This is a genomic window from Pseudorhizobium endolithicum (assembly GCF_902153245.2).
Lineage (GTDB): Bacteria > Pseudomonadota > Alphaproteobacteria > Rhizobiales > Rhizobiaceae > Neorhizobium > Neorhizobium endolithicum.
The window spans coordinates 78836-136506 of the sequence record NZ_CABFWF030000013.1 but is presented as its reverse complement, the minus strand read 5'-3'; the positions used below and the strand labels follow the sequence as shown (position 1 = coordinate 136506).

Below are 57671 nucleotides of genomic sequence, written 5' to 3'. Positions count from 1 at the left end.
CGAGCAAGATGCAGCGCTTTTCGGCCAGGGCAATCTCCACGAGGTGAACAACCGCCGCCAAGCGATGGCGGCGCAGATCATGACGTTGGAGAAACGCATTGCCGGCGCCACTCGGCGGATGGAAGACGCGATCGCTCGTGAAACCCTCGCGGATATCGAAGGATACGGGAAGCGAGCTGCGTCACTGGGCGGTGACCTGAAGGATGTTTACCGGCAATTCTTCGAGCACATAGAAGCAGCGAGGCAAGCGCTGTTCCGTGCCGACGAGATCAGCCGTGACCTGGGGATGATCAACATGCGCCTCGAGAGCGCAGGGCGGCGCAATCTGACTGTGAACATCGAGACCTGCAGGAGCCAAGGCATGGGTGAGCCGGTTCGCCCGCCCCAGGACATCCGGACCAGGTTCAGGGCGGTGGATAGAAGCCTCACCGCCCTTTATTCGGCAGGCGGACCATTGAACGGACGCCTGCGAAACGAGAACCCGAAGAACCGGCCGGGACAGCGCTTTCCTGGTCCGACGCACTGAGGAAAAGACATGAGCAACACTTATGATTTCCAGTATGCCGGTGGGTGCCTGGGGCGCTTGATAGACAACGGTGCCCTCCTGTCAGCTGACAATGTAGCTGCGATCCAGCCGCTGGACGTGGTGTCAATCATCCTCAAACGCACCTTTGACGGTCCGTTCTCTGATCTAGTCAATGCGCTGGGATCAGGCGGGCACGCCGGGGTGGTGAAACTGTTCCTGGGGAGGCAACGGGGGCAAGATGAAGATGTGTACATCGTTGGTCAGTTGAACCCACCCTGCATTTCACCAATCCCTGCGAGCGCCATAGAGGCAATGCACAAAGTGTCCCAAGTCTCCGTGGCCGGCGACCTTTGCTCCAGAGATAAGGCTGCGCTGGCATTGCTTGCGCCGTTCCGCGGTGACGAGGATCCAGTTCCTCCAATCAGACCTGGGCTTATCCCCGGCTGGCCGGCGACGGATTTCGAGGAGCTGAGCCTATGAATATGTACTGCCCTGCAGCGAGGATGCTCGGTGGGATGACGATCTCGGCTTTTCCGGACATGGCGGGCGTCATCCTGAAGTATGGGCTTACCAGCACCTTCAGAGACGGTTTCATACCCCTCATCAGGAACTTTAAAGCCGTGAGGTTAGCGGGCGAGGAGGTGAAAGCCGCGGGCACTGCTCTCGATATGGTCCTTGATAGCCGAGCCATGGCTTTCGCAGATGTGACTGATGATTTCGGTCGTCACTCATCGTTTGAGCGTGGCCTTGCATCGGTCTCTACGCGCTTTGGGATGGTCTCCTTGATGGCGCCGTGGACGGCGGCAATGAAGCAGTTCAGCGGCTTGGTCGTCATGACAAACATCTTACGTTCCTCAGAGCGACTGGCGAAGGGCTTCCCGTCCCCCATTGAAGTTCGCCGGCTCGCGTCGGCCAGCATCGATGTGGTGCTGGCCCACAGGATCACCGCCCAGTTCGAGAAGTACGGGCAGAAGCAGGGCGGCGTACTACTCGCGAGGGCGGGAGACTGGGATGACGCGATCGCCAGAGAAGCTTTCCGTGCTGCGGTTGTCAGAGAGGTAGACCGCATCATCGTTACCCCCGGCCAGGACAAGCCGCTGTGGATGTCTACGGAGCTTGGGAAAACGATCGGGCAGTTCAAATCCTTTTCGGTCTCTTCCTCACAGCGGATAATGCTCGCTGGACTTCAGCAGCGTGACGCTGCCACCCTGAACGGCATAATGGTGTCCCTCGGTCTTGGCGCTTTCTCCTATTGGGCGAAGGAGAGGTTTGCAGACCGCGAGCTCTCCGACGAGCCGGCGCAATGGGTTATCGAAGCGATCGACAAATCTGGGCTGACCGGATGGCTGATGGAAGTGAACGCAATCTCCGAAAAGGTAAGTCGCGGCACAGTTGGTCTTTCTGCCATCACTGGCAAGCAGATCTCCCGCTACGCCAGCCGTAACGCCACGGCGTCACTGCTGGGGCCATCGCTGGGAACGGTGCAGGATATGATCAACGTTGCCGGCTCAGTTGCAACGGGTAGCGCCACGAAGCGTGATCTCCATACCGCGAGAACCTTGTTGCCTGCGCAGAACCTTTTTTACCTCCGCCGACTTTTCGATCGAGTGGAAGCAGCGACGGGAGATAGTCTTGCGCTTCCGGAGCGGTGAGAGTCCCTTTCTGGGCACTAAGTCATGCGCATTATCGCTTCACGTGTGGCGTCTATCATTGTCGTCAATGCCTGTTCCAGATCTCGAAGTTGGAGTTGCTTCACCACAACCTCTTCCCGAGGCCCGCATGCAGGCGCGAGCTCGAGCGCTCTTCTAATGTAGCCCAACAGATATTCTGCTGACGACATCAGTTCTGCCGAAATCCCATACGGAGGACCAAGCCCTTGATGCGTCACCGTCTGCGTCAGGAAGGAAAGGAACTCCCGAGTAAGTTCTTCACGAGCGTTGGCTTCCGAGGAGAACTTGACCCTAGCCATAGCGCCGCTGCTATGAGAGCCCCAAGCGGCCATCTTTCCGTTGAAGTCGTAGTCGATGGTGTTTGCGATATCGGCCAAAGCGCCTTCGAACGAGGATATGACGCGCTCCTTCTCTGCAGTCTGCTCTTGACGCTCGAGGATCGCTGTTTGCACCGCGATAAATTCGGCTTGCTTCTTGGCTTCGTCGGCCTGAGCTCTCATGACTTCTCGCTGCTCACGCATCTCGTCACGAGTAAGTTTCAACTCCTCTCGCGTCAGTCCTAGCTCCTGACGCTGAGCCCCTAGCTCCTGCGACTGGATGAAAACAGCGGCCACCAACCAGAAGAACGCGAGGGGCGCGAACACACCGGCGAGAAAATCGCCCCACTCATTCGCCGACAAACAGGCGAAGGTGCCACTGCATTCTCCAGGAGAGGCCGCGCTCCAGCCCAGCCCAATCCCCATAGCGAGCCAGATGACGCTCGCTCCACCAAATATCCAAAACGGCGATATCCTACGCTTCACTCGCACACCGTAGGATTGCTGCGGCCGTCCCAGTCTGTGTAGCAGCTGGAGTCTTGCATCGCCTCAAGTCGCCAACCCACTCCCGGTATCGACGCACCGATCTCCTGGAACGAGAGAGCAACCGCCGCGAAAATCAGGATGCCGGCAGGCCAGGCCAACAGATGCCGCTCGGTGCGCCTGAAGACAGACGTACCAGCCCAGAAGGCGCCGCCAAAGCTGGCCGCTATGCCGCCCCACTGCAATATGACCGCGATGAAGGCCTCAAAGAACCCGCTGACAAAATCACGCTCGCCCCAAGCCATGCTTCCAGCGTCCAGAACCATCAGGGCGGTGATAGCAGACGCCCACTTTGCCCAAACCGGCCAAGTCATCCATCCATCGACAGCGCGTCCTATCATTGTCAGCGCTTCTTCGGCCGCATCACGCGAGGGCTGATGTTGTCGTAGATCTCCTGCGCCGACCACGCGCCTGGCGGAACAGGGCCTTTCTTGGAGTCGAAGAACCTGACGATCAGGTCCTGGCCAGGCTTGACGATGTTGTATGTCTGCCCGGGATTATAAGTGGTGTAGGCAGTGTTCCCGATGACATTGGTTTGCATATAACCGGATGTCTGTCCATATTCGTTGCGAGTAGCATCCGCGCTAGAGACCACGGCAAAGTGTGTATTGCCGGTACTCAGCGCTGTCTCGGCTGCCTTCAGAAGAGAATAATCCTGCACTGTGGTGGAGTCGGTAAATCCGTTTCCGCGTGAGACGATGCGGTAAGTGTCGCTTGTGATCGGCATAGCGGAAACACCACCAGTAGCCCCCATGTCCTGGTATTGTGTTTGGCATCCTGCCAGCAACGCCGTGACAGTAGCCATGATCGCCAACTTCCAACCCATGCTTCCCCCCTCATAGCTGCCTTATTGTGCTCCGGGCCACCGTCTGCGGCGAGTTAACGCGAGTCAAGAGTGTGCCGCCACTTGATCCTACCTTGAGATGTACCTGCCATTATTTGGACTCGCCAAATCCGCGAATCTATGCTGATCCTCCCGTCACAGGGGGGATTGATGATCAACATTGACATACATACCAAAGTCATTGGTTCCGACACCAGCATCTTCGTGGCGCGGCCAGGACGCAACTATCGCTTCTTCCAAAGGTTTGTAGACCACAACTTCGTTGGCCCAGATCTGCCAGGGCTGGATCTTCCGCCCTTCACTGAAATTGATGACGTCGAGGACCTTGAAGAGAGGGTGAAGAGGTCGTTTGAGCTCCGCCGGTACTTCACGCGCGGAGAAAGAGATATTGACTACCCAAGCCTTGATCTTGCGAGCTACGAGGACACGGCAACTTCGCGTTCAACTGCGCAGATCGTTCGAGTAGTCAGAGCGTATTTTGGCGGGATGAAAAAGGGGGACATCGTCATAGTCCCTCCGGCGCCGTTTCGATCGATGGCCCAAATTGGTGAACTGACAACTGAGCCGAACGATGTTCGCAGTCTAAACATCGAAATGTACGAGGGGCGTCCTCTTAGTGGCCGTTACGTTAGGTGGCTGGCCTCGATTGAGAAGGCGAAGCTGCCTCCGCAAACGTTGGACGCGCTACAAAAGCCCTCACCTCTGATCTCGCTAATCAAGCCTGCATGGCCGGCCATCTTTCGCAGGGCGTACGGGTCTTACATGACCAGCGACGAGTACGGTGCGCGATTCGAGGTGACATCCGACAGATTTCAGACAAACGATGACTTTCTCATTCAAGCATTTTTCAATTTTGTGGCCGCCAACTTCGATCGGGTCGAAAAAGAAGCTTCTGTTTATGACTTTTACAACGGCGCATTCTCGGCGGAGGATGTAGCTCCGGACCTGTACACGAACGTAAACTCGCCAGGTGGCATTTCATTGAAATCTGCCGTGGCCATCCCTATCGTAATAGCAACAATGCTGAACATCGCGATCACAGTCGGTCCTGATGCCCACGCAGCTGCGGTAAACGACCAAATCACGTTTGGGAATTCACAAGCTCCTCCAAACGATCCATGTACCGCGCTAGTAAGGCGGCAGGTAGTGACACAATTAACTCTTTTGGGATACGATAAGTGGGCCATAGCCTGCCAGAATGCGCGTGCTGCAGCTGTCCGAACCGGAATCTCATCATCTGTGGAAGTTAAGCCGTGATGAACTTTTTCGCCAAGATGCCTGACTGGTTGAGGAACGGTCTACTCGTAATAGGCGGCGGCTTGATCGGCTGGTTCGGCAATCAGTACATGGATGCACGTGGCGCCTACAAAGAGTCACTCACAGCAAACTACGACAGCTTCAACCAAGCATCCTCTGGCTTAGAAGACTCGCTTCGCGAATTCGCTGCTATTGCCCAGGGCCTGAAGCCGAAGACGCCGGAAGCCACCGTGCAACTCCAGAGCCATCTACTTGATGTTCTAAGGGTGGCGAAAGACCTCAACAGGCGTCTGGGACACAACGAACCAGTGATGACGGAATTTGAATCGGCGACTGTAAGTCTTATGCGGGCCGCGGATCGCGTCACCGGGCCGTTGGATGGGAAACAGATGGTCGAAGCTGTCGAGAATTACCTATTCGCAGAAATGCAGCTTCGTGACGCCGTAGTAAATGAAACCAACGCCATCGTAGGTGGTTGGCTTCTTTGAAGCACGCACATGTCTCTCTGCGCCCGAATGAGAACGAGTTACCGTTAGGCGAGGTGCTTAGAGTTTCAAGCTACGCAACTTGGCAAAGAAGCTGTTGCAGTCAGCGTCCAGCTTCTGAAGCTGCGGCATAACAGCTTCATTCTCGCGTTTAACACTGGATGCGGCGGCGCCGGACGGCGCAAATAATCCGTGGATGCGGTTGTTTATGTTGTCGATCATGACAACAAACTTCTTCAACTCGCCACTGACCTCAAGGGTAGTTCTCCGTTGGAACACCGCCTCTCTTAGCTCGTCTGGCACCGAAACCGTTCCGTGGTACCTGCTTGCCGCTTTCTCAGCTATTTCCCGACACACCGGGACCAGTGAGAAGGCGACAGTCGAAGCATATTGCAGGTCCTCTAGCCTCATCGTCATTTGAACCTGCTCCGCTGAGGAGAGGGCAATGCGGTTGCTAAGAGCAGCATTTTGGGCGGCTATAAGGTTGCTCTGCTCAATGAGGGCATTCCCACGGTAGCCGATGTACAGGGCGACGGCCAATCCGACGATCGCAGCGACTGCTTGAATATAAGCGGCAGCAACTTGATGACCTATCGAATCAAGACAGCGTACTCGATTTATCAGTTTCGAGAATGGCATCACATTAGTTGACGAAAGAGTATGTGTCCCGGAGCGGGAATAAGCTGGTTATCGGTAAACTTTCGTTCAGGAACTAGTCAAGTAGCCGTTGCCAATCAACCAATCACGGAGAATCAGTCGGATCACTTCCGACTGATTAAGCGGCGGATCCGCCTCTGCTCGGAAAGCTTCAATAGCCGCAAGCAGCTCGTCGTTCAGGGCGACAAGCTTCTTGATCGGGAACTCTGTAGGTCTGCCTCGTCGCGCCATCTTTGAATTTCGCATATAGGTAATTGACTCAAATTTGATTTACCTATATACGAAAATCAGGCCGAAGGGAAGGTGCAAGCTCCCGCCTCGGCCCTAACCGCAACCGAACCAATAGGAGTTCGATCATGGCTAACGCTGCTCGTAACATGGAAGTCGTTTCCTCTGAAGTGACAGAAGCACCGGGGCTGCTCACGGTGATCAGCAATCACATCAAGGCCCGCGAGAAGTTCCTGGAGATCGCGGAAGAGGAGGAGCGGCAGCAGGACGCATTCAAAGCAGCGTTCAAAACCGAGTTGTTCCACGGCCCGTTCAAAACGGCTTACGACATGCACAGGGGCAGTGAGTGGGTAAAGGAGCAGATCACCACCTCCATCACCTGGTACATTTCGAAGTTCCGCGAGGCCCTTGGGAAGGTGGATGAGGAGCTTCTTTCCACTGTTGAAGAGCGGATGTGGAAACTGGACAAGGAGTACCAGGGCGCCGTCGATGCGGCCTATGGAGAAGAAGAGGTCAAGCTCCGGCGCGTTGAACGAAGGTACGATGAGCTGTCGGAAGCGGAGCTAGAGGCCTTGATGGCAGTCTGCGCGCATGTTTGTGTGACCCCGGAAGAGGCGAAGAACAAGGCCGATTACCTCCTGACCCATGTCAGGATGAGCAACATGCAATCCTCCCATTTGGAGGCTGTACTCAAGGCAATGAAAGAAGGGGCCTGAGCCTCGTCACTTCATAATCTTGATGATTGACCATCATCTGTCGCTTTGCTGGAGTGGCCCTCCACGAACTGGGGGGCCGCAATGTCAGACGAAGACAAGCCGCATTTTCTCCGCATCGCCGCGACTAACGACCCAAAGCGAATCGACCGTCGGCGCGGTCTGGAAGAGCTCCAATGGCCTCTAAAGGAACTCGCGGCGAACCTGATCCGAGTTACCCGCGGAGCCGGCCGACCGGAGGAACTTGGCGCTCAGTGCAAGGCAGTGGTGGAAGCCTATTCATCATTCAGGGCTGTCAGTGGCAGTTGGCCCACAGCGGCGGAGATTTCGGACATACTGTCGATCGCCGATGAGGTTCCTAAAGGCCTCACCCCCAGAACGCGGGAATGGGAGGAGGCGCTGGACGAAGTCATGCTCGGATCGCTCCAGCGGGCTGCATCCAAGATCCTGGGACAGAACACTCAGGCGAGGGCAGGGGAGTCGCAGCTGTTCGAGGGCCTGAAAACGCTCGAGCGGCAACGGGAGGAGAACCGGCAAGAGTATCGGCCCGTGGCCAAACCGCCTCCTAAGCCGAAGAAAGCTCTCCGTAAGGCAAGAAGCCCTGCGCGCTGATTTGTACGCAAGAGGAGAGACCGCCAGAATTCGGACTGAAAATCAAACAGTTAGGCGGCCAGATGGCGGAAGAGGTGGGATTCGAACCCACGGTACGGTTTCCCGCACGCCGGTTTTCAAGACCGGTTCCTTAAACCACTCGGACACTCTTCCAGCGCCTGCACGTCCGGGCGCATTCCATACGCCTTTAGCTGCTGGCCAGGGTAGCGTCAACATGAGCAGCGCGGCATTGGCCCGGCGTTTGGGAAGCACCCTCACACCGCAACCATGACCTCATCGTGGCTCGATCCAGAGGTTGAGGTAGGTGGGATCGAATTCCGCCAGTGTCCGCAGGCGTTCCCAGTCGAGGATGGACACCGTCTGGTTGACCCAGGAGATCAGTCCGTTGCGGCGCATGTCCTGGATGACCCGGTTCATGTGGACGAGCGAAAGTCCCATGACATCGGCCATTTCCGCCTGGGAAAGCGGGAAGTGAAAGCTTTGTCCATCGACGTTTCCAGTGATCTGCAGCCGCGCATAGAGCTCACAGACAATGTGCGCGAGATGGGATGCCTTTGAGCGGCGCCCCATCGCGACGATCCACGCGCGATGGATCGAACCGTGGACGAGCGTGTCCAGCCAGAGCAACCGTGCAAGATGGGGCGAGCTCTCGGTGATCTGCCTCAGATCGGCATGATCGGCAAGCAGGACGTGGCACGGGGAGAGGGCAACGATGCCATGATCCATCGTCTTCAACAGGAAGGCGTGCAGATCCACGAAGTCGCCGGGCACGTGCAGCGCCGTGATCTGGCGTCCCCCATCCCGGGTTATCTTGTAGCGGGCCGCAAAGCCCTGGACCAACAGGGTGCTGCATGTCGGGCGCGAGCCGTCACTGACCAGGTCATCACCCTTTGCAATCCGCCGACTCATGGTCATCGTCTTGCGCAAAAGCGCATGCTCGCTTGGAGCGAGGACGTCGCGATGCTCGAGGTTCAGGAGGAGCGGCTCGATCATGATTGTCCTTTCTTTCCCATCCGGCGGGACGGATCAAAACCGTTACCTGATGAACACTTAAGCCGGGAACAAAGTTGCCTCGCATCATTTCGGTAGGCGAGCAGTTGCAGAGACCAAGGCATGCCACGATATTTCTTCGACCTGACGAACGGCGACGGGCTGACGCGCGACGAGATGGGTTCCGTATTTCCCGAAAGCCGCGAGCCCCTATTGAAGGAGGTCAGCCGGATACTGACGGATCTCGCCCGCGATGAATTGCCGGGCACCGACAGCGGGGAGATCACCGTCACCGTTCGAGACGAGCGTGGATGCACGGTACTCGTCGGCTCGCTCGATTTCCAGACAAGATGGCGTCCCACGCCTGAGCCGGGTTAACCCTCCGCTAACCATCGCAATCGAAATTGCCGCTTATCCCCAGAATTTATTCGCATTTTCGCCACTTTGCGGACATTCACTGCGCAGGTTGCAGCGCGCGGGTAAGCGCTGAGCGAGAATTGGAATGACAGGCGCGCAGGCAGCGGATTGCGGCACGTCAAGCAGGGCATGGGGAATTGACGTTGGGCGGACGCAAATTATCGCAATCGAGGCGGTGGATCGGTGTGGCCTTGATATGCCTCGGAGCTGCATCCTGCGCCACCAGTGAGCAGCCCAAGTCCAAATCCCGCAGCAAGGAATATTTCTCCGAGAGGGAATACGGGGTCAAGGCGAGCCCGCGGCTGGTTGCCGAGGGCAAGCCAGTACCGAAGGGCGGCGGCCGCTTCATCGTGGGCAAGCCTTACAAGGTCAAGGGAAAGACCTATGTTCCGCAGGAGGATCCCGCCTATAACAAGACCGGTCTTGCATCGTGGTATGGTTCTGCGTTCCATGGACGCATGACGGCCAATGGGGAGGTCTATGACAAGGAGCACCTGTCGGCTGCCCATCCGACCTTTCCGCTTCCGAGCTATGCGAGGGTGACGAATGTCGAGACCGGCTCATCCGTCGTCGTGCGGGTCAACGACCGGGGTCCCTTTCACCCGGGACGGATCATCGACGTGTCGTCGAAGACTGCCGAATTGCTCGATATGAAACGGACCGGCACGGCCAAGGTGAATGTCCAGTATGTGGGCCGAGCCCGTATGGACGGCCACGACATGCCCTATCTCATGGCCTCCTATGTTCGAAAGGGCGACCGGGTTCCGGGTATCCAGCCGGAAGGGCAGATTGCCACGGGGGTCATGGTCGCATCCAACGAAACTCTGGGGGACCAGTTGCAGAGCTATGGTGCAGCCGTTCCCGTGCCCGTCGCTTTCCGCGGCCCGACGCCGAGCGACCCGGCCGCTCCCTCTGAGGCGCCGTTCCAGGGTTTGGATGCGTCCGAAACATTCACCGTGCTGCCCGATATAGGGCCTATGCCTTCGGAGCGTCCTGGATACGGTGTCGCCTCCGGCATTTCCAGCCTGTCTTCGGCCTATGTGGTGGAGCCGGTCAGGGAAGTGGAACTGGTGTTCGATGCGGTCATGGTCCGCAACGACGGCCTTACGGAGCGCTCCATCCTCTCCCATGCGGAACGGCAGCGGGCTAAAAAAACCGCACAGTGACCATAACGTGATTGTGGCTTCCGTATCATATTGATACGCGTGTCCTCCGGGCATGCGTGGAGCAATCATGAGGCTTTTGGTCTTCATCCTATCCGCAGTTCTGCAGGCGCTTCTGGTGGTGCAGTTCGCAGCCGCGCAGGATGCTGCGCCGGCTTTCGCGACGAAGGCACGGCAGGCCTATCTCGTGGAGGCGAAGACGGGGACCGTCCTGCTCGCGGCCAACGAGAACCAGGCCTTCTCTCCCGCATCGCTGGCAAAGCTGATGACGATGGAGGTCGTCTTCAGCGCCTTGAAACGCGGCGAGATATCCCTGGAGGACCGTTTTCCGGTGACGGAATACGCGTGGCGCAAGGGCGGTGCTCCCTCCGGAACTACGACGATGTTCGCTGCCCTCAAGTCGGAGGTCCCCGTTAGCGACCTGATCAGGGGCGTCGTGATCCAGAACGCCAATGACGGCTGCATCATCCTGGCCGAGGGCATCAGCGGTACCGAAGCGGAATTCGCGGCCCGGATGACGGCACGCGCGAAGGATCTCGGCCTGGGACGCTCCACGTTCGGGAATGCGACCGGGCTGCCGGAGGCGCAGAGTTATACGACCGCAAGGGACCTCGTCGAACTGGCACGGCATATCCATCGGGAATATCCGGAATATTACCCGCTGTATGCGCAACCGGATTTCGAATGGAACAAGATATTCCAGCGGAACAAGAACCCGTTGCTGGCGCTCAACATGGGTGTCGACGGCCTGGGCGCGGGCTATGCGGAGGGCGCAGGCTATGCGGTAGTCGCCTCGATCGAACGTGACGGGACCCGGCTGTTTCTCGCATTGGGCGGACTGGCCAGCGACAAGGAACGCCTGGAGGAGGCCCGCCGAATCCTCGAGTGGGGGCTTTCCTCCTTCGAAACCAAAGTGCTCTTCGCTCCGGGCGAGGTGGTCGGGCAGGCCAGCATCTATGGAGGGGAGACGCGCTATGTCGACCTTGTCGCGAAGGAGCCCATCGACATATACCTGCCTTCCGAGAATCCCGAGAGGCTGACGGGGAGGATCGTCTACAACTGGCCGCTGCGGGCGCCGGTGGTCGAGGGCCAGGCGGTCGGCACCTTGCGGATCTTTGCGGGAGAGCGGCTTGTTCGGGAGGTGGACCTGGTGGCCGCGCATCCTGTCGGGACCGGCAGCCTTGTCTCCAAGGCCACCGACGCATTGCTGGAACTGATGTTCTTCTGGCTCTAAGCCCGCAGAGGTTACATCCCACCGGCAGATGCGGTACACAGTCGAACACCATCAGGAAGCCCGGCCTGCAGCGGTCCGGGAAGCATGAAGAGCTCAATCGGTTTGGCAACGCGACCAGGATTGTTTGTAACGTTCGAAGGCGGCGAGGGGGCAGGAAAGTCCACCCAGATTCGGCGTCTCGCGGATTCGCTTCGGCTGAGCGGCCGTGATGTCCTTGTCACCCGTGAGCCAGGTGGCTCAGCGGGCGCGGAGGCCGTACGGCATGTCCTCCTGTCCGGAGCAGCGGAGGAATTCGGCATCCGGATGGAAGCGATGCTGTTCGCCGCTGCACGCAACGATCACGTGGAAGAGGTGATCAGGCCCGCGCTCGAACGGGGGGCAATCGTGCTCTGCGACCGTTTCATCGATTCGTCCCGGGTCTATCAGGGGGTCACCGGCAACCTGGAGCCCGAATACCTGGAGATCCTGCAAAGGATCGCCATCAATGGCGTCCGGCCCGATTGTACCATCATCCTCGACCTGCCGGCCGAGAAGGGGCTCGCCAGGGCGCGCACCAGGGGCGGGGAAGCGGCTCCCGACCGGTTCGAGAAGGAGGAATTGCAGACGCACGAGAAACGTCGGGAAGCTTATCTGGAGATCGCGACGGCCGATCCCGACCGATGCCACGTCGTCGACGCCGATCGCCCCGAAGAAGAGATCGCCGCCAGGGTGCTCGCCATCGTCGAGCCGCTGGCACGACATCAGGCAGCGACTGAGACGACAGACGCGGAAACGGTCGGATGAGCGAGGATGTGCACGTCCTGGACGGTGCCGTGGCTCCGGCACGCAATCCGCATCTTTTCGGGCATCAGGCCGCCGAGGCCTTTCTCGCCCGCAGCTACAGCTCGGGCAAGGGACATCATGCGATCCTGATCGAAGGGCCGGAAGGCATCGGCAAGGCCACCCTTGCCTTCCGCTTCGCCAATCACGTTCTCGCCCATCCGGACCCAGAGACGGCGCCTGATCATCTGTCGGCTCCGGATCCGGATTCCGCCGTCGCCCGGCAAATCGCCTCGGGTGCATCCCACAACGTGCTGCATCTCACCCGGCCGGTGGACGAGAAGACCGGGAAGACCAAGACGGCCATCACGGTCGAGGAAGTGCGCCGGGCCGGGCATTTTTTCGCGCAAACATCCGGAACCGGCAACTGGAGGATCGTGATCATCGATCCCGCCGACGATCTCAACCGGAATGCGGCCAACGCGATCCTGAAGATCCTCGAGGAGCCACCCCGGCGGTCATTGTTCCTCGTCCTCTCGCACGCTCCCGGAAAGCTGTTGCCGACCATCCGGTCGCGCTGCCTGCCGCTTCGCCTGTCTCCGCTCAGCGACACGGACCTTTCGCAGTCGCTCAGCGCGCTCGGGCTGTCGCTGGAGGGCGGGCGCACGGAAGAAACCGTGCTTGCAATGTCCAAGGGAAGCGTCTCGCAGGCGCTCAAGCTCCTCAACTACGGCGGGGCGGATATCATCGAAGCCTTCAACGAAATGCTTGCAGCCGACGGTCCGGCCGCAAGGAAGGCGATGCACCGGCTGGCCGACGTGCTTTCCGCAAAGGATGCGGAGGTGCTCCTGAGCTTCTTCCTGGAACATCTCGGCGATCACCTGGTCGAGCAGGCACGCCGCGCGGCGATCGGCGGCAGCCTCGCCTCGGCGGATCGCTATGCACGACTCGCCAGCGAGATCAACGAGAAGATCGGCATATCGCAGGCCTACAACCTCGACCGGAAGCAGACGCTGCTGTCGATCCTGCAGTCGGCCCGCGGCTGAAGGCTGCTCGGCGAACTATGGGTTTCGCTGCTGCGAAACATGCGCTAAGAGCCGTGACCATATCCACAGTGCTCGAGTGCAACGATGCCGGACAAGACCCCCTATTACATCACCACCGCGATCTCCTATCCGAACGGCAAGCCGCATATCGGCCACGCCTACGAACTGATCGCGACGGATGCGATGGCGCGCTTCCAGCGGCTCGACGGGAAGGACGTGTTCTTCCTGACGGGGACGGACGAGCATGGGCAGAAGATGCAGCAGACGGCACGGGCAGAGGGAATCGAGCCTGCGGCACTGGCGGCGCGCAACTCCGCCGAATTCCGTGAGATGGGCCGGCTGCTGAACGCTTCCAACGACGACTTCATCCGCACCACCGAACCGCGCCACCACGAGGCCTGCCGCGAGATATGGAACCGGATGGCGGCCAACGGCGATATCTACAAGGATAGCTATGCCGGATGGTACTCGGTGCGGGACGAGGCCTATTATCAGGAAGACGAAACCGAGGTGCGTCCGGACGGCATACGTTATGGGCCGCAGGGCACTCCCGTGGAGTGGGTGCAGGAGGAAAGCTATTTCTTCAAACTGTCCGCCTACCAGGACAGGCTTCTGAAGCTCTACGAGGAGCAGCCCGGCTTCATCGGGCCCGCGGAACGCCGCAATGAGGTCATCTCGTTCGTAAAGTCGGGCCTGAAGGACCTTTCGATCTCGCGGACCACGTTCGACTGGGGCATCAAGGTTCCGAACGATCCGGCGCATGTGATGTATGTGTGGGTGGATGCACTGACCAACTACGTTACGGCGACGGGATACCTGAGCGACGGCGACGGTCCTCGTGCGAAGTATTGGCCGGCGGATGCCCATATCATCGGCAAGGACATCATTCGGTTCCACGCCGTCTACTGGCCGGCGTTCCTGATGTCGGCAGGCCTGCCGCTGCCCAAGCGCGTCTTCGCCCACGGCTTCCTGCTCAACAAGGGCGAGAAGATGTCGAAGTCGCTCGGCAATGTTGTCGACCCGGTCAACCTGGTGGAGCACTTCGGTCTCGACCAGGTACGCTACTTCTTCCTGCGCGAAGTCTCCTTCGGCCAGGACGGCAGCTACAGCGAAGAGGCGATCGGCACGCGGATCAATGCCGATCTGGCCAACGGTATCGGCAATCTTGCCAGCCGTTCGCTTTCCATGATCGTCAAGAATTGCGACGGCAGGATTCCCGATCCGGCGGAGCTGACGGACGAGGACAAGGCGATGCTTGCCTCCGCCGACGCGATGCTGGAAACCTGCCGTGAGGAGATGGACAGGCAGATGATCCACAAGGCGCTCGCCGCGATCATCGCCGTCGTTTCCGAAACAGACCGGTATTTTGCCGGCCAGGAACCCTGGGCGCTGAAGAAGACCGATCCGGTGCGAATGGGCACCGTGCTCTATGTCACCGCCGAGGTGGTCCGGCAGATCGCAATCCTGTTGCAGCCCTATACGCCGGATGCAGCCGCCAAGCTCCTGGATCTGGTGGCGGCTCCCGCCGACAGGCGCGATTTCTCGGCGCTCGGAGAGGCTGGCCGCCTCGTGCCGGGGACGCCCCTCGAAGCGCCGAAGCCGGTGTTTCCCCGCTATGTCGCGCCGGAAGCGGACGCGTGAGCCCAACGCCATGCTGATCGACACCCATTGCCATCTGGACTTCTCCGACTTCGACGCGGAGCGGGACGACCTCGTCTCTCGCGCCCATCAAGCCGGGGTTGCGCAGATGGTGACGATCTCGACACGGGTGCGCAAGCTCGAGAGCCTGCTGACCCTCACTGAGCGGTACCCTTCCGTTTTCTGCTCCGTCGGCACGCATCCCAACAACGCCGGCGAAGAGCTGGACGTCACGGCCGACGATCTCGTGCGACTGGCGGAAAGCCACGACAAGATCGTCGCGATCGGCGAGGCGGGGCTCGATTACTTCTACGACACTCAGAAGCCTGAAGATCAGCAGACCGGTTTCCGCCGTCATATCGAAGCTGCCCGCCGGACGCAGCTCCCGCTGGTGATCCACAGCCGCAGCGCCGATGCGGATATGATCTCTATCCTGACGGAAGAAAGCGGGAAGGGGGCTTTCCCCTTCATTCTCCACTGCTTCTCCTCCGGCGCCGAACTTGCCCGCACCGGCGTCGAACTGGGCGGCTATATCTCCTTCTCCGGCATCCTGACATTCCCGAAGTCCGAGGAACTGCGGGAAATTGCCAGGTCCATTCCGCACGATCGGCTGCTGGTGGAGACCGACGCGCCGTATCTGGCACCGAAACGCTGGCGGGGAAAACGGAACGAGCCGGCCTATGTGGTGAATACTGCCGAAATTCTGGCCGACACGCTGGGCTTGACGTTCGCGGAGATTGCGCAGCTCACCACCGAAAATGCATTCCGCATCTTCTCCAAGATGCCGCGGGTGCAAGGGTGATGGGCTATCGCCGCCGCTTCACCGTCCTCGGCTGCGCATCCTCACCAGGGGTTCCACGCATCAACGGAGACTGGGGCGCCTGCAACCCGGACAACCCCCGCAACCGCCGCACGCGCGCCGCCTTTCTCGTGGAACAGATCGGGCCTGACGGCGCCCGGACGACGATCGTCGTCGACACCGGCCCGGATTTCCGGGAGCAGATGATCTCTGCGCAGGTGAAGCGCCTCGATGCGGTTCTCTACACCCATGGCCATGCCGATCATCTCCATGGCATCGACGATCTGAGGGGTTATTACCACGTTCAGCGCAGCAGAATTCCGATCTATGCCGATGCCTTCACCATGGATCGCATCAGACAAGGATTCGGATATTGCCTCGAGACCCCGCCGGGCGGCAACTATCCGCCGATCGTCGAACCGCGCATCATCGGATCGTTGGAAAAGCCTACGATCATCCATGGCGACGGCGGCCCGGTCGAGGTGCTGGCCCATAGACAGGTACACGGCGATATCCATTCGCTCGGCTTCCGCTTCGGCGATGTCGCGTATTGCAGCGATGTGAGCGATTTTCCCCCGGAAAGCCAGGACAGGCTCAAGGGGCTGGACCTGCTCGTGATTGACGCGCTTCAGCATCACCATCATCCCAGCCATCTTTCGCTTGAACAGGCGCTTGAATGGATCCGGATACTCCAGCCGAAGAAGGCCGTGCTGACGCACATGCACACGCCGCTGGACTATGATGCCGTGATGGCGTCGACGCCGGATCACGTGGTGCCGGCCTATGACGGCCTGAGCTTCGACTTTGACGTGACGTTGCCTTAGCGGTTGAGACGCCAAGATAACCGGCGCCGCCAAAGAACTTGTATAAAATAACTATCGTTCAGTTCCATAATCTATCTTATGCGATTTTGATTTGTAGCGGCTATTTAGTAATGCGACAGTTGGGCCAGTTAGAGATGCGACAGTCTCGCCTCTCGACGCACTGGTCAAAGCCAACGTTGGGAGCAAGGATGACGATCTTCAGCCTGGTCGAGACCATGAGCGGTTGGAGTCGTCATGTCCTTTATGATCACCATGTCGCAGAAAGAGTTGCATCGCCTCGAACTCATCCAGAGATCCGTGACGAACGCCTGAGCGTCGTCCAGGCGGCCGAACGGCTCGACCTCAGTCGAAGTCAGGTCCATCGGCTGCTGCAAGCCTATGATCGGGATGGTCCGGCCGGGCTTGTTTCGAAGAAGCGATCTCAACCGAGCAATCGGCGTCATAGCGAGGAGTTTCGCAATGCGGCGCTGGATCTGATCCGCGAGCGCTATCTGGATTTCGGTCCGACGCTGGCGCGTGAGAAGCTGATCGAGCTGCACCATATCTCTGTCGCCAAGGAGACGCTGCGACAATGGATGACCGAGGCTGGTATCTGGGTCTCACGCAGAGAACGCAAGAAACGGGTTTTCCAGCCACGCGGCCGGCGTGATTGCTTTGGCGAACTGGTGCAGATCGATGGCTCGCATCACTGGTGGTTCGAGAACCGTGGGCCCAAATGCGCCCTGCTCGTCTATATCGACGACGCCACCGGCAAGCTGCTGCATCTACGGTTTGCCGGATCGGAGAACACATTCAACTATCTGCACGCGACCAAGGCCTATCTGCAGCAATGGGGCAAACCGCTGGCTTTCTATAGTGACAAGCATGGTGTATTTCGCTCCACGCATGCGTCGGAGAAGGACCGGACGAGCGGCCTGACACAGTTTGGTCAGGCGCTCTATGAGCTGAACATCGACATCATCTGCGCCAACACTCCGCAGGCCAAGGGCCGTGTGGAACGTGCCAACCAGACATTGCAGGATCGGTTGGTCAAGGAGATGCGGCTTCGGGGTATCGATACAATCGAAGCAGCCAATGCCTATGCACCTGAGTTCATTGCGGATTTCAACGCGCGTTTCGGCAAGCCGCCGCGCAATCCGAAGGACATGCACCGGCCGTTGGCCAACCATGAGAACCTCGATGGCGCCATGTGCCGCAAGGAAGTTCGCACGCTGTCGCAGGCTTTGACGCTGCGCTATGACAAGGTGCTGTTCATCCTTGATCCGACAGATCTTTCCAGATCCCTGGCGGGTAAGAAGGTCGTCGTTTGCGACTATCCGGACGGGCGTCTCGAGATCATGCACGAGAGCTTTGCCCTGCCCTACAGAACCTTTGACACGTTACGCTCCGTGCATCGCGCCGAGGTCGTCGATAACAAGCGGTTGGACGACATGCTGTCTGTTGTCGCCGAGCTGCAGGCTGGGCGGGAGCAGCAGCGCAGCAAGGGCGGACCACGGCGAACTGGGCAGACGGACCATATGTTCGGCATTCGCGATGGCAGCACGGGGAACGGCTACCAGAAGCGTGGACGCAAGCCGAGAACGGATTACATGAACGATCCGGCGGTGATCGCACGGCGGGAGAAAGCGTTATTGAGGCAGTCGGCTGCGGAATAAAGGGCGTCAATGCACGCCGATATCGCTTTGCGTATCTGACTCCAATTGGAGGCAGGCGGACCAAAGTGGCGTCTTGTGGAAGACTCCGTCTTGAAGAAGCGTGAGCCCTTCTCGTGCCTCATAAAGCAGGCCCAGCCAGCACAGGCGCCGCAGGACGCCATATTGGAGATCGGATTTGAGCTCCCAGGCTTCCAGGGTCATTTCGGTGTCTGACAGGGGCGCGAAGTCTGGATTGAGGATTTTTACAACATCCAATGGCGTGCAACCTTCTCTGGCCTTGATATTAAGAAGGTTGAGGAACATGCGCCACCAGCGTAGGCGCGCTTGCACCTCAGCTTCCCGCTCGGTGGCATGGACATACGAGTAGAGATAGTCTGTGGCGACGAGATCGAAGAAGGCTTGCGGGTTCAGCAGAAACTCGCGACCTCGTTTGGTTGGCAGCAGAACATTCTTTTTCCGGCGAAGCAGCTTCAGATGGCGGGTCATGTCGCGCACGACCCAGAGCGGCGGCATGTCGCTTTCATTCAGCACTTTGTTCATGCTGTAGAGATCTTCGGCCGTGAAGTCGGGCCAGAGGAAGTTTACAGCCGCCCAATGCACGAACTTGCGGTTCATGGCGCCGGTCGCGGTCAATCCTATGCCACCCTCACCGTCAGCATAGGCAACGGACAGAAGCATGCCGCGAAGAAGAGGTGACAGCGCGGCGACATCGACGTCACCCTGCAGCTTGATTTCCGGAAGCATCGTGCAGCTTTGATCCCTACCCGCTCAATTCAGATAGAAGCGAGTATCAGCCGGCGACTGAACAATTGCTATTGAGAAAGCTAAAGCCGAAGAGGTGTTCTTTCACCCGCCCCCGCTCCTTCCTTGCAACCCGGCACAGCCGGTCGGATCGGGGGCTGATCGTCAGAGCCAGACGAGATGCCGAGTGTCGCATTTCTAACTGGCTGGCTGGCACGCGCCTCTAGGGTCGAAACCCATTGATCATGTTGATTTGCTGCGGCAAATCGGATTCAAGGTTCCCAATCAATGGATTGGAGGCTTGAATGGGGCGCTTGTTCTGGCTGTCGGACGAGCAATGGGCGGTCATTGAGCCCCTGTTGCCGAGGAACAAGGGCGGGGCTCGCCGGGTCGATGATCGTCGAGTGATCTCCGGCATCATCCACGTTCTCAAGGTCGGCTGCCGGTGGTGCGATTGCCCGGGCGACTATGGCCCTTCGACCACGGTCTACAACCGCTTCAACCGTTGGTCTCGCAAACGGTTCTGGACTGAATTGGTCGAGGCGCTCGCGACGTCTGGCGCAGTCACCAAAAGCACCTCCATCGACAGCACCTACGTCAAGGCGCACCGCTCGGCCCATGGCGGCAAAGGGGGGCGAAAAATCAGGCTATCGGACCTTCGCGCGGCGGGCAAACCACCAAAATCCACGTCCTCACCGACGTGATCGGTCGCCCTTTTGCATTCATGCTGACCGGTGGCAATGCAGCAGACAGCCCGGTCGCGCCACACTTGCTGGCTGGTCTGAAGGGTGCGCGATATCTCCTTGCGGACAAGGGATATGACGCCAACAGTCTGCGAAAGCGACTGCGCCAGTCCGCAATCGTCCCCGTGATACCTGGCCGTTCAAATCGCACAAGGCCGATCCGATACGACCGCGAACGCTATAAGAGCCGCCACCTCATCGAGAACGCCTTCTGCCGACTGAAAGACTTCCGACGCGTCGCAACGCGTTACGACAAGCTTGCCAGAAACTTCCTCTCCGCAGTCGCCTTGGCCACCCTCGTCGCGTTCTGGCTATGATTGAGTCTGAACCCTAGCATGTTGATGTCCCTACGCTTCCCGCCGCTTCTTGCAGGATGCGGGACGTGATGTTCGGAGTAAAAGTAAATTCATAACCTGCGACTAGCGTAGTTTTCGACATTAGCAGGTTCTTTTTAATGAATGACGTTATGACGACTTTCGGGCGCCTGCCGCTGATCCTGCAGACATGCTGGGTTGTGGCCGCCGCCGTCCTTGGAGCAGACCTGCTAACGCTGATCTTTTACGGTATCTTCTTCACCGACCGGCTGATTTTGGATCTGGTATTGACCACGATCATCACACTGCTGGTAGGATTCCCGATCGCCTACTTCTTCCTGGGGCAGCAGCTAAAGCTTGCCATGATGACGATCAGACTGGAGCAGAGCGCTCGCACCGACCATTTGACCGGCCTTGGTAACCGTTCTGCGTTTTTTGAGGGTGCGTCGTGCTTTCTCGACCAACCGGATGGGCGCGGGGCGCTGTTGTTCATTGATGCCGATCATTTCAAGTCTGTTAACGACGCCTTCGGGCATGCCGCCGGTGACGCTGTCCTGAAGAATATCGCCAAGACCATTACGGAGGTGGTCGGGGAACGGGACGTGTCCGCGCGTATCGGTGGGGAGGAGTTCGCCATCTTCTTAGCAGGAGCAAGCTGGCGAGCAGCCGCAGAAGTGGCGGAACGGATCAGGCTCAAGGTTCAGGATACGGTCGGGCCGGCGAGCGGACTGGTAGACAAGGTCATCACGGTGAGTATCGGCATCAGCATCAGCGCCGGTCAAGATACTTTAGAGCACCTAATGTCGCGGGCGGATCAGAATCTTTATCGGGCCAAGGAACTTGGGCGCAACCGCGTCTTCGTCGATCAGTTGGCCGGACGATCTGCGGCTTAAAGCTCCTTACGCAGCGACCAGATTGGACTGAAGAACAGTTTTCTCACCTTCCGTTAACCGACGCTCCATCTCAGCCGTCTCTGGGATTGGAGTGAGGGTGCAGGATCCCCGTCGCTAGCTTTCAGCAGTCGAGTGCGATTGGAGGCAGTGATCAACGTTCCGCTCAGCTGGAAGCTAGAAAGACGATCACAACGAAGAGCCCGTACCGCGGCGCTTACTGCGGACGATGACCGGGCATCGTCCTCTGCCACAGATTGAAGAGCTCAGTGACAACGGCAGTGAATGGTTGCCGGCGCGCCGCGACACGTATGCTTCGCGTGCAGCGAGATGTTCCGTCCAGACCTCATCAAAACGGCCAGGGGCTGTGACGAGATACTCGCTGAACAGTCGACCATGAAGGCGCTCGTGGGTGAAGTGGCACCGAGCAGTTGGCTGAAACCGGTCAGAGGTATTCCAAGGCTGAAGCACAAGGTGATTCCGCCCAAACGCACAGAGCTGGACTGGCCCTGGAGATCTACGCCCTAAGTTCACGTTCTCTTGGCGATCGTATGCCGTATCTTAGAGGCTGCATGTTCGCTGGAGCGCTGGGAATCATGAGAGGTGTCCGCAACGCATTTCTTTTTGCGACGCTGGGAGAGTATCTCGCTCTCATCATAAGTTTCATAACCGTTGCCGTCGTTTCCCACTTGATGACACCTGCCGAAATCGGGCTTTCGGTTGTCGGAATGGGCGTGGTCACCTTGATCTTCTCGTTGCGCGAGTTTGCAACGTGCGACTTCCTCATCCAATTGGATACGGTCAAGCGTCAGGACGTCTGCACTGCTATGACATTAATGATCATCGGCACGATAATGCTGGCCGCGCTGCTTTTCTTCGCTTTGCCTTGGCTTTCCGTCTTCTTCGAAAGTGAAATCTTGAAGACGTTTTTCTTGTTGATGATCGGCGCGACTGTGATCGAGAGCTTGTCGCGTCCAGGGATGAGCCTCTTCCGGCGAGACATGATGTTCGGCAAGATTACGATGATAAAAACCGCCGCGACACTCGCAACTGCGTTGATCACCATCTACTTGGCTGTTCTCGGCTGGGGGGTGGTCAGCTTTTCTCTGGGTGCGATCGCAGGGGCCTGCATCACCGCAAGCCTAACACTTGCTATCCGACAAGACTGGTGGAGCTTCAAGCCGTCGCTCCAATCTCTTACCAAAGTTGCAGAGTTCGGACGCTACAAAGGCGCCACCAACGTGGTTGACCAGTTCTATAATGCGCTGCCGAATTTGATCCTGGGAGGTATTATGTCGACGGCTGAAGTCGGCAAATATAGCCGGGCGGTTACAATATCCAATCTTGCGGACCGCGTCGTCCTTTCCGGGGTGTTCACCGTGGCCTTTCCGGCTCTTGCGGCCGCAGTGCGAGAGAAAGTTGATATACGTAAGTCCTTCTTGGGTGCGATCAGTTCGATCACTGTCGTCTATTGGCCCGCGCTGTTGATGGTGGCGTTCCTGGCGGCGCCCCTCGTTGATCTATTGCTTGGACCCGGGTGGGAAGAGGTTACGCCGGTTGCGCGGATCCTGGCATTGTCAGCATTGTTCTGGTTTCCCAATGTCCTGACGTACCCGCTGCTGATCGGGTTAGGTGCCAACAGACCTGCCTTCATGTTCAACATCATCTGCCGTTCGCTTGCCGCAGCCATATCGTGTGCTGCAGCCTTTCTGGGCCTCATGGCGATCGCCTACAGTCAGTTCATCAGCCTGCCACTGCAAATGCTGATTGCATTGATCTATGTGCGCCGCTACGTCTATTTTAGCTGGATGGACCTTTTCCAAGTCCTTTGGCCGAGCGCACTCGTTTCTGCCTGCACGGTCGTCGGCCCGTTATTGATGTCTGCGTATCTGCAGTATGAACTGCAATTCTCCCTTGTTGAAGCAATCTACGCATGCGCGTTTGCTCTTGTGGGGTGGTATGTGGGGCTAGTTTTGTCCGGTCACGCCTTCCTCAATGAAATCTCGGCGCTCTTGGAGGATAGCGGCAAATGGGTCCGTGGAAGAGCAATTTGGCTTGGTAGAAGTGCCAACTGAAGCAGGATGAGGGTGAAACCGAGATGGCGCGCATCGACGTAGCGGTACCGAACTACAACTACGGCCGGTTTCTGCAGTCCTGTGTCAACAGTATTTACCGGCAGGGCATCGATGGCATCCGGATCCTCATAATTGACAACGCTTCCACGGATGACAGCGCCGCTATCGCACGTCGCCTTGCGGAACGCGACCCAAACGTAGAGCTGTGCCTTCGGACAACGAATCTCGGTCAGCATGCATCATTCAACGCAGCCGTTGATTGGGCTCAATCGGAGTATTTTGTCATCTTGTGCTCCGATGACTATTTAGCGGATGGAGCGCTCCAAAGGGCGATCAACGCACTTGACCGCCACCGGGACGCGAGCCTTGCATTTGGTGGAACGCTCTTCGTTGAAGAGGGTTCCCCGAGGCCGGCTGCGCTCAAACCGCAAGGGGCTGGATGCCTGCGCTATTGGAGCGGCACAGATTTTCTTCGGGCCACATGCAGGAGCGGACGCAATCTCGTCGGTGGACCGTTGGCTGTGGTACGAACGGCTGCCCAAAAAGCCGCGGGCCATTACTGCCAGGACCTGCAGCATACGGACGATATGGAAATGTGGATGCGCCTCGCAGCGATTGGGGCGGTAGTCGAGCTCGATGATGTGCTGGCCATTGTGCGGCTGCACGGGGAGAATCGATCAGCTATCCTCGCCGACGTCCTGCACTGGAACCGAGCAGCCGAAGCGGCGTTCGAGAGTTTTTTCGCGGGATTCGGTGCAAGCTTGCCTGACGCCAAGTCCTTATTTGATGATGCAAAGCGATGTTTGAGTGACCGAGCATATTGGGCTGCGATCTCGCACTTGATACAGCGGCAGCCCGGCGCCCCTGAACTTGCAAAGCAGGCTGTCGCGCTGCGACCGGCCTGCATCGTCCTTCCACCGTTGGGTTACGCTTGGCGCAAGACCCGGATGTCACACCGCCTCAAGCAGATGTGGTCGAGCAAGAAAATGGTTGCTTCGTGAGCCTTCTTGCTAATCCTCACGGCAATCGGGTGAGTGGCGGAGTGCCTAGTCTCGCCAAAGTCTCCACCGGATGGACGTGAAGGTGAACTGCACCCCTTTTCGATCGGTGAACTGCCCCCCTTTCGACCGGACAGTCGGCATAAGCAGAAAGGCTCAAGCACAGGCTTGCTGGGGGCATTGGCCGGGAGCAGTGTGTGCGAGTTCGCTGAGCGCTCTGCTTGCAACGCGTCTGAAGTAGTTCTTCATGTGGTGCTGCCCAGTTCGTAAAGGCAGGGTTTATCAACTACACTTGCTTCTGAATAACGCAACCTTCCAAAAGCAGTAGCTTGGGTCACAGGTCTCGTGGCTACCACGCGACGTTGCGCAACGGAATGGCGACGTTGTCGACCGCCAGTAGGCTTGTAAGTCCGAGAGTCTTCAGCAGCTCAATGCAAATCATCATATCAGTGAACCCGAAACCAGGTTCTTCACTGCGGATCTTCGACAATGGTTGACGAATGGGACGCGCCGAATGTTGGACCTCAGAAGCCGAAAGTACAGGCGAGTCGCAAACGAAGCCGTGCTAGAACTTAGCAAATGCCGTCTTCCTTGGAAGAGGATGCACAAGCCACGTTAGGCGGACAGGATAATTGATGTCATCGTCGGGCTCCTCGCAAACCAAGGTCTGGGATTTTCTTCATCTGCCACGATAGAACTATGGGAGGCAAACCCATGGATGAGTCAAGCCGAGCCGACCATGCAGATCAGATGGCTGAACTTACTGCCACTGTCGTGGTAGCTTACGTGAGTAAAAATGCCGTCAGTTTGCAAGAATTGCCGGCTCTCATCGTACAGGTCCGCGACGCCCTCGCCAGATCATCGGAGGTGGTCGAAGCTGAACTCCCAGAGAGCTCTCAAAAACCGGCTGTTGCGATAAGGAAGTCAGTGGAACCCGGCTGCATCACCTGTCTAGAGGATGGGCTCCGCTTTAAGTCACTGCGGCGCCATCTGATGAAACGTCACAACATGACGCCTGAGCAGTATCGTACCAAATGGCAGCTTCCGGCGTCCTATCCCATGGTCGCACCTAGCTATGCGGAGACACGATCCAATCTAGCAAAACAGTTTGGCCTGGGGCGAATGGCTAAAGATCTATAGCAACCAGTACGAATCGAGGGAAATTTTAAATCAATGTGGCTAATCTGTTTGCGATAGTCGGCGTCCTTCGGCCCGGTCGGAACCTAGGCGACGATGATTGCTTCTTCCACTTCGCGACGGTGTTCTGGTTGATGCCGTAACGCCTGGCGAGGCCCCTCAGGCTCTCTTGACTATGCGGTATCTCTCGACGAACCGCCTCTGTCGTCGTGGCGTCGCCGTGTAAAACCTGTCCCACCGTGCATCCGCCATTTCTGGGAAATAATGCACCCTCAAATCCGGGATGAAACATCTAACTAGCGCTTTTGGCTAAGTTGTAAGACCGTCTCCCCTTTGCACAATAGCATGTGAGCGGAACCGGTGAAACGTCATGAAGATCGTCCATGTCATCGCATCCATCGACCCGAAATTTGGAGGCCCCCAAGCCGTTGTACAGAGGATTGCTGCCGCACAGGCTGCGCTTGGGCATGACGTTCACATCGTTAGCTATTGCAACACCGACGTGGCCAAGCAAGTGCTTACCCTTGGAGGGAACATACCAGCATTCGATGGTATCAACTGGCACATAATACCTGAGGCTCGAATGCTCGAGAGACTTCTTTGCCTTCGCGGCCTGAAGAGGCTCCATATGGTGCTCGAAAACGCGTCCTTCCTTCATCTTCATGGAGTGTGGGACCCTTTCCTACTATGGGCAGCCTCCATGGGAAGGCAGCGAAAAGTCCCCTACTGCATCTGCACATCAGGAATGCTCGACGTCTGGAGCATGGAGCAGAAGAGGTTGAAGAAGCGCTTGGCTTTTCTGCTCGGTTACCGCCGGATGTTGGACTCGGCTGCCTTCCTACACGCGCTTAATGCTGACGAGGTGGAATTGATGAAGCCGCTCAAGTTGGCCGCGCCTGCTGCGATCATTCCCAACGGTATTTTCCCGCAAGAATTCGGGGAAATGCCTCCGAAGGGAAGCTTTCAACAAAAGATCGGACTAGCGTCGCATAGGCGATACATCCTGTTTTTGTCTCGTCTGCATTTCAAAAAGGGGCTGGATATCTTGGCCGGTGCTTTTGCCGTTCTTGCTCCCGTTCTACTGGATGTGGATCTCGTCGTAGCAGGGCCGCCTGATGGGGCGGAGGACGAATTTGCTCAGCTTATCAGAGAGGCCGGACTAGAACAGCGCGTTCACATGGTTGGGCCATTATACGGCCAGGATAAACTCGCAGCTTTGAACGATGCACATTGTTTTTGCCTGCCAAGCAGACAGGAGGGCTTCAGCATAGCGATCACTGAAGCCCTTGCCTGCGCCATTCCGGTGGTGATCACGGAAAGCTGTCATTTTCCAGAGGTGAGCGCCCAGAAAGCCGGGCTTGTTGTGCCAGCCCAACCAAGGGAGGTCGCTTTCGCACTGAAGACAGTGCTGGAAGATACCGCAATGGCGAGGGCGATGGGTCAGAACGGTCGCCAGCTTGTCATGGAGAACTATGTCTGGCCTGCAATAGCAAACGCAACTTTGCGCAACTATTCAAAATATACCGACCGTGGCCACGATCATAAACCCCAAGCGCCGTCCTCGACCACATCCGAGACGGCGGCCGGGTCGGCGGTTTGATCAGGAAGCGGGGCTTTCCGCATCAAATAGAACCTTTGGCACTTCGGCTCTACACGGGCAATCCCTGCGCTCGCCGCTCCATCTCCATCGTCTTGATCACGATCATATATTCGTAGGCGGCAATCAACCTGCAGTAGTGATATCCCTCGAGCCCATCCAGGAAGCCGCCACGCAAAACATACATGTAAATAAACCGTGCAGTCGGCCGGAATGGTATTCGCATTGACAAGGACTTCAGACCACGCCGACGCACTTCGGACCTTGTCGACAATATCTTGTGCCATGGGATCACGGCGCCGCAATGGCTCTCAAATGTCTCTTTGGCTTCAGAACAGGAATAACGGTTGTGCTTCTCATACCAGGCGCGCAATCCGTTATTGAAACTGAAGTGCAAATAATGCTCGTTAAGACGTCCTTCCGGGCCGTCACCAACCGGGATCGCATGTTCATCCCGATCAAAGCGAATGATGCGATCTGGCCTGTAAAAACGGGTCATCCAAGTGGGATAAAGGCTGCTATGCTTGATCCAGCGACCCATGAACATGTTCTTGTAACGGATACGGAAAAAGGATTCTGGTCGCGTCGGATCAGCCGCAATCGCGCGCATCTCGGCAACTAACTCGTCTGTCGCAATCTCGTCGGCATCGGGCATGAACACCCAGTCATACTTGTAGGTAATCTCCTTGAGGGCGAACATCCTTTGGTTTTTTTCGCTGTCATAGGCACGTTGATAAACACGCGCTCCAGCCTTCTTCGCGATATCGACAGTCCGATCGGTGCTAAAGGAGTCGACAACAACGATGTCATCGCACCAGCGCAAGGCGGCTAGGCAGGCGGGCAGATTGCGCTCCTCGTTCAATGTCAAAATGCAAACCGAGATCACCATTTCCTCCCAAAGAATATTCAAAGCGATCCCACCTGCCGTGAGCGGGACACAAGGGGCGAGCTTCGCGTGGCGGACCGTCGGCTAGGCGAGAACCTCCGCCTCCATCGCTGCCGTAATAAACAACTCACGCGCTTCTTCGCTAGATGCGCCTCGCTCTGTTGCCGCCTGACACTTTTGTCGAGCAAGCTCGAGATGAACATACTCGCCGCTCGGCCAGCGGTAGGAGAGGTAGTGATAAGCTTCGGCAGGACCACGCACGGGCTCTCTCATCCCGTATCCTATGCGTATAACCACCGGATGCCGCCAAACAGCCTCTCGCCCGACCTTAGTATTGATGGTCATTTTTTGATCCTTCCCAACAGGATACCGAGGCTATTGTCTCACGAGGCAAACTCATTCGCGATCCGCCTTTGCTTCATCCGATAGTGGTAGCGGGAGCTTTGCCACTGCACATATTGAGTGCGAGTCTTTATCCAGACGGCATCCGCAAAGAGCAGGTTTTGTTGCCGGCCGATTCACCTCATGCTTCCGTTCCCCCGGTGATGGGTAGTTTGGTGGAAGCTTATGCCCAAGCTGGCTTAAGCAGGCAGATGAAGGCTCTGCGCGCCGGTTCGTACCCTCCCTTTGGATAAGCTGCCGAAGGAGGTCCAACCTGCCTATTATCATGCTGGACACGTGACGAGGTTAAACGGGGATGGTACAGGTGGCAGACAAGACCGCACTGATAATTGGCGTGACGGGGCAAGATGGCGCCTATCTTAGCGAACTGCTTCTCGCCAAAGGTTATGTCGTCCATGGGTTAAAACGCAGGTCGTCATCATTTAACACTGCACGTATAGATCACCTCTACCAAGATCCCCATGCTGCAGATGTCCGCTTTCATTTGCACTTTGGCGATCTGACGGATGCGACCAATCTTTGCCGTGTAATCCAGGATGTGCAACCCAACGAGATCTATAATCTCGGAGCGCAAAGCCATGTGCAGGTGAGTTTTGAGACGCCGGAATACACGGCAAATTCCGACGCGCTTGGCACGCTTCGCGTCCTGGAAGCGATGCGCATCTTAAAACTGGGAACAAGCTGCCGCTTCTATCAAGCTTCTACATCTGAGTTGTTTGGGGGTATGGGAAATGCGCCTCAACACGAATCCACACCCTTTTACCCTCGCAGTCCCTATGCAGCTGCGAAGCTCTATGCCTACTGGATGACGGTAAATTATCGGGAGGCTTATGGTTTCCATGCCTCCAACGGCATTCTCTTCAATCACGAAAGCCCGCTGCGCGGCGAAACCTTTGTGACTCGAAAGATCACCCGCGGGGTTGCCGCCATTGAACGTGGCCTAAGGGAAAAACTCTACCTCGGAAACCTTGATGCCAAGCGAGATTGGGGACATGCTCGCGACTATGTGGAGGGGATGTGGCGTATTATGCAGCAGGAAAAGCCGGACGATTATGTTCTTGCAACGGGGGAAGCTCACACCGTTCGGGAGTTCGTTGAACTGGCCTTCGACGCCGTGGGAAAAACGATTGAATGGGACGGGGAGGGTGTCCACGAGGTCGGCTTCGATCGTAAAAGTGGGAAGGCCCTCATCGAAGTCGATCCTCGGTATTTCCGGCCAACGGAAGTAGACTTTCTCATGGGCGATCCGAAGAAGGCACGCGAGAAACTCGGCTGGCAGCACGTCACACCCTTTAGTGATCTCGTCGCCGAGATGGTTGAATCCGATCTACGCGCCATCATGCGCGAGGAAGGACGCAATGATCTCTTCAATTAAGACCGATCTCGTGGATGCTCTTAAGGGAAAACGTGTATGGGTTGCGGGGCATCAGGGCATGGTCGGCTCTGCCTTGGTGCGGCGCCTCGAGTGCGAGAACTGCACGATCCTGACTGTCTCTAGAAGTGAACTTGACCTGACGCAGCAGGCAGACACCAAGCAGTGGATCGAAGATATGCGCCCCGAGGTGGTCTTTGTTGCTGCCGCAAAGGTCGGAGGCATAAAGGCCAATGCGACCTATCCAGTTGATTTCCTGTACACGAATACAATGATCTCGATGAACATCATGAAGGCGGCAGTGGATGCGGGGACGCAGAAGTTTCTATTGCTGGGCTCAAGCTGTATCTATCCCAAGCTTGCGGCCCAACCAATAGAAGAGAATGCCCTCCTGACGGGGCCTTTGGAGCCGACAAATGAAGCCTACGCGCTTGCCAAGATCTCGGCTTTGAAGCTTGCGCAGGCCTATGCGCGTCAACATGGCATTCAGTCGATTTCGGTGATGCCTACGAATCTCTACGGTCCGAATGATAACTTCGACCCGGAGAACTCGCATGTAATCCCCGCCATGTTGCGGCGATTGCATGAGGCGAAGATGGCGGGCAAAGAACAGGTCACCCTCTGGGGAAGCGGAAGACCATTGCGGGAATTTCTTCACGTGGATGATCTTGCTGATGCATGCGTCTTCCTGATGAAGTCCCACGACCATATCGATCTTATCAACATAGGATCCGGGCAGGAGCTATCTATCCGGGACCTGGCGCACCTGATCTCTGATGTTGTTGGATTCCGTGGCCGGATCCTTTTTGACCCCGAAAAGCCTGACGGAGCGCCGCGCAAACTTCTTAACAGCTCGCGCCTGCGTGAGCTCGGCTGGGCTCCAACTGTGAGTCTGAGGAGGGGACTGGAAGACCTCTATGATCGATGGCAGCGCGATCCTCAGTGTGCGCATGAAACGGGGTGGCGGCAACTTATGATCTAGTCAGATCGCTAACATTCTCATGGAGACTGCCATGCGAAGGGTGTCAAGACTGCTTCTGCTCACGGCCATAGTCACCTTAGCTCTTATCTCAGTACATAGCGCTGGTGAGATCACCGCCCCGATTTCCCTAGACGACGCTGTTCTTGACCATACCGAACCGGGTGATCTCGGCTTTCCGTTACCGGTACCGGAACCACAACTGCCAGCAGGCGTAGACAGGTTTAACCCTCCGAGGATCGAGGCGGCAGCGGATGGACCAGCAATAGCTGAAATCAGCAGAACCGCCGATCGTGATGAGGTCCTGTCGATGACCGGTCTGAACCTACACGACGGTGTCAGGTTTGCGGTGTATTCGCAGTCACCTTCTTCTCCGACAGGTAGCGTGACTGAGGTCGAACCGCTTGCTGCAGATACCACGGCCGCGACGGTACTTCTGCCAAAGAGCCTTCCACCATGGGCTACGTATCTGATCTGGCCGCGGAGTAAAGAAGAAGACGGCAAGGCTTTCGCCATCAACCGCACAGAGACGTGGTGGGTCGGACCAGACAAAGGCGTCGCGGGAACGATAAGCTCCGTCTATGGCCGTAACCTATCGCGTTCGAACGGAACTAGAACGTCGCACATCTACCTCCAGTCCGTCGGCGGCACAGGCCAATATGTAGTGCCAATAGATGTCAATCCCTTCAAGCTGGACTTCAAGATCCCCAATGTTCCACCGGGCGACTACGAGGTCTGGGTGCACAACAGCCACGGAGGCCGCTTTGGCTGGGACGGTCCTCTGGCGCTGCAGGTCCTTCCAAAACAGCCGTTCCATGAACAACAAGAAACGATCGTCAATGTTGTCAGCTACGGAGCTGTAGGCAATGGCATCGCGGATGACACCGTGGCGATAAGGAAGGCCCTTGACGCTGTGAAAACAGTTGCCCCTGCCACATTGTACTTTCCTCCTGGAAAATACAATCTTCGCCAGCCTCTGGAGAGCCCTGGCAATATTACGTGGCGTGGAGCTGGAATCGGCAGAACGGAGATCAGACTCGACCTTCCAATCTCTGCCAGCATGATCACGAGCAGCGGCGATGCCTTGCAGTTTCAGCATCTGACCTTGAACGCCAACGGTAACACCAATGGTCAGCCTCTGCTGCGGCTTTATCATCAACAGGACGTAAGGCTTGAGGAGGTTCGGTTGGATTCCTGGGGAGCACCAGCCCTACAAGCCGAGCAAGTATCATATCTCGCAGTCGAGGGTTCGGAACTGATCGAGAACGGATCCTTCTATGGTAGCAGCCGGCAGATCTTCATGTCGGGAAACAGGTTCAAAATGACTGGCTATGGAGAATCAGTGGTGGCCCTTTGGGGCGGAAGAGAGCTGTCGATGACGCGCAATGAGTTGAGCAACGCAGACGAAAGCCGCGATGACGGTCACGGGATCGGCCGCTTTTTCGTTGGTCAGGCGCATCTTGGCAGCATGGAGCACCTTTACTGGGGCGGCAATGTCTCGCGCAATGCCGCTCCGCACGACTGTGACAAAGTCGACTGCAATAAAGGCGAGCAAATTTGCTTTGAGATGGTGGGGGGCAGGATTCAGGCCGGTTTGGTTAAAGCCTCTGCCACTACCGTTCAGTTCGAAGAGTTGGAGCCATTAGGCGCTGGCGCGAGTGATCTCGTGATCATCGGGGGGAGGGGGGCCGGCCAATATCGGCGTATCACCTCGGTTGAGGGTGCGACGGTCACCCTCCGGGAGCCATGGAATGTTGTCCCCGACCCAACAAGCCGGTTTGCGATTGCCGCAACAGCGTCAAAGGCAGTGATCTATGCTAATGACCTTCAAGGGCGCGAGAGCTTCAGCGAGCATGATTCCGATTCCACGGGCGTGCTCCTCTATGGAAATGTCTACGATGTCGTCGTCGACAGTAATCGCATATCACACATGCGTCATGGCATGATGACTGTCGCTCTTGCTTCCACCAGCGGTCTGAGTCCCTACTTTCTTCAATATTCTCGTAACTCCGTTTCGCAAAGCAATAGCGGCCTTTATGTGGGAACTACATTTGCAGATTCTGGAAGCCCTGGCATCTGGGGTGGACTGGGAAATATCTATCGGCGCAACAGGTTCGAGGACCTCGCATATATTGGCGTCCAATTTGAGACCTGGGATCACCACGGCGCGGACTTCAATGGAACCGTATTCGAGCACAATGTTTTCCACGGACTCCCCTACGGTTTCATCGACGCCTACAAGCTGATGTGGACGTACGACGGGCAGTTCAAAGCTGGGCCAGGCGAGAGATCGCGCAAATTCAACACCGTTCTTTACCGAAATCACTTCGAAAACAAGTCGGCCGGTGGAGAGATGAGTATCGGCTTCCAATCCATGCACTCCGATAATTCCTGGGTGAATATCGGCTCCACATGGAAGGGCTTTCGGAGCGGAAATGCAGGTCCTCCCGCTCCATCACCCCTTACGACGTCGCGGTGAAAGAGTGGAACTGTCCGATTGGACAGGGAAACGCGAACCGATCCTCGACTTGTTCCAGTCGTCCTCAATCTGGCGGGTAGTTCTACTGAGCTTCAGTCTCTTTTAGCTTCAGTCGGTCGCTCCGACTCTTGCAGACCCTGTCGGCACTGGGGATCCGGTTGTGCCCGCCGGCAGCGTTAAGCGAACGCGCACAACATCACCGGCGGCGATCTTCGTGTGTTCGTCAACCTTGAACTCCTTATATTCCTCGTTGACTTGACGAACGACGGAAAATTCGGTCTTGATCAGGTTGTCGAGCGCCGAAAACCGTCGTGCTGCCGCACCGATCTCTGCCATGGCTTGAACACTAAAGGCCATTTTTCTACGCAGCCTGACGATCTCAAGGTCGATCACCGTCAATTCGTTCGCGGCCTCGCTCTTGCGTGTGCTACGTAACTCCAAGATCCGTCTGTCAATCTCGTTTCTGTTCTGTTGGGCGCGTGCGAGGAAGGAGCCAAACTCGAGCAATTGCTGGTTCATGCCAAGAAGTTCGCGCTTCCGTTCCCTCAGAACGGCCTGGGAGGCCGCACCGCGGGTGACCAATTCTTGTGATACGTCGACGTCCTTGCTGAGGAGGTCGAACTGTTCCTGACGCATCACTCCGCTTTTCTCGAGCGTTTCTATCTCGGCCACATAATGCTGCTTCTGGGCCTCCAGATTGCGCACTTCCTCCTCCAGCCTCGCCAGACGGAGCCTGAAAAGGGTCATCTCAGAGTCGATGATCTTCTGAACAGCGTTTGGATCCGTTCCCAGCCCGAGCTCAGCTTGGGAGTAGCTGAATTCGGTTCCGCCGAGTTCGGCCATTAGACGGGCGCGACGAACCTCCTGGCTCAGCAATTGCAGTGACATATCCTCATAGTCCTGTTGCGCCTGAATCAGTTGTAGTCCCGAGACATCGGTGAGCGCGGTCGTTTCGCGAAGACCTCCGCCAAGCGTGAACAACTCCAGCACAATCATCCCGGGCCGAAATTCATAGCGACCTGGCTTCTGGACATCGCCCACGATAAAGATGGGCGCATATTCCTTGACCGCCACGGCGACCGCCAGATTTGCGATATGGGAAGAAAGATCCTCCCTTATTCGATCGCTGACGGCCTCCAAACTCTTGCCCAACACATCTACGTTTCCCAGGATGGGGTACCCGATGGTGCCGTCGGGGCCGACCGGGAATGTTCCTGTAAGGCCAGAATCTCCATAGACTGTCACCGTTAGGACGTCGCCCACCGCAATCTTGTATTGCCCCTCCTGCGAAGAAAGGGCAGGCGACTCTAGTGACAGAGCAGACAGGATAGCGAACATCTGGATAATCCGGCGTCCTCGACTGGGAGCGTCGAGCCCAGGCACTTGAGGTTCCATGTAAATCATCCTCCAGCTGTTGCGACGAGGGGACGGGAGGGGATCGGACGCTTGGTGCGGCGAAAGAACCTCGCAAGCCCAAGCAGACCAAGAAAGATCTCCTGGCGCGATTGAGCCCCGTCGTTCAAGGTGCCGATGCCATTCAGGATGATGCCGGCAATGTGTTTGCCACTCACCTTTAGTGTTATCACCGCATTCTGCAGAATATCAGGATTCACCCGGCCCTGCTGCGTTACCAAGACCACGGCGTCGGCCACCATCGCTACGCGGGTCATGTTAACGCCGTCGGATGCAGCAGGCGTATCGATAAGAACAAGATCATAGCGGTCCCGTAGATCCGCGATCAGCGGGGCTAGTCGCCTGGTGCCTAAGATTGCCTCCCGCGACGTCACACTTGTTTGTGAGAGGACCACATCAACGCCAGCAAGATGATCACGCTGAATGGGAACGTGCGTGGTATCCTCAATCACTACGGCGCGGGCTAAATCTTGCGAAGGCGCGAGATCGAACTCCCGGTGCATGGACGGCGTTCGCAAGTCGGCATCGACGACGATCACGCGCAAGCCGCTAAGTGCCAGGGACTTGGCGAGATTTGCTGTGATGAAAGATCTGCCCTCTCTCTCCACCGAAGATGTTACTGCAATCACGCGAGCCTTATCTTCCAGCCGAATATGGGCGTGGAGATCCAAAAAGGCGCTGCAGAGTGCCATACTGTCGGAAAAAGGCTGACGTTCTTTCCCCAGCCGGCCAGGTGGAACTTTAGGAATCCGGCCGATTACAGGTAGGCCCGTCTTTTGTTGCAAAACAGAGATCGATCGCACGGACCGGTTGGACAAGCTCAGCAAAAGCGCTGCGCCAACACCTGCAATAGTGCCACCAAGCAAAGCCATGATTGCCCATAAGACGGGGTTGGGACTAATAGGCTTACTGCTCGGCATTGCCCTGGATATAATTCTAGCCTCCGGCGCCGCAATGCCTTCCTGTTCGACAGTCTGTTTGTAGCGACCAAGATAGGCTTCGTAAATCGTGCGGTTAGCTGCCGCCTCACGCTCAAGCTGCCGGAGCTTTACGGTTTTCTGACCATTGGCGGCGATCGCATCTTGAAGCTCTTTAAGCTTTATGACCATCTGCTCTTGCTGTTTTGCATTGACGGCTATTTCGTTACGCAGGCTGTCGACGACCTGCGAAATCTCGGCGGCAATCTGCCTCTTTAGCGAAGCCAGCTGCGATTCCAGCTGTGGGAGCTGTGAGTTCTTGCGCGCGCCGCTCTCGCTGATTTCCGTTATGGCTCGAGCAATGCGCGCCTGTTCGCTGCGCAACTGCTGAATTGCAGGAGACGATAGAACCTCTATCATTCCCAAGCTTTCTCCGCCGCGCTGTATCTCCAAGGCGGTCTCAAGCCGAGCCTTGGCCGCTGCGGCTCTTGCTTGAAGGTTCGTGAATTCGGTGTTCAGACCAGATAGTTGCTGTCCCTCCAGCGTTACCTCCCCGATCTCCGCAAGCCCTGCTTCTTCTCGAAATGCTGTTACAGCGCGCTCAGAGGCTTCAAGCTTCTCACGCAAACTGATCAGCCGCTCCGCTAACCACTCGCTTACACGTCTGGTGGCCGTGTGCTGTAAGTCCATTTGATAGTCGATATATGCCTCGCCGAATGCATTGGCGACCATGGCCGCGTATGAAGGGTTTCCAGCATCGTAGGAGATGTAGATGGTATATGATCGCCCGTCATTGACCACGCGTACATGATTGACCAGATCCTCAACCACGCGTTTAGCGTGCTCAGACAGTTCGGGCATGGGAGCATCTGAGCTTGAGGCGCTTTCATCCACTCTAGCTGACTTCGACTGCTGCCCCGCAATGATAATTCCCTTTTCCTGCAGATCCGTGAAAACCCGTTGGGCCATGACCCGCGATCCAATGATATCGAGTTCCGTCCGCAGCGCCGGGCTTTCCTGGGGCAGGGGCGAAACCACGGAAGATTCCGTTGGCAGTGCCTGAACTTTGCGAGCATCAAGAGCAAGGACGACCTCGGACCGGTACCGACTGGGAGCAGACAAATAGGCGATCGATGTGAGGAAGAGGCTCGCAAGAAGGCATGCCAGCAGCACAGGGACTCGGTCCCAAACGATCGCGAATAGTTTCGGGATACTGTTTTGTGGAGTTGATAACTGCATAGACGAGTGGATCATGGCTGCCCGGTCCTTGAGCCGGCCGGAGCTCGCCGATCCGCCTTGCGAGCAGCCTCGGCTATCTTGGAGGCGACCTCAGTGCGATTGGTGGCTCCGAGCTTCTTCATTATGTTGCGGATGTGAACTTTAACCGTGCTCTCACACAGATTGAGTTCTGCGGCGATAACCTTGTTAGCCTTTCCGCAGCGGAGAGCTTCGGCGACTGCCGTTTGTCTCTCTGTAAATCGCAAAGCCGGCATTGTTTCGCTGACAAGGCTCGGTAGCTCGCGCATCGCCAAAACACTGCTGGCTGGCAGAAAACGACCGCCGGCGATGGCAAGGCTGATGGCTTGAACGCATACTTCGATATTGTTAGAGGTCGGGATGTATCCGCGAGCTCCAAGCCCGATAACGTCGAGCACCGTATTGATGGCTTGATCTTCTGACAAAACAACGACGGGAGCGGGAGCTAGTGCTGCGACCATCTCCTCAATTCCAGCGCAAAAGTGCTGATGGTTCACGAACCTGTTTCCGGTATTGAAGAGAACCGCCGTCGGTGGACCATCCTTGAGTGCTGCAGCACGCAATTCCTCCAAGGTTGCGAAAGTCAACACCGGCCATCCGATCTTGTGATACTTCAAGCTGTGTGCAAGACACTCCCGATCCAGGATCCTGTGGTCGATCAGTGCGACATATCCGCTTCCCAAACGTTGCCGGTCAGCGCTCCCCTGCGCTACATCATCACCAATCGTTGATGCTGCCTCCCGCTGAAGGGGTGTGTAAACAATGACATTGTCCAAGTTCGTCCCTCCGATTTCTCCTTCGGCAAGTACCAAGATGGGTGTGACCTGCCGAAAGTGTTGCTGCTCAACAGGCAGCGTTCATGCCAACATGATCTTTCTCACCGTAAATGCTTCCGCGAAGCGCGCTGGCGCCCTGCACTCAATACCCCTCAACCGTGCCAGCCCTTGAAAGGCGTCAGCATCGAACCAGTCCTTCGAACGCTGCGTGCCGAAGTGCTCTAGTAGCAGGTCAATCTTGGTGTTCAGCACGTCTTCGCTGAGCGGCACATAAGTGTTGCGATGGCATATATCACCATCCCATTTCGGGATCTCGTATTCGAGGACCAGGTGATTGCGGAAGACATTTGTCGTGAGGAGGTTTAATTCTCGGTGATCCTGATGGGCGTCTTCACGGGTATGGGTGAAGATAACATCAGGTGATAGGCGCTCACGCAATGCCAGCAGCCATTGCTTGATCTGGGTACTTTGGCTCGGAAAATAGCTGTCGCGGAAGTCGCCAAGTTCCACAGAATATGACGCAACTTTATGAAGGAAAGCGTCCGCAGATTTCCGTGCCTCGATTCCCCGTTCCCCGTCGGCGCTCAACACGCACCAGCAAACATCCAGTTCAACGCCTGCTGAGATGAGGCTCAAGATTGTACCCCCGACGCCTATCTCTATGTCGTCAGAATGGGCACCGAGGCACAGCACGGAAAGGCGCTCTCCGGGTCGGGCTAATGATACCTTCCTCATGGACATCTACCCTGCGACAGAGATCTTCGATGAATTGTCGGTTGCATAGTTGAGCCAGGGCATGTCTCCCCGCTCAACCATCGCCTCAAGTGTCTGCCAGTCCCTCAGGGTGTCCATCGATCGCCAGAAGCCGTCATACTTGTAGGCCAGCAATTGATTTTCAGCGATCAGTCTCGAAAATGGCTCGAGAACGAGTTCTTCCCCATCGCGCATATAGTCGAAGATTGCAGGCCGCATCAGGAAATAGCCGCCATTGATCCACATGTCAGAGGTTTCGGAGGATCTGAACCTACTGACTCGTCCATCCGGCTCGATCTCGGCAAGATGGTAGGTCAACGGTGGCCGCACCGCTAGAAAACAAGCCAGCTTTCCACTTGCTTCGAACTGTGCGACCATGTCGGTAAGATCCACATCGGTGAGGCCGTCGCTATAGTTCGCCAGGAACATGCGTTCATTTTGGACATGATGGCGAACAGCCCAGAGTCTTTCCCCGATGTTTCGCCAAATGCCGGTATCGATCAGCGAAACCCTCCAGTCACGGCGGATGTCTCCGAGGATCTCCACTCCGCCGCTACCGGAAACCACACAGTCTGAAAAGCTCTCGGGACGGCTGTTTATGAAGAAGTCCTTGATCGCGTTCGCTTTGTAGCCAAGGCAGAGAACGAACTCGTGGTGACCAAAACTTGCGTAATACTCCATGACGTGACGCATAATCGGCTGGCCACCCAGTGGTATGAGTGGTTTGGGTATGTTTTCAGAATACTCCCGGATGCGGGTGCCCCTGCCGCCGCAAAACAAAACGACCTTCATCTATTGGTCCTCCTTGGGATCTATGACGCGGACGTCAGGGATGGGGACAATGAACTTGCCTCCCCAGTCGTTGATCACACCCATCTGCTGCACGATCTCGTCCCTAATGTTCCAAGGCAGGATCAGGATATAGTCGGGCCGGGCGCGTTCCAGTTCAGCCACGGGTTTGATGGGAATGCGCGTGCCGGGCGTCAGGCGTCCGTGCTTGTATGGATTCCGGTCAACGGCAAAATCGACGAAATCCGTACCGATGCCGCAATAATTGAGAAGGGTGTTGCCTTTGCCAGGTGCGCCATACGCGCAGATCGTCTTGCCCTGGTCCTTCGCCTCAATGAGAAACTTGAGGAGATTGCGCTTTGTACGGCGCACCGAATCCTCGAAGCTGATGTAGGTGGCAATATCATCCAGTTGAGCCCGACGCTCGTCTTCAACAAGGAGGTCCACACGCGCGTCACGCGGTATCGGATTGTCATCATGGGCAAAATAAACCCTCAGCGATCCCCCATGCGTCGAGAGCCTTTCAACATCGAACACCTTAAGACCGTGTCGCGCCGCTACTTTCTCGATGGTAAGTAGCGAGAAGTACGAAAAATGCTCGTGATAGATGGTGTCGAATTGATTCTCTTCGATCAGTTTGGCGATATGAGGAAATTCCAGAGTGATAATTCCGTTTGGCTTGAGCAGGATCCTCAGGCCGGACACGAAATCATTAAGATCGGGAACCTGGGCGAGCACGTTGTTGCCGACAATTAGATCGGCCTGGCGGTCACTCTCTCGCATTTGTTCAGCGAGTTTCCTGCCGAAGAATTCCGTTAGCGTCGGGATCCCCCTGGCTTTGGCGACTTCGGCTACGTTGAGCGCCGGCTCTATCCCCAAAACCGGAATCTTGCTGGTTAGAAAGTGCTGCAACAAGTAGCCATCATTGCTGGCAAGCTCGACAACGAAGCTGTGTTCCCCCAGGTCGAACCTTTCGCGCATCGCTTCACAATAGCGTCTGGCATGCTCAACCCAGCTGGACGAATAGGATGAGAAATAGGCATATTCCTCGAAGATGCTTTCAGGGCTGACATACTCCTGCAATTGGACGAGGTAGCACTCGCTGCAGACAAATGCGTGCAGCGGAAAGAACGGTTCCATTTCATTTTCCGCCGAAGCAGGCACAAAACTCTCACACAGTGGGGACATCCCGAGATTAATGAACGTAAATTTGAGCGGTGCGCTACAAAAGCGGCACAATCTGACATGCTGCACGTCCCGACCTGCTGTCGCTAATCCCGCCTGATTGTTCATCTGAACCCCCCGCTACTTTGATTGATTGATCGAATCCTAAGCGTGCAGGCAATGCTAGGCGAGAGATCTTCAGGGCGCGATCATCATTCAAAAGGTGTAGAGGACAATGCAAAGCGTGGATTCTGGTCGCGAAGGTTGTACTTTACTAGCCTCGGCACATCGATTTGACGTCTTCAAGGTCTGCGGCCCTTACGGGTAGGTTTAGAACGCGCCAGGAGGCAATGATGAGGTTCATCAATACCAATATCGACGGGCTTTGGATTATTGAGCCAGAACGGGTTGTGGATAGCCGGGGTTCGTTTGCAAGAACGTTTTGCTCTGATGAGTATGCCAAACGCGGTCTCGAAACGCGTTACGTCCAGCATAGCGAGTCGATTTCACATTCGAGATTCACGTTAAGAGGTCTGCATTATCAGGAGCCACCCCATGCAGAAGTGAAGATTGTCTCCTGCTGTCGAGGAGAGATTTTTGATGTTGCGGTGGACTTGCGCCCAGAATCGAGAACCTTCATGCAATGGCGCTCTGTCGTTCTGTCGGGCGCAAATGGTACGCTATTTTATATACCGCAGGGGTTTGCGCATGGCTTTCAAGCGCTAACCAATGATGTCGCCGTCCGCTACATGATGTCGGCCGCCTTCGAACCGTCCAGTAGCAAAGGAATCAGATATGACGATCCAGCCATCGGAATTGAGTGGCCTGAACCGCCAACGGTAATCTCCGAGCGGGATCTGTCTTGGCCGTTAATGAAGTGCTACTCAGATCTCGCAACGGCCCAGGCTTGAAACAAGACCTCGATCCTGGAGGATTTCCGCGGCCGCGGAAATCTCCGAGAATGGCAATGAAGATCGTTCCGCAATATCAAGAAGCGAATGGGACCCGTCTGCGAAATTCAGAATCCACAGGTAGGCCATGGTCCTGGTGTTGTTGCTTTTGTGGCCGCCAAGGGGCGGATAAAGATCATATTTGCCCAACCGGGGCTCACCCAGGGGCGACAGGTTAAGCGGTATCCAATTTCCTTCCAGGACTTCGATTATATCGCACACCATGTCGAAGCTGGCGCCGAGGTGCTCTGGACGGATGAAATCCAGATTGTCTGCGGATGTGTGGTATTCGGGGAAGGTGCCGAAGGAGCTTCGCTGCAGCAGTCCTACTGGCAAGTTGAAACCGGGGGAACAGAACTGTCTTTCGTCGTATCCGTAAGGCGTGAATTCGTGGATCGTCGGCATAGTATCATCTGGTCCGCATCGAACGCAGGAAACAGCGCGGTCGATCACGGCCGTTCCTTTCCGGCTGCGCTTGTAGTTTGGACCGCCACCATCACCGACACAGGTGACGACAAGCCCACCGCTGATGGCCCCAACGCGATCATAATTGCGGGAGAGCCAGGTCAGGGCGCCAATGGTTCCGGGAGCGAAAACGAAGCGGTAGGTGTAGTAGGTCGCGCGCGCCTTCAGAGTTGCTGCCAGATGAGTGAGGAGCGCAATCCCCGAACAATTGTCATTGGCAAGCGAGGGATGACAGATATGTGTATAGAGCAGAATTTCCTTTTCGGATCGGCCTTTCCGCACATGTTCTCCATAGACAAGATGTCCAGGCCGCTTGCTCGTCTTGATGACGACTTCATAATCCACGTCTTCGAGCTTCTCAAAGTCGTTGTGCGACATGCAAATGCCCCAGGTGTCGGTGTAGTAAGCTGTCTTATAGGGAACAACATTTGGTTGCTCCGGCAGCGTGTGGACATGTGCTTTGAGTTCATTCTTGCTGAGGATCTTTTGGACCGGGATGCTGTAGCTCATGAGATGGAGATTTGAATTAACAAAGTCGACGACTTTGGAGCCAGAGGGATGCCTAATGAATGCGTCCTCCACCGTCCATTCCGGTGGGATTGTCCAGTCGAAAACGGCTGTCCCAGTTGAAACCTCGTGGCGCTCGAGTTCGATATACTGCGCTAAGATATCCAGTGTATGGCGCACGCCTTCCCCCGTTAGGCTACGGCAAAGGGGGAAGATGCGGGAAGCCAAAGCGTATATGGTCGCGCCCGAGTTCAATGCCTCCCCCGAGCGGTGCGCCTCGTCGGCAGGATAGATGGCGTTCATATGTTACCGCCTCTCAGGCTGTCAGCGCAGTTTCAACGACTGGTCGTCGCAGATTGACGTCGAGTTCGTTTTCGGCAATCAGCTTTTGCAACTGAGCGACGCGCAGGTAGCGGGGACCTTCGAATTCTTCCAGCGTCAAACCTGAACTCTTGTAGGCAGAATAAAGCTCGGCGGCGCCACGGGCTGGGGTCCATGTTGGTTGGAAAGCCGGAAGCATGCGGCGGATTTTGCTGAAGTTGACGCGATAGGAGCGTGTGTCGGGGCTAGCGTCGCTGGCGAACTGCAGGCGGCATCCCGGAACAGTCTGGGCAACAATCTCAGCGATGTCACGGACTTGGTAATTGTGATCGTTCTGGCCGACATTGAAAGCTTGGTTAAAAACTCTGTCTATTGGTGCTTCCAGGGCCGCGATGAAGGCTCGTGAAATATCTTCAATATGAACGATCGGCCGCCACGGGCTTCCGTCGGACTTTAGAAGGATCAGGCCTTTTGTGACGGCCCATGCGGTGAGGTTGTTAAGGACGATATCAAACCGCAGCATGGGAGACAGTCCATAAGCGGTAGCAGGGCGGAGATAGACAGGGCAGAAGGTACCATCGGCCAAACCTGAAATTTCCTGCTCTGCCTTCACCTTGGAGACGCCATAGGCAGACACCGGCTGGAGCTTGGCTGTCTCATCGACCATACCGTCGCCGGCGGCCCCGTAATTACTGCATGATGATGCAAACAGGAAGCGTTTCACACCTGCTTCTTTGGCAGCGGAGGCCGCACGGACGCTTCCGTGGTAGTTGATCTGGTAGGTGATCTCCGGGTTGAGGTTGCTCAGAGGGTCGTTGGACAAAGCCGCTAAATGGATGACGGCGTCGATCCCGCGCATATCATTCGCTTCGATGTCACGAATGTCCTTATAAAGCGTGGGAACCTGCGGGATCGTCCCTCCAGGACGATAGCCGCAGCGGGCATAGAAGTCGATATCGTAGCCGCAAACCTCATGCCCCGCCGCTTGCAGTCGCGCAACCATGACGGAGCCGATATAACCTCTGTTTCCAGTGACAAGTACCTTCATGGTTGGACCTCATTCGCCAAGTGACACACATGCAACTTAGCGAAGCTCACGTCCGGCGGGTATTGAGGAAAATGGCGTCAGCTATGGTTCATTTGGTGCCATAGTCGAGGCGGCCTACCCCTTTCGTTTAGCGCGAACTTTGGTAGGCGATATTTTGCTCTCCATAAACCGTTTCCTGGCGCAGCTGGTTGTAGGCGCGGAAAACTACGTCCGAGGGGGGGCCTACTAGGTAACCTTCCACTCCGTCCTCAAGCGCCTTTCTGTAGACGAACAGTGCCTGGTCGATGGCATCTGCCGTCTTGGCGATATCCTCGTCCGAATGGCTATAGCTGACAACAAGGGACGGTGCGAGCAGGCCGCGGCGGATGGTCTCCTGCAAAAAGAGCGTGCGGAACAACTGTGACGGGCGCCCATCACTGTCAAGCGTCACATAGCTCAGGCACGCGGGATGGCCGCCGACCTTGAAATGGCCATGAAGACCATGGCTTGCGATGCTGTCATTGATGGCATGTCGCAAGGCATTGCCCTGCTGCACCAGATGTTCCACAACCGGCTCAGTGCGATATATCGCCATTGTTGCCATGGCGGCAGCCATGGCATGGGTCTCGGCACCATGCGTGGTTGAAAGAAGAAAGACGCGGGGATGGGACGTTTGGGTCAGTCCCCCGCGTTCCATAAATTCTCGCTTACCACATAGTGCAGAGATCGCGAAGCCGTTGCCAAGCGCTTTTCCAAAACAAGATAGATCAGGCGTAATGCCAAAAGTTTCCTGGGCCCCGGCGACGCCCCAGCGGAAGCCGGTGATCATTTCGTCGAGCACGAAAAGAGCGCCATGGTCATGGCAAAGATCACGAAGCTTAAGGAGGAAACCGTCTTTAGGAGGATCCCCCCTGGAAGGTTCCAATATGAAGGCAGCAATCTTGCCGGGGTGCTCTCGCAATAGCGCTTCGACGCTCTCTAGGTCATTGTAGCGAAAGCCGACCGTGAGAGTTCTGACCGCCTCAGGAATGCCTGCATTCATCTCAGTTGTGCCGATGAACCAGTCATCGGTGGAAAAGAATGGGTGGTCGACGCAGCGCGCCACGAGATCGCGGCCCGTAATCGCTCGGGCGAGCCGCACCGCTGCGGATGTAGCGTCGGAACCATTTTTACAGAACTTTACCATCTCCGCGCGGGGGACGGTTCGCAAGAAAGCCTCGGCACATTCCACTTCTATCCTAGATGGTCGAGTGAAGTTGCAGCCCTGATCCAGAGCCCGGCGCGCTGCATCCACCACAGGCGCAAAGCAGTGCCCCAATCCGACGGCGCGATTACCCATGCCGAATTCGATATACTCGTTGCCATCGACATCCCATACATGTGAGCCGTACCCCTTTTCGATGAAACCGGGAGACAGCAGTGGGTACTGGTCGTCACCCTTGGCATAGGTGTGAGCGCCACCCGGAATGCTCCTTTTGGCTCTTTCGCGCAGACTGTTTGACCTCTGAAAATCCTCAACAAGCTTTATCACGGCGAATGCTCCTGTTCGGCGCGGGCCTGGAATCAGCGCAAGGCGTCGGCAATGGGCATCGCCGACAGCACCCGGGTTTGGCCGTGACATAAACCCTCACTAAGGCCTTACCTGTGCAAGTCAGATTTGCCTCCTCGGCAATGTTCAGGCACGCGCTAGTCCCGTGTCCACGAACTATAGCGCAAGCTGCAGAATGTCGTCTTAGAAGCTATGCCGTCCCTCTTACGAGTTCAGGATGCCAGACATTTTGAAGATTGCTTCTGTCCGGTTCCGCGCATTCAATTTCTTCATGATGCTCCGGATGTGGACCTTCACCGTACTTTCCCTAAGATTGAGCTCGTAGGCGATGATTTTATTCGGTTTCCCGCGCGTCAGTGCGTCGATGACCTCCGCCTCACGTTCCGTGAAGAGTGCAGCCCTTTTTCGCTGCCGTTCCTCCGCTGTAGTCAGGAGGCTTCTTAGGTCGCCGAGACTGTCAGCTGACACGAAAGATCCTCCAACCAGCGCTAGTGAGATGGCGCCAACGCAGACCGAAAGTCCCATGGATGAAGAAAGATATCCCTTCACACCCAGCTCGAAAGCGCTCAACATCTCCTTGAGATCACCATTCTCCGACAAGATGATCACCGGTACGCTTGAGTGGCTTTGGATTATCCGTTTGACGCCGCTTCCTAAGCGGTCGTCGCATAAACTTGCTCTGCCGAGGTTAATCAGCAAGCCGATAGAGTCCGTTTCTAAGTCTACGAAATCCAGGCATGCTTCTATGGATTGATATGCTTCCACTTCCATTTGTAGACCATGCGCAACGAGGCTTTTTGCGAGACATTCGCGTTCTAAAGCGCGCTCATCGATGATGATAAGCTTTTGCGGGGCGCAACTTGGTACATTGCCTGAGAACGGACCTAGAGGCGCGGCGCGATGCGCATAGCTGTCGGATACTGCTGTCGACATGTATTGACCCCCGATTTTCGGCACAATTGATACTTCTGCCGTCATGGCAGTTATGCATTGTGCTAAATGTTTGCGGTTCTACCAGATGCTACAAGTGCAGTTCAGCCTAAGTAATACTATTACATCCACGAATAGGTGAGCTGCCCTATACACTGCTTATCCTCCTTAGCCGGCGATCAGCAACCTAAGGATGGTCTACTATAGCAGTTTCTTAATATTCGTACAGACAGATTCGTAAGCGATTCGATTCGATAGTATAGCTAAGTCTAAAATAGCAAAAGCGTGATATTAATATATGGTTAGATTGAGTATTACATACGGCAGGCCAGACAGTCATCATACATCCCCGCATTAAAGAGGATGTGCATTGGGTGAGTAACAGGTATGCGTATGATGTACAGCATTCGATTTTTGAAGGGCAGGTTTGTGCTGATGTATAGGACAATTTGTCCTTAATACTCCTCCTAGCTAAACGGATTCGACTTACTCGCTTCATATCCTTCTGGCTCGAATAGTGGCGGTATTTCTCCGTTGTGAATGCTGAGGGGCTGTCAGGACGACTGACCAGAGTTCGTCAACGGTTCTGGCGGCGGCGTTCCTGAGGAGGGCCTGGAGCTTGAAGAAAGCGATCTCGATCGGACTGAAGTCTGGCGAATATGGCGGCAGGAACAAGGCCGCGCTCCGGCTTTCTCAATGACCTCGCGCGCGCTGCCGATCTTACGGGCAGGAAGATTGTCCATGACAACGATGTTCCCGGGCCGAAGCTCAGGCGCGAGAACCTGCTCAACATAGGCGGGCAAGGCTGGGCCGTTCATGGGGTCGTAGAGCAGCATCGGCGCGGTCATGCCCGACAAGCGTAGGCCGGCGGTAAATATCGCCGTCTTCCACTGCCCGTGGGGAATGGCCGCCCGACATCATTCGCCGAAGGGCGCTCTGCCGGCAACACGGCCATCTTCGTGGAAGTCGCAGTCTCGTCGATGAAATCAGCCGCTCAATCATATTAGGTGCCAGATGAAGGCCGTGGACAAAGCGATCATGGCGCTGACAAGGACGTAAACCTCCAAGCCAGGTTTGATATCCTCGTCTCGATCCCCGGCGTGTCGAGGATCACGGCCTTTACGCTTCTTATCGAGATGCCGCCGGAACTGGGTGAAATGGATGGAAAGTCCGCAGCAGCTCTATCCGGTCTTGCGCCGATAATCCGACGATCCGGACAATGGACCGACGCGCATTCAGAGCTGGCAGCAGGCCATCGTCCGGTAGCCAGTTAATATGCCTGCCCTAGCGGCTTGATCAAAACGGATACTCTGGCCGTAGCGGGCCTTGAATTGGCTCGCTTCCGATATGTTACGCAAAGTACCCCTTTCGCAGCGGATTTGGCTTAAAGGTGGCGCGGACCTGGTGACCTCCTTCCATCGGTGGATCCGGACAGCCAAGATGACGACTACAACTGCGACGAAATCGCTGCACTCTTCGGAGGTGGCGGTGCGCGACGAAGCAGCCCAGCTGGCACTGCTGCGCATCAATATCTCAAGGAGGTCCTGGTGAAGCTCGCATATTTTGTTCTTCCGCATTTCGGTGGGACCTACACGGTGTTCAAGAATCTGCGGCTTGGTCTTGCAGCTTTCGATGTTGATCTACAGTGGCTGGGGGTCTGCGATCAGAACTACACTTTGCCCAACGCCATGAAGCAGGAAGCTGAGTTTGGACTTCTGGTGGCAGTGAAGTCAGGCTCCTCCGGGGAGGAGTGCGGACAGCAAGTTGCCGAGGCCATCAGGGATAACGGCTTTGACGGCATTATCATCAATGTTCTTGGCGATCAGGTTCAGACAAACATCGCTCGCTACCTACCCGACAATATTCTTCGGCTGATGGTGGTTCACAACATCACGCCTGGCACCTATGCGGCGGCCAAGGCAATCCGCGACCACGTGCATGCCACGGTATGTGTTGCAGAGCGTGCAAGGACGGATCTCGTAGACCATTACGGCTTCCCAAAGGCGCGCACGCATACGATTTTTAACGGCGTCGATTTATCAACCTTTCGAGACCAGCCGCATAGGATGAGATCGACGTCTTCACCTTTAAGGCTGCTTTTCGTCGGTCGCATTGAGGATAGCTCTAAAGGGGTGTTCTGGTTGCGCGAGATCATCGACGCCTTGCCTGAGACTATCAAGCTGACGATCGTCGGAGATGGTCCAGACATGGGGAAGCTGCAAAGGCGGCTTGTCCCATACAAGAGCAGGGTCGTCTTCGAAGGAGCGGTTCCCGGAACGGATGTGGCAGGTTATATGGCCACCCACGACGTTCTGGTCATGCCGTCGCGCTTCGAAGGCTTTCCGATGACGCTTCTCGAGGCGATGGCGGCGGGCTGCGTTCCCGTTGTTTCTGAGATCAAAGGGGTGACCGACACTATTGTGCGGGAGGGGCAGAACGGCGTGCTTTTTCCAGTGGGGGACTACACGGCCGCGTCGCGTGCGGTCGTCCAACTTAACTCAGAGCGGAACCTATTAAATTGCATGTCGGCAGCGGCGCGCGAGACGGTAAGCATGCACTATAGCATTGACGGGATGGCTCAGCGCTATCACGACGTTCTAAAGACTCTGAAGCTCTTCAGCCCAATGCTGGCGCCGCCCTTTGAGATGGAAAGTTGGAGATTGCCGCCCGGTCTTCGGCCGGGACTTCGGACCTATATCCCGCTTCCGCTCAAGAACTGGTTGCGCGTGATGCGCGAGCGGATTTGAAAGTCTCCACAAGTACAGTACCGAAGCTGACCGTCTTTTTCGCGCCGGACATAGCCGCCTGGTGGCTTTGGTCGGCGCGACGAGCGCATTGTGTACTTGGAGATGTCATGACCTTGTTGCCAGGCAGCCCAGCTCAGAAGGCTTAGCAGGAGTAGTCATCCGACCTGCTACCTCTCCCTATGAAGGATGCGGGAGCTCCGTTTGCAGACATAGGTTCGGGCAGGAACTTCTCATAGGATTGTTGGGGAGTAACTGACGCTTCTGCGGAATCACACGGTCTCTGGGGGTAGTCTATGGCATGGCTGATCATACACACATTGGCCACCTTCAGTCTGGTTGTTTCAATCATTCTTGTTCTGCGACGTCTCAGCGCAAAACTGGAACTAATAGACAGACCTGACGGCATCAGAAAGCAGCACAGAGGCCAAGTTCCGCTTTGTGGTGGCATTGCCATTGTCGCGGCTTTCGCGTTGACGACGTTCCTCACTGATCGTGCCACAAATTTCGCTCCAGCTTTCTGGATTGCATTGACCTCGCTAGCCGTTCTAGGTGTGGCTGACGATCGGCGGCCACTGCCTGCGTTGTTCAGGTTTTTTGTCCAACTTGCAGTTGCCGTTCTCCTGGTTGCCTCGGTCCCGGTGGATCCCTTGCTACTTGATCTACCCTTCGTCGAGTCAGCGTTTGGACTCCTGCCCTTAATTTCGCTGGTCGGGACCCTTTTCATTGTCGGACTTGTTAACGCGTGGAACATGATGGATGGGGTGGATGGGCTTGCAGGCGGAGCGGCGGCAGTTGCGCTGGTCTGGCTGTTGTTGGTCGCAGCACACACTGACGCAATGGCGATTGCTGAAGCTATGGAGACGCTGCTCATCTGTATCTGCGGCTTCCTCGTCTTTAATATGCGTAGCCCATGGCGGATTCGTGCCAGCGTGTTTTTAGGTGACGCAGGCAGCATGGCGCTTGGACTGGCGATTGCCTATGTCATACTCGCCTTGGCAACGGGTTCGAGCCCAGTGTCATTCATTGCGCTGCTTTGCATCGTGGTCGTACCGATCACCGACACGTTGAGCTTGATCATCAGAAGGCTGCACGCAAGCCGCAGCCCCATGTCTGCAGATCGCTGGCACCTTCACCATCTGCTGATTGACCATGGGATGAGCTCAGCATCCACGACATGGACAATCCTGCTCATATCCGCATTCTGCGGCGCCATCGGCTATGCAGGTATCCGCTTCCGTGTCGCTGATGAATTGCTGACCTTGGTGCTCCTCACGATCATGGCGGTCCATACCGTCTTTGTGCTCCTGGCCACTGGTCGTTTGAGGAGGCCACTCAGGGGTTCCGGCGTTGGAACAGGTCTTCGAGCTAGGCGGCTCGAAGTGGTGAATATTCCACCGGCCGTCAGTGCATTAGATAGGAGCGGCAGTGCCGATGTTGATGCATGACGCGCGATTTCCGTTTGAGGTGCTGGTCGCCCGGGGCACAGTCATGAGAATCGAATCTGCATTAGTGACAAGACGCGCTAAAGGCCTAGCTCTTTTCGTGTCTTGTGCCCTGGCCATGGGTTCTTGCCTGTATGGTGGTGCACTCTTGTGGGCTGATGCCTTGCTTACGACCAGGAGCGCACCCAAACATGCAGAGGTTATCGTCGTGCTCGGGGGGGACGGCCCACGGCGAGCTGCACACGCAGCCAAGTTATGGACGTCAGGATTGGCAGCATCGGTGCTTGTCGTGGGGCGAGGGGATTGCCTCTACATCAGGCAGCGCCTGATTGATGATGGAGTCCGGCCTGAAACGATATCTCTGGAATGTCGATCTGCCTCGACTTGGGAGAATGCGCAGTTTGCGGAACCTCTTTTAACCCGCATGGGAGCGCGTAGCGCGATATTGGTGACGAGTTGGTTTCACTCCAGACGGGCCTTGCAACGATTTCGTTCAGTCATGCCTGAGATAGATTGGATTTCGCTTCCGACCCACAGGTCCGGCTCTATGTGGGATCTTGCCAGTGGCAGCGACGGGCTCTACGTGTTCAAGGAATACCTAAAGATCCTTGTTTATCAGGTACGTAGCAGCATCACCCTCCTGTCTGACAAACGGAAAGCTATGTCTTCGATGGGAGGCGAGCCGTGAACGTCTTCCTCGTCGCCTGCGTATTTGCTGTTACAGTTGCTTTGCTTGGATCGGGCATGTTGGCCCGAGGGCGCATCTATGAATTTCCCTTTCTGGTAGGAGCTATCACGTTTGGATTTATCCTGCCGCAATTGCCGGGCGTTGCGATGGACGACTTTCTTCCGGATCATGCCTTCGCCCGCACAGCGACCTTCACGTTAATGTGTCTGTTTATGTCTTGGTACGGTTGGAGCCGCCGCAAGACGCCATTTTTCGTGTTCCGTATAGACTTTGACGAAAGTAGGCTTCTCATCGCTGCTGCGCTCTTGTCCGCCGCTGGGGCGTATTTCTACCTGAAGCTCAGTCGATTACCTGGTGATCTGGTGATCGGCGTTCAAATGAGCGGTGTCCCGGTCATCTACATTTTCTTCTCTAGGCTGCTCAGCTACGGCATGGTGATTGCCGCGCTCTGCACGGCGAGGCGTCCATCCTGGCTGAGCGCGTCGATTCTCGCCTTCGGCCTGATATTCTATCTCGATCGGATCATTGTAACGGGCAAGCGAGCCGAGGCAGTAGAACTGCTCATCATCTTCGCTCTCGCGCTTTGGTTTTACAGAGGGGTCGCGGCCCCCCGTGTTCTGGCTGTGGCCGGCCTCCTGCTTGGGACGCTCTTGATGAACAGCATGGGCGACTACCGCACCATCACTCAAGCCAATAACGCACCTATTTGGGACGATGTTCGTAGGATCGACGTAATCGGAAACTTCCAAGAGGTTATGCAGCAGGGCGGAGAGGAGATGCGCAATGCCATCAGGCGCATCGAACACACAACAGACACGATGCAGTTCGACTATGGCAAGTTTCATTGGAATAGCTTGATCTTCAGCTATGTGCCGGCGCAAGTCGTCGGAGCCGACTTCAAGCAGTCAATGATGTTAGATGAGCCACCAGGCTCACGCGACTATAGCCCCGTCTTGGGGACAACTGAGACAGGTATGGCTGATGCCTTTCAGTCCTTCTGGTACTTTGGCGCCTTTAAGTTCTTTCTCCTCGCCTATGTGATGCGAGGAGTTTGGATCACAGCCAATCGCGGCGAATTCGCAGCTCAGTTCGTCTATTCACTTTCAATCGTTCCGGCCATGCACGCAATCTCCCATCAGACGGATTGGGTCCTAATGGTCTGGGTGCATATGTTGATTTTTGCCGCACCGGTTCTTACCGGCGCCATCGTGCCGCGCCGGCGGCCGGCCTCATCATTACGTCCAGTCTAGAATTGAATAGCTGAGGTGATCCGTGCGTTCGAGATACGATGATCCTACGTCGAGATGTGCCGCTAAGCCGCTGCCGCGGTTTGGCGGACCGACAATGACTTTGCGCTCAAGGCTCATGCGTCTGTCTTGGATGTGCGTGTGGAAGTTCTTCGCGTCTTGGACCCCGCCACATTTTCGGCGCTGGCGCAACATGCTGCTTCGTTCTTTCGGTGCAGAGATCCACGCGACGGCCATGGTTCATTCCAAAGCAATCGTGTGGTGGCCTGGGCATTTGTCAATGGAGCGATATGCCTCTTTGGGTCCGGCCACGATCTGCTACAATGTGGACAGGATCACGATCTGCGAATTTGCCTCCGTCTCTCAACGCGCCCACCTGTGTACTGGCTCGCACGACATCCAAGACAGCGGCTTCCCGCTCACCACCCGCCCGATAGTAATCGAGGCAAACGCTTGGATTGCGGCTGAGGCTTTTGTGGGCCCAGGCGTGGTGGTTGGAGAGGGCGCTGTCTTGGGAGCAAGAGGCGTCACCGCAAAGCCACTCTTGCCGTGGACTGTGTATGTCGGCAACCCTGCCAAGGCCGTCGGCTCGCGCAGCCCTCAATCAGCAGCAGTGTATGCTCTCAATGACGCCGACTGAGATCGTGCCAAGGCCGGGATCATCGCCAAGCTGTTGAGACAGGAAGTCTCACCGTATCGGCATAATTGCTATCCGCGGGACGGGACCTAACAGTAATCGTAACGCGAGAAGGAGGTTAGGCCAAAGCATATCCACCAATGGGCTTTCCGTCGACTTGCAAGGCTGTGGTTGCGCCGCCGGACAGGCCAAGAGCGGCGATGAGGCGGTCACCGTAGGCCTCTACCGTGTATTCTTTCGCGCGCTCTGCCGCATTGTGCGACATCCACTGCCTCAGACCGTCGTCCTCGGCAAGTCGCAACAGCCCGGTCACGATGGAATCTGGCTGCCGGGGAGGCACGATAAAGCCGTCAACACCATCCCGAACCACGCTCCCCGTGTTTTCAGTCGTGATCACCGGTAGTCCGGCAGCGAGGGCTTCGTAAACGGCCGTGGCGGATCCTTCGCAGATGGAAGGAAGCAGGAATACATCTGCCCGTCTGAACTCTTCTGTTATCTGGGAGCGAGGAACGACCCCTCTCAGTTCAACCCATTGCGCAATTTCCTCCTGCACGCTCCGCGGCACCTTTGTGCCTCCCACCATCCTGAACACCGCGAGCTCTCCGGCCAATTCAGCAGCCTTCACCACGTAAGGAGAGCCTTTGCGAAGGCCTACCTCGCCAACCGTCAATACCCTTAATGGTCCAGGCGCGCGGATCGACCGATCATAAATATGGCCTTGGTTGACGCCGTAGGGGACGACGACGCAACGGTCTACTGGCCCACCGCAGGCCATGACGTGGTTGCGCACGAATTCGGAAGGACAGACGATGATGTCAGCCAACTCCCACTCGGCCTTCTCCCGGTCTATGAAGGCCTGAGCGAAAGGATTCTCCGACTGCGCCGCCCATTCCGGAAAGCGCTCTACCTCTCCATTGTGTAGCGCTTCAACGACTTCGCGAGGTGCAATCATCTGCTCGACGGCTGTCCACAATCGCTGTTTCTTGGCTTCCCGAAGCTGCTCCAGCGCATCTCCGCTGAAGGCGTATAGGCCTGAAGCGCCGCGGAAGCCGCGAGATGCTACCAGCTTTGAGAAGCTAGAACCTGCCCACACCGCGTGCCGCGTCTCATCAAGAACGTCCTTTCCACGCAAACGCCGGAAAGCTGAAAGCATGCCGAAAAGCGGAAAGTCTGAAATTAGATCGGCAGGTATCCCAATGGGCCGGCGAGCGGCCAATCGCTCAAGAGCTGGAGGAAGCGTTTGCGATGGGAGCGCGCGCAGCAGTCGTGGCAATCCCTTAGTTGCACATATGTCGGTATAGAAATGGGCGAGGACTCCTTCCGACGCCATTATGCGAGGCACTGCATAATGCATTCGCGCACCAAGCTGGCTCACGACCACCTTCCGGTTCCGGTTCATGAGTAAGACCTTTGGGCAAGGGTGGGAGTGGTGGTGATTGGTGTGTCCAATTGCGTCATCAACGCTGCCCATCGATCGATCGCATTCTCTCTAGAATATCTGGACACCAGCAGTTGCCGCGCAGCGCGACCCATCGTAACAAGAGCCTCGCGATCTTCCTGAAGCTCAACAATGGTTGCTGCCAATGCGTCAGCAGCGCCAATGGGAATCGTTCTTCCGCATCCGGTTTCAGCAAGAACCCGAGGGACCTCGCCATCTACATCACCGATGAAGATGGTCGGCCTGCCGGCGGCAAGAATGCCATAGAACTTGCTCGGTACGATGCAGTATTCGAGGTCCGGGAGGAGAGAAACGAGATGGGCATCAGCGACACTGAGGCTTTCGGCCAAGTGCTCGGCGGGTTGCAGCGGTTTGAAGATCATGTTGTCGAGCGAAAATGCTCTTGCCGCCTCTACGACAGAAGGCAACTGATGACCGTCACCGATCATCAGGAATTTGATGTCACTCCTGTGCTTGAGCCGCTTGGCAGCCTCGATGATTGTTGAGAAGTCATGCGCTCGGCCGAAGTTTCCTGAGTACCCCACCACAAACTTGTCCCCGAGACCCCACCGAGCCCGCAGATCGTTATCAACCGGGTCGACCGGTTGAATCTGAGCACCGTCAGCCCAATGATGCATGACCCTCATTGGATGACGGAGGCCCGCTTGCTGCAAATACTCCTGCATGCGCTGCGTCGGGCACACGGTAACGCCTGCAGTCTGCAAAGACCAATTGCGGAGAGCAACCGCCATCTTGCCGAGACGTTGCGAACGACGGAACATGCCTAGCTCGAGCGCCGTTTCGGGAAAGAGGTCCATGATCCAGTTGATCATAGTCACCTTCCTCATGCGTAAGGGGATTGCGGCAGTTACCGAAACCATTGGTGGGTCCGTGCAAACAATCACAATGTCCAATGGTTGGGTGTGACGAAACAACCAGATGAAGGCGAGTAGGTGGAAGGAACAGTAGTCAATGCTTCGGCCTAGCAAATTGTGCCTGCCAAAGCGTGTTGCCCCTAATCGCCAGACCATCGCGCCACAGATAGTATCTCTGGCAGAAAGACAGTCACTCGCGTCATTGTGTAGCTCGCGACTGCATACGATCTGAACATCATAGCCCCGCTCCACAAGAGCGAATGCAACGGATGTGATCATCCTGCTCGTCGCAGATTGATCTGGGTAAAAGTAGCGGTTGACGAAGATGACCCTCATCGGATGTTCCATACAGCTGTTGAGGCCGACATTGTCGTCTGGACGCGGTGATGATCAAGCTCACTTAAAGTTCGTGCGAAGCCTCATCCCAATGGCTACGGAGATCGAACAGGAGGGTATCCGATGGATAGGGCTACGGGCGCTGTTGGAGAAGAGGTGTAGAAGGTGAATTTTTGGTCGTCGATGGTCCGACCTACGCGGCGGCCCACATGCAGGCAGGTGGAGTTGGTGCTGGACCCAGGAACGGTCCTTCAAATCGGTCTCGGCAGAAGCTTTCGCTGACGAGAGCCTCCAGGGAAACCTTTAGATCGCGTTGCTGGTAGTGAGCCTTCTATGACCGAAGGAAGATCAATCGAATCTATAGCTATTACTGCAGGTATACGTGTGGTAGCTGAAGCACCGAAACGGTCGAACTCCGTCTTGCTGTAGGGCTCTAGTGCACGATGATCCCCGGTCAAAAACAACATACCGTTCGCGAAAAAGCCAGCGCGTCGCAAGTTCCGATAGAAAATCCCGATCTCCCTGTCAGAAATTCGGATCACATGTTGGGATAGCCGCCGCTGGCTGGAGTAGACATCTTCGTAGTTTTTTCAGCGACGGTGAATCAGTCATGGGCATGCACGATCCCCCCGCACCTATTCCGATCCTTCGTCTCTTCGCTGGTCCAGGCTATTCGGTACAAGGGCTAGAAACAGGTGAACAACTGGTCCACCCCCTTCCGGGCACTGTTAGGGTCGCGCACACCAGCGGCAGGATAAGAAGCGATTGCCTGTTTAGGCGCTACAGCGTCAATCCGGCGGCTGAACTTCCTGGATGTAGTCTCCTCTGATGATCACTCGAATGATCTTCGAACCGGGATCATTTAGGAGACCTGCCCAAGCGCGCGCATCAACCTGAGTTGCAAAGATCGCTTCAGGATCACCCGTCTCTGATGTGACGTAGCCCCAACCCTCTTGCGGCGTTCTATTCGGCATGGGCAGGAGCAGGCGCCCATGCGTATCAACTTTCGACATCTTTCGCTTCCTCTTGGACTTCGAATTCGAAAATCTGATCAACACACCAGTGGTCATGAACGACACTGTTGGCAGCGACTCAGCCTTTCACTGCGCCCCGCTCTCGCCCCTGATAGCTCCTTAGGCGGTGGTTGCTTCTTAGGTAGCGGCAAAGCCTTCGTCGCCGAGCAGACGACCAAGAGGCTATTAAATTAGATGGGATGCCGCCAGTTGCGCGAAAGAAGTAGACCGACTGATCGAGTCTAGCCCGTATGTGCAAGAAGTCGTCCTTTCTGACGATCCTTACCATCCTGATCTTCTATCCTGCTCGAGCTGAGACAATAGGCGCTTCTCATAACGTCGCCGGGCCGCGTCTTCGCAGTGGTCCACATACCTCGCTGTTGCGCTAGATGTCGTTGAGCAAGGGGGAGGAACCAATATCCGCGTCGTTCGTGTCTGGTGCAGCCTCTTGATCGAGACGACATGCGCCCCACGCACGCGCGGAGGCGTACCTGAAAACCTGCAGTAGGAAACGTTCTGCGCGGATCGATGCCTGAGAATAACGTCAGGGAACTGAAAGCTGCAGTTCGATGGGACCTTGTCAGCAGATGTCATCCGAACATCAATGGTTTCGCAGGCAAAGGATGACCCGCACGAGAACGATGCACTTACGCGCAAATATTATAGCCTGCCGGGGGATCCATCCCTCTTTATTTCGGAGCTACGAGCGCACCAGGTCCGGATAGTCCCTAAGGCTGATCCGCTTACTGCTTTTGGCCGAATCTGCGGGTCTGGTTCGCTGTTCTATCGTGATCGTGCACCCAACCGGTGGATTGGGACACGGGTTCGTATGCTCCTTACCTCATCGAACCCGTGTCCCCTTTTGGATACGATTGCATGGCAACGCAGAACCACGGGAGTGAGGTGATCAACAATCCAGTTCTAGCTGGACTTGGTGCCGTGCACGATCAGGTGCCTTCTCCCGGAAATTAGCGGCCCTGAAGCAAATGCTGCCGCCTTTTGGAAGTGGCTGGTCACGTTTCCAACCTCAAAACGATGCGCTTGATGCGTCCGCCAAGAAGCCGCTACTGATCCTTAGGCTTCCGTTTGCCACAGATTTCCGCCACAGGGGGGACAAACAATTTGAGGAGACCCGTCAGAACCCTAACCCACCCGGCTTTCTTTGTTTCTGTCGCGTCGGTCAATTGACAGGCAGAACGACTTCCTATGGCACAACTCCTTCCGAAATATTCGGCTCCCGCAGCGAAAGATCCGGATCAAGCGCTTCCTCATCACCAGATCCTACGAATAACTAAAGCCGCTGACTTCAACGGATTGTTTGAGCAGGTAGGCTGCGCCGACGGGTATCGACTGCCTCGTTGGAGCTACCGATAGATGAGGTCTGTCCGTAGGTGCCGAAGTCATCCTTAATTGTGCAGAAGATGCCGTGCATAAGCAGCA

Annotated in this window: 52 protein-coding genes, 1 tRNA gene and 3 pseudogenes (1 of these 56 cut by a window edge); 32 read left to right on the top strand and 24 right to left on the bottom strand. The window is 56.4% G+C overall.

Annotation, left to right across the window (positions count from 1 at the left end):
- The 3 genes in view from RTCK_RS13810 to RTCK_RS13800 are tightly spaced (at most 35 nt apart) and all read left to right on the top strand, a layout consistent with a single transcriptional unit that may run on beyond the window.
- On the top strand, nt 1-526 hold the 3' portion of the coding sequence (locus RTCK_RS13810; protein ID WP_142593226.1) for a hypothetical protein. Its footprint begins 143 nt before the window's first position; the window shows 526 of its 669 coding nt (coding positions 144-669); its start codon lies off the left edge, out of view; it ends in the stop codon at nt 524-526.
- 9 nt (nt 527-535) lie between these two features.
- The gene (locus RTCK_RS13805) at nt 536-1006 is read left to right on the top strand and encodes a hypothetical protein (protein WP_142593225.1); all 471 of its coding nucleotides are present in this window, start codon (nt 536-538) and stop codon (nt 1004-1006) included.
- Nucleotides 1007-1041: 35 nt separating this feature from the next.
- On the top strand, nt 1042-2178 hold the full coding sequence (locus RTCK_RS13800) for a hypothetical protein (protein ID WP_235988697.1): 1137 nt from the start codon (nt 1042-1044) through the stop codon (nt 2176-2178).
- A gap of 17 nt (nt 2179-2195) precedes the next feature.
- Here the strand turns inward: RTCK_RS13800 and RTCK_RS13795 are convergent, their stop codons facing one another.
- From RTCK_RS13795 to RTCK_RS13785, 3 genes are all read right to left on the bottom strand, one after another.
- On the bottom strand, nt 2196-2999 hold the full coding sequence (locus RTCK_RS13795) for a hypothetical protein (protein ID WP_142593224.1): 804 nt from the start codon (nt 2997-2999) through the stop codon (nt 2196-2198).
- Nucleotides 2996-3301 (bottom strand): hypothetical protein, encoded by a 306-nt coding sequence (locus tag RTCK_RS13790; protein ID WP_142593223.1) that lies wholly within the window; start codon nt 3299-3301, stop codon nt 2996-2998. The genes RTCK_RS13795 and RTCK_RS13790 overlap by 4 nt, the downstream gene beginning before the upstream one ends.
- A 98-nt stretch (nt 3302-3399) precedes the next feature.
- A complete protein-coding gene (locus RTCK_RS13785; RefSeq protein ID WP_142593222.1) occupies nt 3400-3882 on the bottom strand; it encodes a CC0125/CC1285 family lipoprotein in 483 nt (160 codons plus the stop codon).
- Nucleotides 3883-4050: 168 nt separating this feature from the next.
- Here RTCK_RS13785 and RTCK_RS13780 point away from each other — a divergent pair, with 168 nt between their 5' ends.
- Nucleotides 4051-5157, top strand: a complete 1107-nt coding sequence (locus RTCK_RS13780) for a hypothetical protein (protein ID WP_142593221.1) — start codon at nt 4051-4053, stop codon at nt 5155-5157.
- Nucleotides 5154-5645 carry a hypothetical protein gene (locus RTCK_RS13775; protein WP_142593220.1) on the top strand — a complete coding sequence of 164 codons (492 nt, stop codon included), beginning with the start codon at nt 5154-5156 and terminating at the stop codon, nt 5643-5645. The genes RTCK_RS13780 and RTCK_RS13775 overlap by 4 nt, the downstream gene beginning before the upstream one ends.
- A 57-nt stretch (nt 5646-5702) precedes the next feature.
- Here the strand turns inward: RTCK_RS13775 and RTCK_RS13770 are convergent, their stop codons facing one another.
- The gene (locus RTCK_RS13770; protein ID WP_142593219.1) at nt 5703-6182 is read right to left on the bottom strand and encodes a hypothetical protein; all 480 of its coding nucleotides are present in this window, start codon (nt 6180-6182) and stop codon (nt 5703-5705) included.
- A gap of 473 nt (nt 6183-6655) precedes the next feature.
- Here RTCK_RS13770 and RTCK_RS13765 point away from each other — a divergent pair, with 473 nt between their 5' ends.
- Both RTCK_RS13765 and RTCK_RS13760 read left to right on the top strand, forming a co-directional pair.
- On the top strand, nt 6656-7243 hold the full coding sequence (locus RTCK_RS13765) for a hypothetical protein (RefSeq protein ID WP_142593218.1): 588 nt from the start codon (nt 6656-6658) through the stop codon (nt 7241-7243).
- An 81-nt stretch (nt 7244-7324) separates the two neighbouring features.
- Entirely contained in the window at nt 7325-7852 is a 528-nt protein-coding gene (locus RTCK_RS13760) for a hypothetical protein (RefSeq protein WP_142593217.1), read from the top strand.
- 63 nt (nt 7853-7915) lie between these two features.
- Here the strand turns inward: RTCK_RS13760 and RTCK_RS13755 are convergent.
- Together RTCK_RS13755 and RTCK_RS13750 are read right to left on the bottom strand one after the other, a co-directional pair.
- Nucleotides 7916-8005: transfer RNA gene (locus RTCK_RS13755), tRNA-Ser, on the bottom strand.
- Between the two features lie 120 nt (nt 8006-8125).
- Nucleotides 8126-8845: a Crp/Fnr family transcriptional regulator gene (locus RTCK_RS13750; protein WP_142593216.1), complete on the bottom strand. Its 720-nt coding sequence runs from the start codon at nt 8843-8845 to the stop codon at nt 8126-8128.
- A 120-nt stretch (nt 8846-8965) separates the two neighbouring features.
- Between RTCK_RS13750 and RTCK_RS13745 the strand changes: the two genes are divergently transcribed.
- From RTCK_RS13745 to RTCK_RS13705, 9 genes and pseudogenes are all read left to right on the top strand, one after another.
- The gene (locus tag RTCK_RS13745; protein WP_142593215.1) at nt 8966-9220 is read left to right on the top strand and encodes a DUF6894 family protein; all 255 of its coding nucleotides are present in this window, start codon (nt 8966-8968) and stop codon (nt 9218-9220) included.
- Between the two features lie 146 nt (nt 9221-9366).
- A complete protein-coding gene (locus tag RTCK_RS13740; RefSeq protein WP_408004555.1) occupies nt 9367-10425 on the top strand; it encodes a septal ring lytic transglycosylase RlpA family protein in 1059 nt (352 codons plus the stop codon).
- A 67-nt stretch (nt 10426-10492) separates the two neighbouring features.
- Nucleotides 10493-11656 (top strand): D-alanyl-D-alanine carboxypeptidase family protein, encoded by a 1164-nt coding sequence (locus RTCK_RS13735; protein ID WP_235988696.1) that lies wholly within the window; start codon nt 10493-10495, stop codon nt 11654-11656.
- 84 nt (nt 11657-11740) lie between these two features.
- On the top strand, nt 11741-12439 hold the full coding sequence (gene tmk, locus RTCK_RS13730; protein WP_408004545.1) for a dTMP kinase: 699 nt from the start codon (nt 11741-11743) through the stop codon (nt 12437-12439).
- Nucleotides 12436-13461, top strand: a complete 1026-nt coding sequence (locus tag RTCK_RS13725; protein WP_142593212.1) for a DNA polymerase III subunit delta' — start codon at nt 12436-12438, stop codon at nt 13459-13461. Before tmk ends, RTCK_RS13725 begins: the two co-directional genes overlap by 4 nt.
- 84 nt (nt 13462-13545) lie before the next feature.
- The gene (metG, locus tag RTCK_RS13720; protein ID WP_142593211.1) at nt 13546-15102 is read left to right on the top strand and encodes a methionine--tRNA ligase; all 1557 of its coding nucleotides are present in this window, start codon (nt 13546-13548) and stop codon (nt 15100-15102) included.
- Between the two features lie 10 nt (nt 15103-15112).
- Nucleotides 15113-15901, top strand: a complete 789-nt coding sequence (locus RTCK_RS13715) for a TatD family hydrolase (RefSeq protein ID WP_142593420.1) — start codon at nt 15113-15115, stop codon at nt 15899-15901.
- Nucleotides 15901-16722 (top strand): MBL fold metallo-hydrolase, encoded by an 822-nt coding sequence (locus tag RTCK_RS13710; RefSeq protein ID WP_142593210.1) that lies wholly within the window; start codon nt 15901-15903, stop codon nt 16720-16722. The genes RTCK_RS13715 and RTCK_RS13710 overlap by 1 nt, the downstream gene beginning before the upstream one ends.
- A gap of 234 nt (nt 16723-16956) precedes the next feature.
- A pseudogene (locus RTCK_RS13705) lies at nt 16957-18377 on the top strand (ISNCY family transposase).
- A 6-nt stretch (nt 18378-18383) separates the two neighbouring features.
- On the opposite strand, the gene RTCK_RS13700 reads toward RTCK_RS13705, so the two are convergent.
- Nucleotides 18384-19121 carry a hypothetical protein gene (locus RTCK_RS13700; RefSeq protein ID WP_142593209.1) on the bottom strand — a complete coding sequence of 246 codons (738 nt, stop codon included), beginning with the start codon at nt 19119-19121 and terminating at the stop codon, nt 18384-18386.
- Nucleotides 19122-19423: 302 nt separating this feature from the next.
- Between RTCK_RS13700 and RTCK_RS13695 the strand changes: the two genes are divergently transcribed.
- The 5 genes from RTCK_RS13695 (at nt 19424) to RTCK_RS13675 (ending at nt 25278) form a co-directional block, all read left to right on the top strand.
- Nucleotides 19424-20178 (top strand): IS5 family transposase gene (locus tag RTCK_RS13695; RefSeq protein ID WP_408004544.1). Its coding sequence is split into 2 segments (ribosomal slippage): nt 19424-19756 and nt 19759-20178, totalling 753 coding nucleotides; the frame shifts between segments, so codons are not numbered across the junction.
- Between the two features lie 137 nt (nt 20179-20315).
- The gene (locus RTCK_RS13690) at nt 20316-21068 is read left to right on the top strand and encodes a GGDEF domain-containing protein (RefSeq protein ID WP_142593208.1); all 753 of its coding nucleotides are present in this window, start codon (nt 20316-20318) and stop codon (nt 21066-21068) included.
- Between the two features lie 569 nt (nt 21069-21637).
- The gene (locus RTCK_RS13685) at nt 21638-23140 is read left to right on the top strand and encodes an oligosaccharide flippase family protein (RefSeq protein WP_185928016.1); all 1503 of its coding nucleotides are present in this window, start codon (nt 21638-21640) and stop codon (nt 23138-23140) included.
- A 23-nt stretch (nt 23141-23163) separates the two neighbouring features.
- Entirely contained in the window at nt 23164-24141 is a 978-nt protein-coding gene (locus tag RTCK_RS13680) for a glycosyltransferase family 2 protein (RefSeq protein WP_142593206.1), read from the top strand.
- 711 nt (nt 24142-24852) lie between these two features.
- Entirely contained in the window at nt 24853-25278 is a 426-nt protein-coding gene (locus tag RTCK_RS13675; RefSeq protein WP_142593205.1) for a MucR family transcriptional regulator, read from the top strand.
- Nucleotides 25279-25340: 62 nt separating this feature from the next.
- Here RTCK_RS13675 and RTCK_RS13670 read toward each other — a convergent pair.
- Nucleotides 25341-25513: pseudogene (locus RTCK_RS13670) on the bottom strand (IS481 family transposase); the annotation flags it as partial.
- 132 nt (nt 25514-25645) lie between these two features.
- Between RTCK_RS13670 and RTCK_RS13665 the strand changes: the two are divergent.
- Nucleotides 25646-26875, top strand: coding sequence for a glycosyltransferase (locus tag RTCK_RS13665; protein WP_142593204.1), 1230 nt, complete (start codon nt 25646-25648; stop codon nt 26873-26875).
- Between the two features lie 49 nt (nt 26876-26924).
- Here RTCK_RS13665 and RTCK_RS13660 read toward each other — a convergent pair whose 3' ends face one another.
- Together RTCK_RS13660 and RTCK_RS13655 are read right to left on the bottom strand one after the other, a co-directional pair.
- Nucleotides 26925-27761, bottom strand: a complete 837-nt coding sequence (locus RTCK_RS13660; RefSeq protein WP_142593419.1) for a glycosyltransferase family 2 protein — start codon at nt 27759-27761, stop codon at nt 26925-26927.
- Between the two features lie 81 nt (nt 27762-27842).
- A complete protein-coding gene (locus RTCK_RS13655; RefSeq protein WP_142593203.1) occupies nt 27843-28103 on the bottom strand; it encodes a DUF982 domain-containing protein in 261 nt (86 codons plus the stop codon).
- Nucleotides 28104-28464: 361 nt separating this feature from the next.
- Here RTCK_RS13655 and gmd point away from each other — a divergent pair, with 361 nt between their 5' ends.
- From gmd to RTCK_RS13640, 3 genes are read left to right on the top strand one after another with little or no spacing between them, the layout of a single operon-like run.
- Nucleotides 28465-29535 carry a GDP-mannose 4,6-dehydratase gene (gene gmd / locus RTCK_RS13650; protein WP_142593202.1) on the top strand — a complete coding sequence of 357 codons (1071 nt, stop codon included), beginning with the start codon at nt 28465-28467 and terminating at the stop codon, nt 29533-29535.
- Complete coding sequence (locus RTCK_RS13645) at nt 29519-30514, top strand: GDP-L-fucose synthase family protein (RefSeq protein ID WP_142593201.1); 996 nt, start codon at nt 29519-29521, stop codon at nt 30512-30514. Before gmd ends, RTCK_RS13645 begins: the two co-directional genes overlap by 17 nt.
- A gap of 31 nt (nt 30515-30545) precedes the next feature.
- The gene (locus RTCK_RS13640) at nt 30546-32990 is read left to right on the top strand and encodes a glycosyl hydrolase family 28-related protein (RefSeq protein ID WP_142593200.1); all 2445 of its coding nucleotides are present in this window, start codon (nt 30546-30548) and stop codon (nt 32988-32990) included.
- A gap of 108 nt (nt 32991-33098) precedes the next feature.
- On the opposite strand, the gene RTCK_RS13635 is transcribed toward RTCK_RS13640, so the two are convergent.
- The 6 genes from RTCK_RS13635 to RTCK_RS13610 all read right to left on the bottom strand — a co-directional run bounded on the left by RTCK_RS13635 (nt 33099) and on the right by RTCK_RS13610 (nt 40188).
- The gene (locus tag RTCK_RS13635; RefSeq protein WP_142593199.1) at nt 33099-34328 is read right to left on the bottom strand and encodes a polysaccharide biosynthesis/export family protein; all 1230 of its coding nucleotides are present in this window, start codon (nt 34326-34328) and stop codon (nt 33099-33101) included.
- Between the two features lie 62 nt (nt 34329-34390).
- On the bottom strand, nt 34391-36289 hold the full coding sequence (locus tag RTCK_RS13630) for a GumC family protein (RefSeq protein WP_185928015.1): 1899 nt from the start codon (nt 36287-36289) through the stop codon (nt 34391-34393).
- A gap of 281 nt (nt 36290-36570) precedes the next feature.
- Nucleotides 36571-37353, bottom strand: coding sequence for a response regulator transcription factor (locus tag RTCK_RS13625; protein WP_235988695.1), 783 nt, complete (start codon nt 37351-37353; stop codon nt 36571-36573).
- Between the two features lie 81 nt (nt 37354-37434).
- A complete protein-coding gene (locus RTCK_RS13620) occupies nt 37435-38088 on the bottom strand; it encodes a PIG-L deacetylase family protein (RefSeq protein ID WP_142593197.1) in 654 nt (217 codons plus the stop codon).
- Between the two features lie 6 nt (nt 38089-38094).
- Nucleotides 38095-38898 (bottom strand): sugar phosphate nucleotidyltransferase, encoded by an 804-nt coding sequence (locus tag RTCK_RS13615; protein WP_142593196.1) that lies wholly within the window; start codon nt 38896-38898, stop codon nt 38095-38097.
- Nucleotides 38899-40188 carry a class I SAM-dependent methyltransferase gene (locus RTCK_RS13610; protein ID WP_142593195.1) on the bottom strand — a complete coding sequence of 430 codons (1290 nt, stop codon included), beginning with the start codon at nt 40186-40188 and terminating at the stop codon, nt 38899-38901.
- 224 nt (nt 40189-40412) lie between these two features.
- Here RTCK_RS13610 and rfbC point away from each other — a divergent pair, with 224 nt between their 5' ends.
- Complete coding sequence (rfbC, locus tag RTCK_RS13605; RefSeq protein WP_142593194.1) at nt 40413-40970, top strand: dTDP-4-dehydrorhamnose 3,5-epimerase; 558 nt, start codon at nt 40413-40415, stop codon at nt 40968-40970.
- On the opposite strand, the gene RTCK_RS13600 is transcribed toward rfbC, so the two are convergent.
- The 5 genes and pseudogenes from RTCK_RS13600 to RTCK_RS13580 form a co-directional block, all read right to left on the bottom strand.
- Entirely contained in the window at nt 40944-42284 is a 1341-nt protein-coding gene (locus RTCK_RS13600) for a DUF4910 domain-containing protein (protein ID WP_142593193.1), read from the bottom strand. The genes rfbC and RTCK_RS13600 overlap by 27 nt on opposite strands.
- A 13-nt stretch (nt 42285-42297) precedes the next feature.
- Nucleotides 42298-43350, bottom strand: coding sequence for an NAD-dependent epimerase/dehydratase family protein (locus tag RTCK_RS13595; protein ID WP_142593192.1), 1053 nt, complete (start codon nt 43348-43350; stop codon nt 42298-42300).
- A 127-nt stretch (nt 43351-43477) separates the two neighbouring features.
- Nucleotides 43478-44860 (bottom strand): glutamate-1-semialdehyde 2,1-aminomutase, encoded by a 1383-nt coding sequence (locus RTCK_RS13590; RefSeq protein WP_408004543.1) that lies wholly within the window; start codon nt 44858-44860, stop codon nt 43478-43480.
- A 222-nt stretch (nt 44861-45082) separates the two neighbouring features.
- Nucleotides 45083-45811, bottom strand: coding sequence for a LuxR C-terminal-related transcriptional regulator (locus RTCK_RS13585; protein WP_142593190.1), 729 nt, complete (start codon nt 45809-45811; stop codon nt 45083-45085).
- Between the two features lie 555 nt (nt 45812-46366).
- A pseudogene (locus RTCK_RS13580) lies at nt 46367-46793 on the bottom strand (transposase); the annotation flags it as partial.
- 151 nt (nt 46794-46944) lie between these two features.
- On the opposite strand from RTCK_RS13580, the gene RTCK_RS20930 reads away from it, so the two are divergent.
- The 6 genes from RTCK_RS20930 (at nt 46945) to RTCK_RS21240 (ending at nt 52572) form a co-directional block, all read left to right on the top strand.
- Nucleotides 46945-47082, top strand: coding sequence for a hypothetical protein (locus RTCK_RS20930; RefSeq protein WP_235988708.1), 138 nt, complete (start codon nt 46945-46947; stop codon nt 47080-47082).
- Between the two features lie 273 nt (nt 47083-47355).
- Nucleotides 47356-48555 carry a glycosyltransferase family 4 protein gene (locus tag RTCK_RS13570; RefSeq protein WP_142593188.1) on the top strand — a complete coding sequence of 400 codons (1200 nt, stop codon included), beginning with the start codon at nt 47356-47358 and terminating at the stop codon, nt 48553-48555.
- A 293-nt stretch (nt 48556-48848) separates the two neighbouring features.
- On the top strand, nt 48849-50000 hold the full coding sequence (locus RTCK_RS13565) for an MraY family glycosyltransferase (RefSeq protein ID WP_142593187.1): 1152 nt from the start codon (nt 48849-48851) through the stop codon (nt 49998-50000).
- Nucleotides 49987-50685: a YdcF family protein gene (locus RTCK_RS13560; protein ID WP_142593186.1), complete on the top strand. Its 699-nt coding sequence runs from the start codon at nt 49987-49989 to the stop codon at nt 50683-50685. The genes RTCK_RS13565 and RTCK_RS13560 overlap by 14 nt, the downstream gene beginning before the upstream one ends.
- Complete coding sequence (locus RTCK_RS13555; RefSeq protein ID WP_235988694.1) at nt 50682-51935, top strand: hypothetical protein; 1254 nt, start codon at nt 50682-50684, stop codon at nt 51933-51935. Before RTCK_RS13560 ends, RTCK_RS13555 begins: the two co-directional genes overlap by 4 nt.
- 22 nt (nt 51936-51957) lie before the next feature.
- Nucleotides 51958-52572 (top strand): LbetaH domain-containing protein, encoded by a 615-nt coding sequence (locus RTCK_RS21240; protein ID WP_142593185.1) that lies wholly within the window; start codon nt 51958-51960, stop codon nt 52570-52572.
- Nucleotides 52573-52687: 115 nt separating this feature from the next.
- On the opposite strand, the gene RTCK_RS13545 is transcribed toward RTCK_RS21240, so the two are convergent.
- The 3 genes from RTCK_RS13545 to RTCK_RS13535 all read right to left on the bottom strand — a co-directional run bounded on the left by RTCK_RS13545 (nt 52688) and on the right by RTCK_RS13535 (nt 56231).
- Nucleotides 52688-53968, bottom strand: a complete 1281-nt coding sequence (locus RTCK_RS13545; protein WP_142593184.1) for a glycosyltransferase family 4 protein — start codon at nt 53966-53968, stop codon at nt 52688-52690.
- On the bottom strand, nt 53965-55161 hold the full coding sequence (locus RTCK_RS13540; RefSeq protein ID WP_235988706.1) for a glycosyltransferase family 4 protein: 1197 nt from the start codon (nt 55159-55161) through the stop codon (nt 53965-53967). The genes RTCK_RS13545 and RTCK_RS13540 overlap by 4 nt, the downstream gene beginning before the upstream one ends.
- Nucleotides 55162-56006: 845 nt before the next feature.
- On the bottom strand, nt 56007-56231 hold the full coding sequence (locus RTCK_RS13535) for a hypothetical protein (RefSeq protein ID WP_142593182.1): 225 nt from the start codon (nt 56229-56231) through the stop codon (nt 56007-56009).
- Between the last annotated feature and the right edge of the window lie 1440 nt (nt 56232-57671).

Coding starts and splice junctions, on each gene's coding strand:
- RTCK_RS13540 (WP_235988706.1), bottom strand. CDS start 55,161: ATGATCACATCCGTTGCATTCGCTCTTGTGGAGCGGGGCTATGATGTT.
- RTCK_RS13660 (WP_142593419.1), bottom strand. CDS start 27,761: ATGGTGATCTCGGTTTGCATTTTGACATTGAACGAGGAGCGCAATCTG.
- RTCK_RS13710 (WP_142593210.1), top strand. CDS start 15,901: ATGGGCTATCGCCGCCGCTTCACCGTCCTCGGCTGCGCATCCTCACCA.
- RTCK_RS13655 (WP_142593203.1), bottom strand. CDS start 28,103: ATGACCATCAATACTAAGGTCGGGCGAGAGGCTGTTTGGCGGCATCCG.
- RTCK_RS13620 (WP_142593197.1), bottom strand. CDS start 38,088: ATGAGGAAGGTATCATTAGCCCGACCCGGAGAGCGCCTTTCCGTGCTG.
- RTCK_RS13565 (WP_142593187.1), top strand. CDS start 48,849: ATGGCATGGCTGATCATACACACATTGGCCACCTTCAGTCTGGTTGTT.
- RTCK_RS13805 (WP_142593225.1), top strand. CDS start 536: ATGAGCAACACTTATGATTTCCAGTATGCCGGTGGGTGCCTGGGGCGC.
- RTCK_RS13595 (WP_142593192.1), bottom strand. CDS start 43,350: ATGAAGGTACTTGTCACTGGAAACAGAGGTTATATCGGCTCCGTCATG.
- RTCK_RS13665 (WP_142593204.1), top strand. CDS start 25,646: ATGAAGATCGTCCATGTCATCGCATCCATCGACCCGAAATTTGGAGGC.
- RTCK_RS13585 (WP_142593190.1), bottom strand. CDS start 45,811: ATGTCGACAGCAGTATCCGACAGCTATGCGCATCGCGCCGCGCCTCTA.
- RTCK_RS13600 (WP_142593193.1), bottom strand. CDS start 42,284: ATGAACGCCATCTATCCTGCCGACGAGGCGCACCGCTCGGGGGAGGCA.
- RTCK_RS13780 (WP_142593221.1), top strand. CDS start 4,051: ATGATCAACATTGACATACATACCAAAGTCATTGGTTCCGACACCAGC.
- RTCK_RS13760 (WP_142593217.1), top strand. CDS start 7,325: ATGTCAGACGAAGACAAGCCGCATTTTCTCCGCATCGCCGCGACTAAC.
- RTCK_RS13790 (WP_142593223.1), bottom strand. CDS start 3,301: ATGGCTTGGGGCGAGCGTGATTTTGTCAGCGGGTTCTTTGAGGCCTTC.
- RTCK_RS13630 (WP_185928015.1), bottom strand. CDS start 36,289: ATGGCCCAACGGGTTTTCACGGATCTGCAGGAAAAGGGAATTATCATT.
- RTCK_RS13800 (WP_235988697.1), top strand. CDS start 1,042: ATGACGATCTCGGCTTTTCCGGACATGGCGGGCGTCATCCTGAAGTAT.
- RTCK_RS13725 (WP_142593212.1), top strand. CDS start 12,436: ATGAGCGAGGATGTGCACGTCCTGGACGGTGCCGTGGCTCCGGCACGC.
- RTCK_RS13610 (WP_142593195.1), bottom strand. CDS start 40,188: ATGAACAATCAGGCGGGATTAGCGACAGCAGGTCGGGACGTGCAGCAT.
- RTCK_RS13675 (WP_142593205.1), top strand. CDS start 24,853: ATGGATGAGTCAAGCCGAGCCGACCATGCAGATCAGATGGCTGAACTT.
- RTCK_RS13785 (WP_142593222.1), bottom strand. CDS start 3,882: ATGGGTTGGAAGTTGGCGATCATGGCTACTGTCACGGCGTTGCTGGCA.
- RTCK_RS13685 (WP_185928016.1), top strand. CDS start 21,638: ATGTTCGCTGGAGCGCTGGGAATCATGAGAGGTGTCCGCAACGCATTT.
- tmk (WP_408004545.1), top strand. CDS start 11,741: ATGAAGAGCTCAATCGGTTTGGCAACGCGACCAGGATTGTTTGTAACG.
- RTCK_RS13750 (WP_142593216.1), bottom strand. CDS start 8,845: ATGATCGAGCCGCTCCTCCTGAACCTCGAGCATCGCGACGTCCTCGCT.
- RTCK_RS13615 (WP_142593196.1), bottom strand. CDS start 38,898: ATGAAGGTCGTTTTGTTTTGCGGCGGCAGGGGCACCCGCATCCGGGAG.
- RTCK_RS13765 (WP_142593218.1), top strand. CDS start 6,656: ATGGCTAACGCTGCTCGTAACATGGAAGTCGTTTCCTCTGAAGTGACA.
- RTCK_RS13690 (WP_142593208.1), top strand. CDS start 20,316: ATGAATGACGTTATGACGACTTTCGGGCGCCTGCCGCTGATCCTGCAG.
- RTCK_RS13645 (WP_142593201.1), top strand. CDS start 29,519: ATGATCTCTTCAATTAAGACCGATCTCGTGGATGCTCTTAAGGGAAAA.
- RTCK_RS13715 (WP_142593420.1), top strand. CDS start 15,113: ATGCTGATCGACACCCATTGCCATCTGGACTTCTCCGACTTCGACGCG.
- RTCK_RS13735 (WP_235988696.1), top strand. CDS start 10,493: ATGAGGCTTTTGGTCTTCATCCTATCCGCAGTTCTGCAGGCGCTTCTG.
- RTCK_RS13700 (WP_142593209.1), bottom strand. CDS start 19,121: ATGCTTCCGGAAATCAAGCTGCAGGGTGACGTCGATGTCGCCGCGCTG.
- RTCK_RS13745 (WP_142593215.1), top strand. CDS start 8,966: ATGCCACGATATTTCTTCGACCTGACGAACGGCGACGGGCTGACGCGC.
- RTCK_RS13535 (WP_142593182.1), bottom strand. CDS start 56,231: ATGTCGAAAGTTGATACGCATGGGCGCCTGCTCCTGCCCATGCCGAAT.
- RTCK_RS13635 (WP_142593199.1), bottom strand. CDS start 34,328: ATGTTCGCTATCCTGTCTGCTCTGTCACTAGAGTCGCCTGCCCTTTCT.
- RTCK_RS20930 (WP_235988708.1), top strand. CDS start 46,945: ATGCCGCCGGAACTGGGTGAAATGGATGGAAAGTCCGCAGCAGCTCTA.
- rfbC (WP_142593194.1), top strand. CDS start 40,413: ATGAGGTTCATCAATACCAATATCGACGGGCTTTGGATTATTGAGCCA.
- RTCK_RS13560 (WP_142593186.1), top strand. CDS start 49,987: ATGTTGATGCATGACGCGCGATTTCCGTTTGAGGTGCTGGTCGCCCGG.
- metG (WP_142593211.1), top strand. CDS start 13,546: ATGCCGGACAAGACCCCCTATTACATCACCACCGCGATCTCCTATCCG.
- RTCK_RS13680 (WP_142593206.1), top strand. CDS start 23,164: ATGGCGCGCATCGACGTAGCGGTACCGAACTACAACTACGGCCGGTTT.
- RTCK_RS13545 (WP_142593184.1), bottom strand. CDS start 53,968: ATGAACCGGAACCGGAAGGTGGTCGTGAGCCAGCTTGGTGCGCGAATG.
- RTCK_RS13640 (WP_142593200.1), top strand. CDS start 30,546: ATGCGAAGGGTGTCAAGACTGCTTCTGCTCACGGCCATAGTCACCTTA.